This is a genomic window from Actinophytocola sp. NPDC049390, assembly GCF_044466355.1.
Taxonomy (GTDB): Bacteria; Actinomycetota; Actinomycetes; order Mycobacteriales; family Pseudonocardiaceae; genus Actinophytocola.
On record NZ_JBITMQ010000007.1, the window covers coordinates 228,479 to 284,320 of the forward strand.

Genomic DNA, 55,842 nt, shown 5'->3' on the forward strand with positions numbered 1-55,842 from the left:
GCTGGCGCCGCACGGGTGCACGGCGGTCGCGTTGACGCCGGGCTGGCTGCGGTCGGAGGCGATGCTGGAGGCGTTCGGTGTGACGGAGGACAACTGGCGTGACGCGACCGCGCACCAGCCGCACTTCGTGATCTCCGAGTCACCGGCCTTCGTGGGCAGGGCGGCGGCCGCGCTGGCCACGGATCCCGAGGTGGCGCGGTGGAACGGGCAGTCGCTGTCGTCGGGTCAGCTGGCGCGGGTCTACGACTTCGACGACGTCGACGGCAGCAGGCCGGACGCGTGGCGCTACATCGCGGAGGTGGAGCGGCAGGGCAAACCCGCGGACGCGACCGGCTACCGCTGAGGCACTATGGAGGTGATGAGATCTTGGCAGCCGACCCTGGACATCGAGGACTTCCGCCTCCTCCGTGAGCAGTTCACGGACTTCATGCTGGGTTACAAGTTCGCGATCGACGAGATCACGACCAAGATCAACATCCTGCGTGAGGACTTCAACGCCGCTCACGAGTACAACCCGATCGAGCACATCAACTCCCGCCTGAAGGCGCCGGAGAGCGTGCTGGAGAAGGTGCGGCGCAAGAACTACGCGATGAACCTCGCCGGCATCCGCGAGAACGTGCTCGACATCGCCGGTGTCCGGGTCGTCTGCAGCTTCATCTCCGACATCCCCAAGATCCGCGACATGATCGTCGGGCAGGAGGACATCACGCTCCTCGACGAGCGCGACTACATCACCAACCGGAAGCCCAACGGCTACCGCAGCCTCCACCTGATCGTGTCGATCCCGGTGTTCCGCTCCGACCGCACGGACCGCATCCCGGTCGAGATCCAGATCCGCACCATCGCGATGGACTTCTGGGCCAGCCTGGAACACAAGATCTACTACAAGTACCGCGGCGAGGTGCCGCCCAACCTGCGGAGCGAGCTGACCGAGGCAGCGGAGGCGGCCGCGGCACTGGACGAGAAGATGGAGTCCCTGCACCGGCTCGTCGACCACAACGGCAAGCCGCGCGAGACCCCGGCCGACTCGCTCGACCTCACCGCGCTGTACCTGGGCTTCCTGGGCAACAGCGCCTGACCGGGCCTGGCCTCCGGCCCCCGGTCACCACGCTACGGCACACCACCGACAGTTCCCCGCGACGAAGGCGGAGCTGTCCACAAAGCTGCCAGGTTGTGGACAACCACCGTCGCGTGGCCCGGACCTGTCGGTGGTCTCGCGTAGCGTGGTTCGAGGGGGCCGGAGGCCACGCGGGGGTGAGGCCGCTCACCCCCGCGTCACGGCGGTTCCGGTGACCCGTCTCCCCGCTGCCGGTCCTCGACCGGTGCGTTGCGGGTCGCGATGGCCAACCCCAGCTCGGCCAGCGCGACCCGCAATTCCGCCGGGGCCACCACCTCGACGCCGGCCCCCAGCGAGAGCAGTTGGGTGGTGGCCACCGGCAGGCTTTCGACCTCCAGTTCCACCTCGCGCCACCCCTCCTCGTCCGCCGGGCCCGCCGTCGCGATCGCCGCCGCGGCCGCGTCCTCGTCGGTCGCCGTGCGCAGCGCGTGCATGCCGTGCCGGTTCAACCGCAGCCGCACCGTCTCTCGCAACAGCGACCGCTCGAACCGGGCCGACGACTGCGCCCACCACGTCGCCAGCGCGAAGTCCGGCGGCCGCGTGAACTCCGCCAGCGGCGACGCCGACACGATCCGGGCCACCCGGTAGGTCCTGATGTCCGTGCCGACCCGCGCGACCAGGTACCAGACCCCCGCCTTCACGACCAGGCCGAGCGGATCCACCTCGCGCGTCACCACCGACGCACCACGCCGGTAGTCCATCCGCAGCCGACGCGTCGACGCCACCGCGTCCGCGACGACCGTCAGCCGCGTCGCCGTCTCCGGCTGCTGGAACCAGCCCGGCGCGTCCAGGTGGAACCGGTCCGCGATCGCCGACGCGTACTCCCGCAGCGGCGCGGGCAGCCCGGCGAGCACCTTCGCGCGTGCCGCCGTCAACGACGTGCCCAGGCCCAGCTCCGCCAGCAGCTCCGGCACGCCGACCGCGAAGATCGCCGCCGCCTCCCGGCCGGTGAGCCCGTCGAGCCGCGTGCGCCAGCCCTCCATCAGCCGGATGCCGCCCGTCCGGCCCTGCTCAGTCCACAGTGGAACACCGGCGGCGAGCAGCGCCTCGACGTCCCGGTACACGGTGCGTTCGGACACCTCGAGCGCGGCCGCCAGTTCGGCGGCGGTCGCCCGACCCCGTTGCTGCAACAGGAACAGCAGCGTCACCAACCGCTCAGCCCGCACGCGGCGATTGTGCCACCGCGACCGCCGCGGCGAGTCCCGCGATCGTCGGCGCGGCGAACAACGTCGCGAGCGGCAGGTGCACCGACAGCTGCGCACGGACCCGCGCGAGCAGCTGCGCCGCGGTCAGCGAATGCCCGCCCAGCGCGAAGAAGTCGTCGTGCACGCCCAGCTCCACGGCCGGGCCGAGGCTCAGCACGTCCCGCCAGATCATCGCCAGCCGCCGCTCGAGATCGTCGCGTGGCGCGACCACCCGCGTCCTCGCCGGCGCCCACACCGGTGCGGGCAGGGCCGTCCGGTCGACCTTGCCGGTCGGAGTCCTCGGCACCGCGCCGATCGTCATGACCAGGTTCGGCACCAGGTGGTCCGGCAGCCGCGCGGCCAGCCACGGCCGCAGCTCGTTCGGGTCCAGCCGCGGCCCGGGCAGCACGTACGCGACCAGCCGCACGTCGTTCTCGTCGCCCCGCCACACCGTCACCACCGCGTTCCGCACCAGGTTGTGCTCCCGCAGCACCGACTCGATCTCGCCCAGCTCGATGCGGTACCCGCGCACCTTCACCTGGCGGTCGGCTCGGCCGAGGAACTCCAGCCGCCCGCTCCGCATGCGCACCTGGTCGCCGGTCGCGTACAGCCGCGCGCCGGGCGCCGAGCTGAACGGGTCGGGCAGGAAACGCGCCGCCGTGAGCCCCGGCCGGTTGCGGTAGCCACGCGCGACGCCCGCGCCGCCGACGTACAGCTCGCCCAGCACGCCGTCGGGCACCGGCCGCAGCGCCGGGTCGAGGACGTGCAGGGTGGTGGCGCCGACCGGGTCGCCCAACCGGATCGGCGCCGGTCCACGCGGGACGGTCCCGGCCGCCGAGTACACCGTCGTCTCGGTCGGGCCGTAGCCGTCGACGAGCCGTGCGCCGCCGGTCTGCAGCGCGTCGGCGAGGTCACGCGTCAGCGGCTCACCGCCGGTGATCCGCAGCCGGACTGTCGCGGGCACCCCGCCCGCCGCGACGAGCAGCCGCCACGCGGACGGCGTGCCCTGCACGACCGTCGCGCCGGTCTCGACGAGCCGCTGCCGGAGGCGCTGACCGTCCGACACGTCGTCGGCGGCGAGCACCGTGACGTGCGCACCCCGCAGGAGCGGCGCGAGCAGCTCCACCGTGGACACGTCGAACGACGGGGTGGTGATCGACGCGACGCGGTCGTCCGGCCGCAGGTCGAGCAGTCCGTCCATGGCGGACAACAGGTTCTGGACGCCGCCGTGGGTGAGGGTGACGCCGTTCGGCTTGCCCGTCGTGCCGGACGTGTAGGTGAGGTAGGAGATCGTGCCGGGCGCGGCGGTCGGGGGGAGCGGCGTCGCCGGTCGCGCCGCGAGGTCGGCGGTGTCCAGGTTGATCACCGTCCGTTCGCCGGGCAGGGGCACGCGGGCGGCGTCGTGGGTGACGAGCACCGGGCAGTCCGCGTCGCGGATCATCGCGGCGAGCCGGTCGGTGGGCCAGGACGGGTCGAGCGGCAGGTAGCCGCCGCCGGCACGCCAGGCCGCGAGGATGCCGACCACCACCGGCACGCCTCGTGCGAGGCACAGGGCGACCGGCACGTCGGGGCCGACTCCGTTGGCACGCAACAGGTGCGCGAGCTGGTTCGCGGCCTCGTCCAGTTCGCGGTAGGACAGCGACCGCGTCGCGTCCCGCACCGCCGGTGCGTCACCGAACCGCGCGAGGTCGAACGTGACGGTGCCCGCCGGTGGCGTGTCGACGATCGTTCTGGTGCCGTCGCACAGCGGCAGCTCGGCGATCGGCCGGTCCGGGTCGGCGAGCACGGCCTTCAGCAGCACCGCGTACAGGTCCGCGAAGCTCTCGACGGTCGTGCGGTCGAACAGGTCGGTGTCGTAGTTCCACCTGGCGCGCCACCGGTCCGGGCCTGGTTCGACCGTGAGGAAGAGGTCGAACGCCGACCCACCGTTCGGCAGCCGTTCCGCCCTGTGGGTCAGACCGTCCACAGTGGCCGGTTCCGGTGGTGCCTCGACCGCGAACATGACCTGCGCGACCGGTGCGTGCGTGAGGGACCGTTCGGCGGCCAGCAGGTCGACGAGGTCCTCGAACGGCAGGTCCTGGTGGGCGAGGGCGCTCATCACGGCCTCGGCCGTGTGCTTCTCGAGCTGGGCGAACGTCGTGTCGGGTGGGACACGTGCGGGGAGCGCGAGCGTGTTGGCGAGGAAGCCGACGAGGTGCTCGGTCTCCGGCCGGGTGCGGCCGGGCACCGGCGTGGCGACGAGGAAGTCCTCCTGACCCGTGAGCCGGTGCAGCATCGCCTGGAAGACCGCGAGCAGCGTGCTGAACGACGTGTCCGGCAGCGGTTCGAGGTCACGCACGAGTTCCGCGCCCCGGCCGGCGGCGGCCGTGCGCGGGCGGTCGACCGGCAGGGGGAGGACTGTGGGGATGCCCGCCAGCTCGGCCTGCCAGTAGCGGGCGGCGTCCGCCAGCGCGTTGGCGTCGGCCTGTTCCCGTTGCCACACCGCGTAGTCCGGGTACTGGATCGCGGGCTCGTCCAGCTCCTCGCCCGCGTAGCAGCGGGCCAGCTCGTCGACGACGATCGCACAGGACCAGGAGTCGACGATAGCGTGGTGCGCGACCAGCACGAGCACGTGCTCGTGCGCTCCGGCCGTCACGAGACCGGCACGCAGCAACGGGCCGGCGGCGAGGTCGAACGGGTGGCGCACGAGGTCGTCGACCTCGGACTCGGCGAGGTCGGGCACGCGTATGTCGGCGGTGCCCACCACGACCTGACTGGGCACGCCGTCGGCGGCGGTGAACGTGGTGCGCAGCGCCTCGTGCCGGTTGACGACGGTGGTCAGCGCCTGTTCGAGGCGGTCGCGGTCGAGCGGGCCGGTGAGCGTGACACGCCAGCCGAGGTGGTAGGCGGGGCTGCCTGGGATGAGCTGGTCCAGCAGCCACAGGCGGCGCTGGCCGGACGAGGTGGGGAAGACGAAGGTGTCGTCGATGGTCACGGCTGACCTTCCGGAGCAGGGCCGCAGCGGTCACGGCGAGACAGCCGGGCGCGGCGGTATTCGGGTGCACGGCACCGCCCGTGGGGCATGCGCGGTAATGAAATCCGGGGCAAATGCGGCACGGCATTTGCCCATGGCTGTGTTCCGACGCCCGGAAATTTGCGCCAACCCGGCCCAGGGCCACATCAATTACCTGGTCGGGGTAGGCGAGATAACCCACTGACTCAGTGGGGGTTCAGTGCGCTGTCAGCGGGCGTCGGCCGTCACGGCTGCCCGAGTTATGCGGACAGGTGCTCCCGCACGCTGCGTGGCCGCATGTCCGTCCACACGCGCTCGATGTGCTCGAGGCAGAGCGACCGTTCCCCTTCGGTGCCCTCCGCGTGCCATCCCCCCGGTAACCCCTGATCACCGGGCCAGATGGAGTACTGCTCCTCGTCGTTGACCACCACCCGGTAACGGCGGCCGTCGACATCGCTCATGTCCCACGCCTTTCCTGCCAAGCCCTCTCGTCGCATGACGGTACCGGCGAGGTCACATGGGCGAATCGTCCGAACGGACCCAACCGACCGTCCGAGCTGGACCATCGCGGCATTCTGATCACGCACGGGAATCGCCTGGATACAGGCTGATTAAAGTGGGGGGAATTCGAGTGGGATTTGTCCGGAGAATTAGCAGGGCTGCGTCAGTGGCCAGAACATCGTCACGGTGGTGCCCGCGGTCGTCGGCGTGATCGTCGACGTCGCCGTGAGGCCCTGGATCAGCGGTAACCCGCGGCCGCGCAGCCCGTTGCTCGGCTGCGGCGGCTGCCACCGCCCGTAGTCGGTGACGGTGATGACCACGCGGTGTTGTGCTTCGTCGACCTCGCCGCGCAGGTCCAGCAGGCCCTGGGTCTGGTCGCGGTAGGCGTGTTCGACGGAGTTGGCCATGGCTTCGTAGCTGGCGAGCACCAGGGCCTCGGCGTCCTCGTCGGACAGGCCGACACGCGCCGCCCACTGGGCCAGCGCGTGCCGGAGGACGGCGAGGCGGGTGGCCACCGCGGGCACCCGGAAGTGCAGGTCCTCCGTGGGGAGGTTGTCGAGATTCTGTTGCCCCAGGTTCACGGCCGAAGCCTCCAACATTTAGCGTTCCGGTCGCTCGCGCCGCCGAGCGACCGGAGCGAATCGCCCTCAGTCGGCGGCGAGTGCTTCGTCGCGCGTGGGGTAGATCGAGATCTCGTCGGTCATCCCAGTCAACTCCATGGGGCGGAACGTGGCGCTCCCGGTAGCGACAATCCGGAAGCGCAGATTGCCTTTGGCCTGCTGATGGCACCCGATGAGCACCGCCATGCCCGCCGACGCGAGGAAGTCCACCTGACTCAGGTCGACCACAAGCGTCTCCGGTCGCTGCTCCATGGCAGCGTTGATCGAATCGCCCAGCTGGGGGGCGGTGGCCAGGTCGATCTCTCCGGCCACGTTGAGCACGACGGCCTCGCCATGGGGCTCCACCAGGACGGACAGTCCAGGTGCGGCGGGCTTGCTCTGGTCAGCGTCTCGGAATGGCTCTGAACTCACCACGCCATCATCCAATACGTCACAAGGCCACGCGTGGCCCCCGCTCTCACCGTCACACAGGACTGGAAGCCCTCTGTGTCCACCCGGCCCTCCTGTCAGCTCACGACTCACCGCCGTCGGTCTCGACCGGCGCGTCGAGCCTGGATAGCCCCAGCGGGCGATGTTCAAACATCCGCCGAGAAAAACGCGTTGAACAGCGCAAACGCGGCCACGCATGACCACGGCCCGCAAGGGTAATCGCCGCGGTATGCCCGCAAGGGTAATCGCCGCGGTATGACTGAACTGAACGAGCGCCCGCTCGCTGTCGTGACCGGCGCCTCCAGTGGCATCGGTCACGAACTCGCCAACGAGTTGGCCGACCGGGGCCACGACCTGCTGGTGGTGGCGGAGGACGAGGGGATCACCACGGCCCCGGCCCGACTCGAACGCCCAGGCGCCCAGGTCACCGCCATGCGCGTCGACCTCACGGTGCCCAAGGAGGTCGACGCGTTCGCCACCAAGATCCAGTCCCTGAACCGTCCCGTGAGCGTCCTGGCGATCAACGCCGGCGTGGGCGTCAGCGGTGGATTCGTCCAGGACACGTCGTTGGCGGACCAGTTGGCGGTGGTGGACCTCAACGTGCGGTCCGCGGTTCACCTGGTGAAACTGCTGGTCCCGGACATGGTCGACCGAGCCGGGGGCAGGCTGTTGTTCACGTCGTCCATCGCCGCGACGTCGCCGGGGCCGTTCCAGGCGGTCTACCACGCGTCGAAGGCGTTCCTGCAGTCGTTCGCGCAGGGGCTGCGTGAGGAGTTGATGGGCACGGGGGTGACCGTCACGGCGGTCATGCCGGGGCCGACGGCGACCCGGTTCTTCGAACGCGCGGGCATGACGGACACCAAGCTGGGCGCGGGCCCGAAGGGCGACGCGGCCGACGTGGCCCGGCAGGCGGTGGAGGCCATGCTGGCGGGCAAGGATCACGTGGTCACGGGATCTCTGCGGAACAAGGCTCAGGCGGTGGCCGGGAGGGTTCTCCCGGACCGGGTGCTGACGGCCATCCAACGCCGGGTGTCCGCTCCTGGGACGGCCAGGAGGTAGCAGGGCGTCAGGTTGGCGCGTTGGAACTGCCGGTGGGCTTGCGTTGTGCGCGGAACACGACGAAGAGGAGGCGGAGGCCCAGCAGCGCGCTGACGACGAGCAGGTTGTAGCCGAATATCTGGTTCAGCGTCAGCTCCGGGCTCACTCGCGGACCGCCCGTGCTGGTCAGCAGCAGGACGGCCATGACACCGGTCGCCATGCCCGTGAAGGCGAGCAGGAGTTCGTGCAGCATCGTCGTGACCACCGCGCGGTCGCGTTCGTCCGCGAACAGGCGGATGTTCAGGGACAGACGGCCTTGTTCCAGGGCAGACGTCACCCGGTCGATGCGGCGGGGAAGCCTGCGCAGCACCGGCAGCAACGACATCAGTTCCTCGGTCGCCGTGCGGCGTAGAGAGTCCGGTCGCAGTTGTTCTCCGATCAGTTTGTTGGCGAAGGCTCTGGACTCGACCAGGATGTTGAAGCCCGGTGCGAGCAGGCCAAGGGTGCCCTCGACCGTCGCGAGTGCGCGGAACACCGCGGCGATCGCCGGTGGGATCGACAGGCGGAACTCGGCCACGACACGGAACAGGTCCGTGAACATGTCCAGGTCCGGCGCCTGGCCGTGGGACAGGTGCTTGGCCATCAACGCGCCCAGCGCGCGTTCGAGACGCTGCTCGTCGATCTCGTCCGGGCGATCGACGATCTCCAGCAGACCGTCTCGCAGGCCGGCCGGGTCGCCTCGGTCGATCGCGGCCAGCAGGTTGCGCAGCCCGCCGCGCAGCGTGGCGTCCAGGCGCCCCACCGAGCCGAAGTCGAGCAGGCCCAGCTTGCCGTCGGCCAACAGCAGCACGTTGCCCGGGTGTGGGTCGGCGTGGAACACGCCGTGCAGCAGTACTTGTCGCAACACGCATTCCAGCAGCGTTCGTGCCAGTTCGTCGCGGCGGGCGTTGTCCACGGTGCCGATCGCCGAACGAACCGGGGCGCCGTCCAGGCGGCGCATCACGAGGACGCGTTCGCTCGACAGGTCACCGTGGACGGTCGGCAGTGCGATCTCACCGTCATTGCCGACCGCGCTCACCGCGGCGATGTTGCGTGCCTCGACGCGGAAGTCGAGTTCCTCGGTGAGTGCGGCGGCGAAACCGTCGGCGAGATCGACCACGCCGAGCGACCGTGCCCACGACGCCCGCAGGTCCAGTGACCGCGCGACCCGGTAGACGATGTCGAGGTCCCGTTCCACCACCCGGTCGATGTCCGGGCGGCGCACCTTCACCACCACGTCCTCGCCGCTGTGCAGCCGTGCCCGGTACACCTGGGCGACGGACGCCGCCGCCAGTGGTTCCCGGTCGAACTCCGCGAACACCTCCGTCACCGGACGACCCAGTTCCTCCTCCAGGTCCCGCTCCACCCGCTCGAACGGCACCGGTGCCACCTGGTCCTGCAGCCTGCTCAGCTCGTCGATGAACGCGGGCGGCAACAGATCCGGCCGCGTCGACAGCACCTGGCCCAGCTTCACGAACGTGACCCCGGCGTCCTCCAACGCCCGGCGCAACGATCGCGCCAGCACCGCGTGGCGCGTGCCGGCCTCCGCGCGCCTGCCGCCCAGGTACGGCCCGATGCCGTGCTTCACCGCGATCCTGCTGACCTGCGAGTACCTCCGCGCGCGAGCCATCCGGCGCCGGATCGAGCGCAGCCTTCCGACGAACCCCAGCCCGCCACCGCTGGGAAGCGCCATCTCGGCGAGGAACAGGAACGTCAGCGTGGCGAGGAACGCGCAGCCCGCGATCGGGATGAGCAGGCCCACGAACAGGCTCGGCGTCTGGTGGACGTTCGGGAACAACCAGCCCGTGAGCTGACCGGCCACGTACCAGCCCAGTACGGCGCCGATCAGCGCCCGCACTGTCCTGATGCGCACCCCGAGGACCCGCCGTGACGCCACGACCAGCGGCCACAGCATCAGCAGGTAGACCGGGAGGGACAGCAACGTGAGAAGCAAGGAGGGCATGCGGTTCCGAACGTCGGCTGGAGCGGCTGGTCGCCGATGATCGAAACACAGTCGACAGGTGGCTCACCGGCGAACGGCAACCGTGTGTCGCAAATGGGTCGTGTGAGGATCACCTCTTCCTGTGGCGGTGGGGACTGGGGTGTGCGGGCGAACGGCGACGTGGGCGGCGGCGAGGATCAGCGGTTGGCCCTCAGCAGACGCACCACCTCCTCGGCGACCTTCGTGGCGCTGGCCGGGTTCTGGCCCGTGACCAGACGTTCGGACACCGAGACCTGGGGTTCGAAGTCGGGAGCGCCGACGTGCTTCGCGCCGCGTTCCTCCAGCGCGGACTGCAGAAGGAACGGCACGACACCCGCCAGCCCGACCGCTTCTTCCTCGGTGTTGGTGAAGGCCGAGACTTCCTTGCCCTCCACGAGATACGTGCCGTCGGTGAGTGTCAGGTTCACCAGGGCGGACGGGCCGTGGCACACGGCCGCCACGACACCACCGGCCTCGTAGATGTCGCGTCCCAGTCGTGCGAGGCCCTCGTCGTCGGGAAAGTCCCACATGGTGCCGTGGCCGCCGACGTACAGGATCGCGTCGTAGCCGACGGCGTCGACCTCGGCCGCCCGCCGTGTGGTGCCCAGCGCGGGCAGGTTCACGAAGTCGCGTTGGGTTCCGTCGTCGGCGTCGAAGCCGTCCAGCGGTGGTCGGCCACCGCCGACGCTCACCAGGTCGACCGCGAAACCGGCGTTGCGGAACACCCGCCACGGATGCGCGGCCTCCGGGACGTAGAAGCCGGTCGTGCGGAGCCCGCCGAGGTCGTCATGGCTGGTCAGAGCGAGAAGGATTGCTTTCATGTGACCAGGATGGCACGCGGGAGACATCGAGAACCAATAGAACTTGTGCGGTGTAATATCAGAATTCTGATGACTTCACTCGACCTGCTCAGGACGTTCCTCGCCGTGCACCGCGCCGGGTCCGTCACGGCCGCCGCGCAGCTCCTCGACCTGTCCCAGCCCGCCGTCACCGCCCAGCTCAAGACGCTGGAGAAGCAGGTCGGCAAGCCGCTCTTCCACCGCCATGCCCGCGGCGTGACCACCACCGCGGCCGGTGAGGACCTCGCACGGCGGCTCGCCGGGCCGCTCGACGACCTGACCGCGGCGTTGGGCGACTTCGTCGGCGGCAAGGTGTCGCTGCACGTCGGTGGGCCCGCCGAGTTCATGACGTTGAAGGCCCTGCCCGCGCTCGTCCAACTACCGGACACCGCGCTGCGGGTCACCTTCGGCATGCCGGAGGAGTTGCTCGACCAGCTCGCCAATGGCGGTCTCGACCTGGTGATCACCGGGACCAAGCCACGCGTGCGGGGCGTTCTGTCCGCCCCTCTCTACGAGGAGGAGCTGACTCTCGTCGCGGCGGATCGCTGGTACTACCCGGACACGACGGGTGTGCTCGGCGACGCGCCGTGGGTGGCGTACGCCGAGGACCTGCCGTTGATTCGGCGGTACTGGAAGACGGTGTACAAGACGTTGCCGCCTGGGCGGGCGGTGGTCGTCGTGCCGGACCTGCGGGCCGTGCTGGCGGCGACCGTGGCGGGCGCGGGCGCGACCGTGCTGCCGAGGTACCTGTGCGAGAACGAGTTGGCGACCGGGGAGCTCCGTGAGCTGATCATCCGCGGCGAAGGTCGGTTGCCGACCAACACGATCTTCCTGGTGGTCCGGGCGGGCGCCTTCGCCGAGCCGCACATCGCGCGGGCCAGGGACCGGCTCATGTCCGAGTGCGCCTCGACGTCCTGAAAGCGTCTTTCGGGGCAGTCAACATCCCGAAAGACGCTTTCAGGGCAGCCGCGAGGGTGGTCACCACGTGCTGTTGGTGAGGCCCGTGCCGATGGTCACCTCGTCGAAGTCGTCGCCGTCGGCGTCGTCGCTGTGGGTCAGTGTGATCCGCCCGTACGGGTCCACGGCCAGGGCGGGCTGGTTCTGCCGTCCCGTGGTGGACGGGTTGGCTCGGATCTGTGGTTGGCGGCCTGCCGACGTACCGTCGGGGTTCAGGCCCTGTAGGTAGACGTCGTCGCCGAGGGTCCAGTACGCGACCGCATGGCGCTGGTCGTCCAGGCCTACCTGCGGGTCGTTGCCCGGGAGGAACGCCTCCGCCGGGGCCGCGCCCGTCGCCGTGAACGAGCGGACGCCGATCTGGTCGGTGCCCTGGTGGTCGGTTTCCCAGCCGACCACGAAGTCGCCGTTGAAGTTGGCCGCCACCGTCGTGTTCCGCTGTTGGCCACCGGTTGCCACGTTGGCCAGGCGTTTGGCGATCTTGGTCGCGCCGCTCGGCGTGAAACTCGCCAGGCCCACGTTGTAGTAGCCGTTGCCGTCGAGGTCCTCGTCCCACACGACGATCGCGTTGCCCGCGGCGCCCATCGCGACGTCGGGGTGGCGGTTCGTGCCGCCCGCCGCGTGTGCGCGGATCTCGTACGTCTTCGACGTGATCGACCCGAAACCGGACAGGCGGACCGTCGGCGCCGCGTCGGTCTGCTCGTCCTCGAAGACGACCGCGAACGCGGAGCCGTCCGGGTCGACCGCCACCTCCGAGTTGGTCTGCTGACCCGCCGCGGTTCCGTTGGCCGTGGCCGTGCCGGTCTGCGTGCCCGCGGCGTCGTAGGTGTGCACGCGGATCTGGTAGTAGCCGTTGCCGTCCTGGTCGTCGGACCACGTGACCACCGTGGCGCCGTTGTCGCGGACCGCGACGTCGGGCTGGACGTGCCGCCAGTTCCCCGTGCCGCCGGTGGACACCTTCTTCTCGAACACCGGGGCGCCGTCGCGGTACAGCCGTATGAAGACCTCGGTGTGCACGGTGTCGGTCGGCGCGGTGGTGTCCCGGTCGTCTTCCCACACCACGGCCGTGTAGCCGGTGCGGGACACCGCGACCGACGAGTTGTCCTGGTCGCCGGTGGTCGTCGTGTTGACCCTGGCCCACGCGAGCGTGCCGTCCGCGGTCGCGAGCGGAGCGGTCGCCAGGCCGAGCGTGGCGACCAGGGCCGGGATGATGACGCGTCTCATCAACGCAGCTCCGTTCACGGGTTCTGGAGGCCCGGGTTGCCGGCCTGGACCACGTAGCTCTTCGCGGTCTTGATCGGGTAGTCGCGGACGGTCACCTTGTCCAGCACGCGGAAGTCGACGTTCATCTGCGTCGGCGTGGTCCTCGTGCGGACGTAGCCGCGCTGGTTCTTGTTGAACTTCACGTGCGGGTTGCGGCTCGACGTGCCGTCGTCGGTCGCGTTCCCGTCGCCGCCGGAGGTGATCGACGTGGTCACCAGCTCGGTGCCGATGACCTTGTCCTGCGTCGTGTAGTTGTTCATGATGTTGGCCGCCCAGTGCCGGTGCACGTCACCGGTGAGCACGACCGTGCTCGTGTTCCCCCTGGCCTGCCAGCCGTCCTGGATCCGCTTGCGGTTGGCGGTGTAGCCGTCCCACGCGTCCATGCTGCGGGCGCCCGCGTCGCTGTTGAGGCGCTGCGCGAAGAACACCTGCTGACCGATCAGGTCCCAGGTCGCGAGCCGCTGGCCGAGACCGTTCAGCAGCCACGACTCCTGTGTGGTGCCGGTGATCGTGCGCGCCGGGTCGTCGGCTTCCGGGCACACCTGCGAACCGTCGCCGCACGCCTGGTCCATGCGGTACTGGCGGGTGTCGAGCATGTGGAGCGTCGCCAGGCTGCCCCACCGCAGCCGCCGGTACAGCTGGAGGTTCTCTGCCGACGGCAGCTGCGCGGACCGCAGCGGCATGTGCTCGTAGTACGCCTTGTAGGCGGCCTCGCGGCGGGCGCGGAAGTCGCCGGTGGGGGAGCCGTCGCCGCGGACCAGGTCCGCGTAGTTGTTCTCGACCTCGTGGTCGTCCCACACGACGACCCACGGCGCGACGTGGTGCGCGGCCTGCAGGTCGACGTCGCCGCGGTACTGCGCGTGCCGCACCCGGTAGTCGGCGAGGCTGGTGATCTCCCTGGTGGGCAGGTGCGCGCGGACGCCGGAGGCGCCGGACTCGTAGATGTAGTCGCCGAGGTGCAGGATCAGGTCCGGGTTCTCCTCGGCCATCCGCCGGTACGCCGTGTAGTAGCCGGAGGCGTAGTGCGCGCAGGACGCGAACAGCATCGTCAGCGCGGGGGAGGTGCCGACCGCGGGTGCGGTTCGAGTACGCCCGACTTGCGATATGTGGTTGTTGGCCCGGAAGCGGTACCAATACACCCGACCTGCCGGCAGCCCGGTGACCTCGACGTGCACGCTGTGCGCCGACGCCCGGACGGCCGTGGTCGAGCCGGACGCGACCACGTCGCGGAAGTACTCGTCGTTCGCCACCTGCCATTCGACGGTGACCGGCTGGTCCGGCATGCCGCCGAACCCGTCGAGGTTGAGCGGGTTGGGGGCGAGACGGGTCCAGATGACGAACCCGTCCGCGGCCGGTTCGCCGGAGGCGACGCCGAGTGCGAACGGGTAGGTGGCGGCGGAGGAGGCGGAACTGAACGCGATCAGGCCGGCGCCGGCACCGGCGAGACCGCCCAGCAGGAAGGTTCTTCTGCGCAGGGGCATACGTCGATGTGTACGACACAAAGACGCACAATCAAGAGCCTTGGGGTAAATAACCCACATAAAGGCGCGTAACGGAGCCTCTTCACTGCTCCGATCGGGCTCACGGTGGGTGGCGTGCCCGCCATGCCGGTCGCCGTACCCATGGCGATGTCGACGATTACCCCGCGCGGAAGTACCTTCGGGATGCCCGCTTCATGTGAGAGGACGGTCATGGTCGACCCGCAGACCCCGCTCGGCCTGTTCGACGTCGAGGACCTGATCGGCGCGGAGGACCGCGCGATCCGCGACACGGTCCGCGACTTCACCGCGGAACGGATCCGCCCGCACCTCGCGGAGTGGTTCGAGAACGCGACCATCCCCGCCCGTGAACTGGCCCGTGAGCTGGGCAAACTCGGCGTGCTCGGCATGCACCTGACCGGGTACGGCTGCGCGGGCACCAGCGCCACCGCGTACGGACTCGCCTGCATGGAGCTGGAGGCGGCCGACTCCGGGCTGCGCAGCCTGGTGTCGGTGCAGGGGTCGCTCGCGATGTTCGCGATCTGGCGGTGGGGGTCGGAGGAGCAGAAGCAGGAGTGGCTGCCGCGCATGGCCGCGGGCGAGGCCATCGGCTGCTTCGGGCTGACCGAACCGGACTTCGGGTCCAACCCCGCCGGCATGCGCACCCACGCCCGCCGCGACGGCGACGACTGGGTGCTGAACGGCACCAAGATGTGGATCACCAACGGGTCCGTCGCCGATGTGGCCGTGGTGTGGGCGCGGACGGACGACAAGATCCGCGGCTTCGTGGTGCCCACGGACACGCCCGGCTTCCGGGCGCCGGAGATCGGCAGGAAGCTGTCGCTGCGTGCTTCCGTGACCAGTGAACTGGTGCTCGAGGACGTGCGTCTGCCCGGGTCGGCGATGTTGCCGGAGGCGCGCGGCCTGTCCGGTCCGCTGGCGTGCCTGAACGAGGCCCGCTACGGGATCGTGTTCGGGGCGCTCGGCGCGGCCCGCGACTGCCTGGACACCGCGATCCAGTATGTCGGGCAGCGCGACATCTTCGACAAGCCGCTCGCCGCGTACCAGGCGACACAGCTGAAGCTCGCGGACATGACGGTCGAGCTGGGCAAGGGCATGCTGCTGGCCCTGCATCTCGGCAGGCTGAAGGACGAGGGCCGGCTGCGGTCCGAACAGGTCAGCGTGGGGAAGCTCAACAACGTCCGCGCGGCGCTCGCCATCGCGCGGGAGTGCCGGACCCTGCTCGGCGCGAACGGGATCAGCCTCGAGTACCCGGTGCTGCGGCACGCCAACAACCTCGAGTCCGTGCTCACCTACGAGGGCACCTCAGAGGTCCACCAGATGATCATCGGGCAGGCGCTCACGGGGCACAGCGCCTTCCGCTAACCGTTGGCGGCGCGCAGGTCCCGCATCGCCTCGGCCAGCTCTTCGCAGCGCTGCTCGCCCAGCGGGGCGAGCAGGCGTTCGCGGAGGATGTCCGCGCAGGCCTTGCGGGCACGTTCCGCCACGTCCCGGCCGTGGTCGGTGAGCACGGCGAACGTGACGCGCCGGTCGGTCTCGCTGGGTTCGCGGCAGATCAGGTCGGCCGCGACGAGCCGGTCGGCGACCTTCGTGAACCCGCCGCTGGACAGTGCCGCCTCCTTGGCGAGGCGCGTCATCGGCAGCCGGTGGTCCGGGGAGCGGAGCAGCCGGATCACGATGTCGAAGGCGCCGGGCGCGAGACCGACCTGGGCCTCGATCCCGCTCATGAGGCGGTTGTGGGTGGCGTAGTAGCCCTCGATGACCAGGCCCCACCAGCTCACGATCTCGTCGTCGTCCGGCATGCGGTCACTCTAGCGAAAGAAGCTCGCCGGGAACAATCTTGTGCGAAGTTATCTTGCGAAGAAGAGATTGTCGAGATATTGTCTTGCGCAGAAGACATCCGCAGGAGGCGGCCATGACCCACCCGAAGATCGACGTCCGCCGCGCGGACGACCGCTTCTCCACCAGGATCGACTGGCTGGACTCGAAGCACTCGTTCTCGTTCGGCGGCCACTACGACCCGGCGAACACGCACCACGGTGTGCTGCTCGTGAACAACGACGACATCGTCGAGCCGGGCACCGGGTTCGACACCCACCCGCACCAGGACATGGAGATCGTCACGTGGGTCCTCGGCGGCGCGCTGGTGCACCAGGACTCGGAGGGCCACTCGGGCGTGATCTACCCGGGCCTGGCACAGCGGATGAGCGCGGGCACGGGCATCCTGCACTCGGAGAAGAACGACACGTGGCGACCGGCGAGCGACCCGGAGCCGGTGCACTTCGTGCAGATGTGGGTGCTGCCGGACGAGCCGGGCATCGCACCGGGCTACGAACAACTGGAGATCGACCACGAACTGCTGTCCGGCGGTCTGGTGCCGGTCGCGTCCGGCATGGACAAACACCGGGACGCGGCCGCGATCCGCATCCACAACCGCTACGCGGCCCTGTACGCGGCTCGACTGGCGCCCGGTCAGAGCGTCGAACTGCCGGACGCGCCGCTGTCGCACCTGTTCGTGCCACGCGGCAGCGTCACCCTGGAGGACACCGGCGCACTGGCCGCCGGCGACGCGGTCCGCTTCACCGGGACCGGCGGACAGCGGGTGACCGCGGACGAGCCCGCGGAAATCCTGGTCTGGGAAATGCACGCCACCATCGACTGAAAGGACGAATCCGATGGCCACCCGAGAAGAACTACGCGCGAAGTACCTGACCGAGGACCGCCCGGCCACCACGGCCCGCGGCCTGCACCACACGGCCCTGATCGCAGGCGACGTCGAACGGACGATCGGCTTCTACCAGGGCCTGCTCGGATTCCCGCTCACGGAGCTGATCGAGAACCGCGACTACGCGGGCTCGTCCCACTTCTTCTTCGACATCGGCAACGGCAACCTGCTGGCGTTCTTCGACTTCCCGGGCCTGGACCTGGGCCCGTACAAGGAAGTTCTGGGCGGACTCCACCACGTGGCGATCTCCGTCGACCCGGCCCGCTGGGACGAACTGGTGGCACGGCTGACGGACGCCGGTGTGGACCACGTGGTGCACAGCGAGGTGTCGGTGTACTTCCAGGACCCGGACGGTGCGCGCATCGAGCTGATCGCGGACCCGCTGGGCGAGATGTACGGCAACAAGGTGCTCTGACCCTCGAACCCGCGGTACCTCCGGGGAACAAAATCCCAGGGCTGTGGTGATCCATTGACCGGCGGTAGCTTGATCGGGTGAACATGTGTCTCACTCCACGTCAGCAAGAACTGGTCGACATCGCCGGGAAGCTCGCGGACACGTTCGCCGAGCGGGCGCCCGAACACGACCGGGACAACACGTTCCCGGTGGAGAACTACGACGATCTGCGGGCCGCCGGTTTCCTGCGGCTCACCGTGCCCACGGAGCTGGGCGGGCAGGGTGCGTCGCTGGAAGAGCTTGTGCCGGTGCTGGAACGGCTCGCCATGGGAGACGGGTCCACCGCTCTGGCCGTCGCCATGCACATCTCGCCGATCGGGCAGTGGGCCAGTGTGTGGCGGCGTACCAAGAACCCCCGGCTTGAACAACTGCTCCGCGAGGCCGCCGAGGACCGGCTGATCTGGGCCTCCATCACCAGCGAACCCGGCATGCGCAACGACATGACCGACGCACGGACCGCGGCGGTCAAGGTCGACGGCGGGTTTCGCCTGACGGGGCGGAAGGCCTACGCCACCAACTCCACCGTGGCGACGCACTGCTCGACCACGGCCCGGTGGGAGGACGCGCCCGGCGGTCCCCGTCTGGTGCTGTGCCGGATCGCGCTGGACGCACCCGGTGTCACCATCAACAAGACCTGGGACACCATGGGCATGCGCGGCACCCAGTCCAACGACGTCGCCTACGAGGACGTGTTCGTCGCCGACGAGGACGCCGTGCACTCGTTGCCGGTCGGGCACCTCGACGCGCGGGTGCTGGAAACCGTGTGGTCGTGGGCGATGGGTGCGTTCGCCGCCGTGTACACCGGGATCGCCGCCGGTGCGCTCGACTGGGCCGTCACCCAGCTGGCCGGGCGCGGCAAGGGCGGTGACCCGTTGGTGCAGGACACGATCGGCGAGTGCCAGATCCTCGTGGAGTCCTGCCGTGCGCTGACGTACCGGCACGCGCAGGAGGTCACCTCGCGGCGGCTGTTCGAGGTGGGCGTGCAGGAGGGCATCGCGCGCTGCGCGCTCGTGAAGTACGTGGCCAGCAACAACGCCACCCTGGTGCTGCGGCGGCTGGTCGACGTGCTCGGCGGCGCCAGCTTCTCCCGCAAGCTGCCGTACGAGCGCATGTGGCGGGACGCCCAGGCCGGCACGTTCATGCCGATGGGCAACCAGGCCGCCCGCAAGATCATCGGTGCCAGTGCGCTGGGAGTCGCCGTCGCGCCGGTCATCGACTTCGACGAGACGGGGCCCGGCTCGAGGGCGAAGCGGTGACCACGGTCCGGGACGCGACCCGGGACGTGCTCCGTTCGTACGGGCTGACCACGATCTTCGGCAACCCGGGCACCACGGAGATCGGTTTCCTGCGTGACTTCCCCAACGACTTCCGTTACGTGCTGGGGTTGCAGGAGTCGGTCGCGGTCGCCATGGCCGACGGGTACGCGCACGCGTCGGGCTGTGCCGTGCTCGTCAACCTGCACTCCGCGGGCGGCGTCGGGCACGGGCTGGGGCACCTGTTCACCGCGTACCGCAACAACACCACGATGATCGTGCTCGCCGGGCAACAGGTCCGTTCCCTCATGCCCAGCGAGCCGTTCCTCGGCGCGCTGGACGCCACCACGTTCCCTCGCCCGTACGTCAAGTGGGCGGTCGAACCCGCGCGCCCGCAGGATGTGCCGGGGGCGATCGCCCAGGCGTACCGCGTCGCCACGCAGCCGCCGTACGGGCCGGTGTTCGTGTCGGTCCCGGCCGACGACTGGGACGCAGAATGCGATCCGTTACCGCAACGCCCGAAGCTACCCGGTTTCGGGCCGGATCCCGACGCGATCACCGGACTGGTCGCCGCGTTGGACGCCGCCGCGAGCCCGGCGCTGGTGATGGGTCCGGGCGTCGACGCGGAGGGCGCGATCCCGGACGCGGTGGCGCTGGCGGAACGGGCCCGGGCCACCGTCTGGGCCAGTCCCATGGCGTGGCGTGGTTGCTTCCCTGAGGACCACCCGCAGTTCGCCGGGTTCCTGCCGCCCGAGGAGCGGGGCACCGCCGAAGCGTTGCAGGGACACGATCTGGTCGTCGTGCTCGGCGCGCCCGCGTTCCTGTACCACGTCTACCGCGGCACCACGGACCTCGCGCTGCCGCCGCTGTACCTGGTCAGCGACGACGAGCAGGTACTGGCGCGGGCGCGTGAAGGCAACGGGATCCGTTCCGGTGTGCGTGCGGCGATCCGCGCGGTCACCGCGAGCCTGGCCGAGCCGACCCGTTCGGTGCCCGCGGGCCGAACCCGCAGGCCGCGGCCACCGGAGACCACGCCGATCACCGTCGAGTGGGTGTTCGCGAACCTCGCCGACGAACTCGACGAGAACGTCCTGCTGGTGGAGGAAATCCCGAGCCACCTCCTGGTCCGCCGCGAGTACCTGCCGGTGCGCGCGACGCGCACGGGACTGCTCAGCACCGGCGGCGGCGCGCTCGGCTACGGCCTGCCCGCCGCGGTCGGCGCCGCGCTCGGCGCGCCGGACCGGAAAGTCGTCGCGGTGCTCGGCGACGGGTCGAGCATGTACTCGATCCAGGGCCTGTGGACCGCCGCGCGTGAGCACCTGCCGGTCACGTTCGTGGTGCTGGACAACGCCCAGTACGCGGCGGTCGACATCCTCTCCGGCCCCGACGACAAGATGCCCGGCGTGGAACTCGGCGGGATCGACTTCGTCGCGCTCGCCGAGGGCATGGGCTGCCACACCCACCGGGTCACGCGGCCGCACGAACTGAAGCCCGCGCTCACCCAGGCGCTCGCCGACGACCGGCCCACCCTGGTCCACGTCCGCGTGGACCCGAAACCGACGGTGCTCTACTGAGCGCGCGTCGACTCCTGTGCCTCGGCGCGCTCGGCCGCCAGGAACTTCTCGGCGGCCAGCGCGTCCGGGGACGGTTCGGGCTCCGCCGCCGACGGCCGGTCGTGCAGCAGGCGCGCGATCTCCGTGCGCAGCTCCACGAACTCGGCCGAGCCGCGGGTGGTGATCTGGTCGCGGTCCGCGGGCAGCCCGACCGGCAGGTCGGCCACGATCGACGCCGGTGACTTCGACAGCACCAGCACCCGGTCACCCAGGTAGACGCTCTCGTCGATGTCATGCGTGACAAGGAGAACCGTGCTCTGGTGCTCCCTGCGTACCCGCAACAGCAGGTCCTCGAGGTCGGCCCTGGTCTGTGCGTCGACGGACGCGAACGGCTCGTCCATCAGCAGCAGCGCCGGCTGGCACGCCAGTGCTCGCGCGATGGAAACCCGCTGCTGCATGCCACCGGAAAGCTGCCACGGGTACTTGCCCGCGGCCGCCTCCAGGTCCACCCAGCGCAGCGCCTCCTCCGCGCGCCGCCGCCGCTCCGCACGGCCGCGTACCCGGGTGCGCAGCGGGAACTCCACGTTGCCACGCACGGAAAGCCACGGGAACAGCGAACGGCTGTAGTCCTGGAACACCACGGCGAGGTCGTTCGGCACGCCCTGCACGGCGTCACCGTGCAGGCTGATCTCGCCCGCGGTCGGCTTGGTCAGGCCGGCGATGCACCGCAGCAGCGTGGACTTGCCGCACCCGGACGGGCCGACGATGCACGCCAGCTCGTCCTTGGCGACGGTGAAGGTGAGGTTCTCCACCGCCACGTGTGCCGCGGGGCCGGTGCCGTAGCGGTGCGCGAGCTCGCGCACCTCCAGCATGGTCGGCATGGTGTCTCTCATCCTCCGGCTTTGGCGGTCCGCGCGGCGTCGGCCACGGCGGAGCGGGTCGGTTGCCACCGCAGGGCACGGCGCTCCACGGCGAGCAGCGCGAGGTTCAGCACGTAGCCGATGATCCCCAGCAGCATGATCCACGCCCACATGGTCAGGAAGTCGAACTGGCTCTGCGCCTCGACCAGGTTGGCCCCGATGCCCACGGTGTCGCCGACCATCTCGGACACCACCATGAGGATCACCGCGATCGCCAGGCTGAGCCGGAGACCGGCGAAGATCTTCGGCAGCGCGGCGGGCAGCACCACCATCGCCACCCACTGGGGTCGGGAGGTGCGGAACGCTCGCGCCGTGTCGGTCTTCACCCCGTCCACCGAGCGTACGCCGTCGACCGTGTTCAACAGGATGGGCCAGACGCACCCGAACACGATCAGCGCGATCTTCATGTCGTCGTTGAGGCCCAGGAGCACGATGAACACCGGCAGCAGCGCGGGGGAGGGCAGCGAACGGAAGAACGCGAACAGCGGCCCGACGTACTGCATGCCGGTGCGCGAACGGCCGAGCGCGGTGCCGATCACCACGCCGACGAGTGCGGCCAGCGCCCAGCCGCCGAGCACCCGGCCGAGGCTGGGCAGGATGTCGTCGGTGACCGCGTCGGTCAGGGCGAAGTCGCCGTTCTCGTCGAGGAACCACAGTTTCCAGCCGTGGTGCAGGATCTGCCACGGGGTGGGGAAGTAGACGTTCTGCGCCGACGCCGTGAGCAGCTGCCAGACGACCACCGCGATCGCGAACACGATCCAGCGCTGGGCGAGACCCGTCACGCGTTTCATGACAGGGCCTCCACGCGGGTCGTGTCGCTCCAGTGGAAGACGCGTTTGCCGAGCTTCTCCAGGCCCTCGTTGACCAGGTACCCGATGACGCCGATGACGATGGTGCCCGCGAGCACCTCGTCCATGCCGCTGACCGTCGTGTAGACGTCGATGATGAACGCGCCGACGCCGATCTCGCTGCCCGCCAGGTACTCCGTGGAGACCGTGACGATCAGCGCGATCGCCGCGGACAGGCGGATGCCGGTGAACGCGAACGGTGCCACGTGTGGCAGCGCGACCGTGGCGAGCACTCGGGCACGTTTGTTGCCGAACGACCGCGCGGTGTCCAGCAGGAGCGGGTCGATGTCGTCGAGCGCGTAGATGATGTTGAACAGGATCGGCCAGACCGACGCGAGCACGGCGAGCGTGATCTTCGCCTCCGGTCCGGAGCCGATGGTCATGATGATCAGCGGGATCAGCGCCACCGGCGGGATCGGCCGGATGAACTCGATCAGCGACCTGGTCGAGCTGCGCAGCCACGGCATGCTGCCGAGCAGCAGACCCGCGGGGACGGCGATGGCGATGGCGATGCCCAGGGCGATGAGCCACGCGAGCACCGTCGCGATCACGTCCCGGATGAACGAGGTCTCGCCGAGCAGTTCCACCAGCCGGGGAAACACCACACTGGGCGGCGGCAGGGAGTTCTTGCTGACCAGACCGGACTGGCTGACTCCCTCCCACAACAGGAGGAAGCCGGCCAGCCCGATCAGATTCCGGATGACAGGTCGCACCGCAGTGGTTCAGACGTCAGGTCAGCGGTGCGGTCGGGACGATCATCGAGGTCACGTCGATCTCCTTCTCGATGACCGCGAACTCCTTCATCAGGTCCGGCACGCGCTGGATCCTGGTCGCGTCGAGCTTCGACTGGAACGTCAGCAGGGTCGCGACCTTCGCGATGTTCTCGTCCACACCGGAGAACTTGACCAGCAGCGGCTCGACCAGCGAACGGTCGGACAGCGCGAGGTCGGTGCCCCGCTGCATCGCACGCTGGAACGCGGCGATCGAGTTCTTGTTCTTCGACACGAAGTCACCGGTGGAGGCCCAGCCCGCGGTGGGCATGTCGGCGGTCGGACCCGTCGCGGTGTCGAAGATGGGCAGCGCGCCCGCCTCGGTCTGCGTCTGGCTCAGGAACGGCTCGGTCACGAACGCGGCGTCCACGTTGCCCGCCTTGAGCGCGTCCGCGGTGGCGGGGAACGGCGTCTTGACCCAGTTGATGCTCTTGTAGTCCACGCCCTTCGTCTTCAGAGTGGCCATGGTGAGCAGGTCGGAGATGGTGCCGGTGGCGGTGACGGCGACGCGCTTGCCCGCCATGTCCTGCACGCTCTTCACCTTCGAGTTCGGCAGCGCGACCACCATGCAGCTGTTCGGACCGGCCGACGACGCGTCGGCGACGATCTTGATGCCACCCTTGGGCTTCCCGGCTCCCTTGCTCTCCGCGAGGAAGAACGGCGTGTAGCTCGAGTACGAGATGTCGACTTCGCCGGAGATGAGCTTGTTGACCGACTCGCCACCGGACGGGGCGTCGACGAACGTGACGTTCAGGCCCTCGTCCTTGAAGAAACCCTCCTGCATCGCCAGGTGGAACGGTGCGAGGTCGGTGGTCTTCATGATCGAGATGTTCAGGTCGGTCGTCTCGAGCTTGCCGTTGCCACCGGACTGCGGCTCGGAGTCGTCCGAACCACCCAGCGCACTGCAGCTGGACAGCGCCATCGCCAGCGTCAGTGCCGATGCGACCAAGGGAAGACGGGAGCGGAAACCGCGCCCGGTGCTGCCTGTGGGCATGTGGAGCCTCTCCTCATGGGTGAGGTGTTGAAAGCTGATATCGGTGGTGCCCCGTACACCAGGCCGCCACTGTAGAGATCCTTATCCCGGGTCACAATGCGTGTCCGCGCATTTACTTTTCCGGTCAGGACACCGCTGAACGGGTGGCAGTGGGCCCGTGTCGAGGGCCGAACAATGGCCGCCACCTGCGCACCTCCGTCACGAGCAGCGATCCGGTGACTACCCCGGCGGGACGAGCTTCGTCACCGACTTGTGACCTGTCCAGTGCTAAACCGATCGAGAGGGATCGCGCGATCGTGTGAGTTTAGCCACTCCAATGGGTGCCCCGATCGCTCGAAGGGCTTACGCGGGGCGATACACTCCGCTACCTTCTGCTGCCACGTCGAGATTGATGTTCGTTGAAGTTGCAACGAGTAGTGGTCACATGCCTGTGTGTGCTTCCCACGCGGGAAGCCCGGGCGGTGGCCGATTGGGGACAACGCCGCCTCGGCGGCGCGCGACTTGACACGGACGTCACCGACGTACCTGCCCGTTCGAGCAGACGGGCTGTCGGCTTTTCGATCAGGGAGAGTGCTGGGAGTGCCCGACGCCACCGCTGACGTCCCACACCGCTCCGGCGGCAAGTTCGGGGACAACGCTGCCCGCGGCCGTCCCGCGCCCGGGCACGACCCCGCTCCCGCCGTCGGGCGGAAGGGCGGGTCGCTCCTGCGCATGCGGAACTGGCGACTGCGCACCAAGGTCATCGCGGTCATCGTCGTTCCGACCCTGACCGCGCTCGCGCTCGGCGGCCTGCGGGCGGCGGGCGACCTGGACCGCGCCGCTGAGTTCCGCCAGACGGTCAACCAGGTCGACCTGGCCCGGAACGTGACCCGAGTGGTGCACGAGCTGCAGAAGGAACGCGACCTCGCCGTGGCCTGGGTGGCCGCGGACCGCGAAGACTCGCGCACCGGGCTCGACGCCCAGATCGGCCAGGTCGACAAGGCCGTCACCGCCGCGCAGCAGCTGGCGACCGAGCTGGACACCGACGACGAGTCCGCCAAGGAGCGGTACAACATCGGTCTGCAGCGCCTTTCCGCGCTGACGGCGATCCGCGACACCACGCAGAACACCGACTACCCGGACGCCGCGGTCTTCAACGCGTACTCACGCGTGCTGGACGCGGTCGTCCGGCTCGGCCGCGAGATCAACACCGCGGTCACCGACCGGAACCTGCTGCGCGAGGGCACGGTCATCCAGTCGCTGTCCGAGGCGAAGGAAAGCGTCTCGATCGAGAACGCGATCCTGCAGATCGCGGCCGTGCACGACAGCTTCCCGGCCGACCTGCTCTCCCGCATCCGCGACGCGCAGGCCGCCACCGTGGGCGCGCTCGCCGACTACAAGGCGAACGCGTCGCTCGGACAGCTCCAGCTGTACAACGACACGGTCTCCGGCAGCGAGGTGGACGGCCGGGAACGGATCAAGGCGCAGGCGATCTCCGCCGCCGAGCGTTCCACGCCGGAAACCCAGCTGTCGCTGCAGATCAACCCGCCCGACCTGAGCAACAACGGCGCCGCCACGGTCGAACGCATGCGCACGGTGGAGATCGCGCTGCTCGACCAGCTGCGCGGCGACGCGGACGAGCTGGCCAACGAGGCCGTCGCCTCCGCATGGCGCGACGCGGCCATCGTCCTCGTCGCGCTGCTGCTCGCGATCGGCCTGATGGTGATCGTCACCAGGTCGCTGCTGACCCCGCTGCGCGTGCTGCGCCGCGAGGCACTCGAGGTCGCGAACCGGAAGCTGCCCGCATCGGTGCAGCGCATCCTCGCCCACCCGAACCCGGCCGAGGCCGCGAAGCACGCGGTCGAGCCGGTGCCGGTGTTCACCAGGGAGGAGACGGGTCAGCTGGCCCGCTCCTTCGACGCGGTGCAGGAGCAGGCGGTCCTGATGGCGACCGAGCAGGCGCTCCTCCGCGAGAACATCAACTCGATCTTCGTCAACCTGTCGCGTCGGTCGCAGGCGCTGGTGGAGCGCCAGTTGGCGTTGATCGACCGGTTGGAGCAGGACGAGCAGGATCCGGACCAGTTGGCGTCGTTGTTCGAGCTGGACCACCTCGCGACCCGTATGCGGCGGAACTCGGAGTCCCTGCTGGTGCTCTCCGGCACCGGCCTGTCGCGGCAGCTGTCGCGGCCGGTGCCCGCCTCCGACGTGGTCGGCGCGGCGGTGTCCGAGGTGGAGCAGTACGTCCGCGTCGAGGTGGCCTCCGCGCCGGACGTCGCGGTGCAGGGGCGCGCGGTCTCCGACCTCGTGCACGTCATCGCGGAACTTCTGGACAACGCGACCTTCTTCTCTGAGCCGGAGAAGAAGGTGCTCGTCCGGATGACGATCAACCGCAAGCAAGAACTGACCATCCAGATCACCGACCAGGGCGTCGGCATGTCGGACGACGAGATCGCGGCCACCAACGCGCGGCTCGCCGACCCGCCGGACCTGGACGTGTCCGTGACCCGGCGGATGGGTCTGTACGTGGTCGCGCGCCTGGCCAAGCGGCACAACATCAGGGTGCGGCTGCGGGACAACGAGGACATCGAGGGCGGCCTGATCGCCCGCATCGAGGTCCCCGCGGACCTGATCCAACCGTCGAACGCGCCTGCACGCTCGATGGCCGCGAACGCGACGACCGCGTCGTTGCAGCCGCCGTCGGCCATCGAGTCGTCGCTGGGTTCCGGTTCGAGCCTCCCGAGCATGCCGAACACACCCGCCCCGTCCCGCAGCAGCGGCATCGCGGGCGCGTTCGCCACCGGCATGCCGCGGCGGCTGCGGCCGGACAACAGCGTGGTCGCGGACCAGTCCCGCCAAGAGGAGATCACCGAACAGGCACCCGCACCGGTCGTCACCCGCGACCCCGCGGGCACCGGCGAGCAGCCGACCGCCCTGTTCGGCCCACCGATGCCGGAACCGAGCCTTCCTGTGGAGAACACACCCATGTCGCTGGGCATGAGCCGCCCGGCCACCGACCACAACACCGACGCGCCGACCGAGCGCCTGCCGATCTACGAAGCCGTGCTGTCCCAGTGGTTCGAGGCCGCTGACACCGGCACGCAGCAGGCGGTGCCCGCCCAGACCGCTGGGGCGGCCACCGGTGGCACGACCTCGGTCGCGCAGGCGGCGCCCGCCGCGACGCGCCAGCCGGAGCCGTCCGCCTGGACCTCGCCCGGCGACGAGGGCTGGCAGGCCGCACAGGCACTGCTCAGCACCAGTCCGGAGAAGACGACGACCAACGCGGGTCTGCCCAAGCGGAAGCCCAAGGAGCACCTCGTGCCGGGGTCGGCCGCACCGCGCGCACAGGACGCCGCCTCGGCGGATTCGTCGACGGCCCCGCCCCTGCCGCCACGCTCGCCCGACGCCATCCGCGGCCGCATGGCGAGCTTCCAGCAGGGTGTGCGGCGTGGCAGGCACACACTGATCGACGCCTTCCCCGGTGACCCGAAGGGCGCCGAGGGCAACCGCCAGAACGAGGAGCAGGAGTGACCACTCCGAAAGACCAGCCCGGCAGTTTCGGTTGGCTCATCACCGACTTCGTCCGTCGAGTGCCAGGCGTCGCGCACGCCGTCGTCGTGTCCGCGGACGGGCTGCTGCTCGCCACCTCGCACGGCCTGCCGCGTGACCGCGCGGAACAGCTCTCGGCGGTGTCGTCGGGCCTGATCAGCCTCACGCAGGGCGCGGCGAGGTGCTTCGAGGCGGGTGGCGTGAACCAGACCGTGGTCGAGATGGACCGCGGCTACCTGTTCCTGATGTCCATTTCGGACGGTTCGTGCCTCGCCGTGCTGGCCGCGCCGAACTCCGACATCGGACTCGTGGCCTACGAGATGACCGTGCTGGTCGAGCGAGTCGGCCAGCAGATGACCCCCGAACTGCGTGCCCAGCTCCAGGGCGCGCACCGTGGGTGAACGAACTTTCATGGAAAGGGTGCTCAGTGGTCTCCGCAGGCTCTAGTCCCCTCGGCCAGCGTGGCGGGTCCGCACCGCAGCCGACGACTTCGGCGAAGATCGTGGTCGCTGGTGGTTTCGGGGTGGGTAAGACGACTTTGGTCGGTTCGGTGTCGGAGATTGTTCCGTTGACGACTGAGGCCGTGATGACCGAGGCCAGCGTGGACGTGGATGACCTGTCGAACACCCCGAACAAGGTCACTACCACGGTTGCGATGGATTTTGGTCGTGTGTCGTTGGACAGCGATCTGATTTTGTACTTGTTTGGTACGCCGGGTCAGCATCGGTTCTGGTTCATGTGGGATGACCTGGTCCGGGGTGCTATTGGTGCGGTGGTGTTGGTGGATACCCGTCGTCTCGCCGATGCGTTCGCGTCGATCGATTTCTTCGAGGACCGCGGGTTGCCCTACATCGTGGCCCTGAACTGTTTCGACCGGGTGCTCCACCACCGCGTCGACGACGTCCGCGACGCACTCACGATCGAACAGTCGATCCCCATCGTGACGTGCGACGCCCGCGACCGCGAGTCCACAAAGGAAACCCTTATCACGCTGGTGGAACACGCGATGCGCCAACGCACGAGCGCCCGCGCGGGCTGACCGACGACAGTCGCTCGGCCCGCGGACGAGGTGGGCCAGCCGGTCGCGAACGGAGCTCATGACCGAGACGAGCCGACGAGGCCCGGCAACCCCAGATCAACCGGACACATGAGGAAGGCCCCTGCCAGCGTTCATGCTGGTCAGGGGCCTTCTTTGTGCCTGTCAGGCGTGGTGCCCCCGGCGGGATTACCAAAGGATGGGAACTGGGCTGACCAGCGGTTTTACACCGGCAGTCTGGTGATTGAGTCATCCTTCGGGCTGTCCACGCGTGAGTAACGCCCACCTGGAGCGGGACCGCGTGGTTTCGCTCCAGGTAGGCCCTGTGGCTGGCGGACGAGATGCACGGGCGGCCTGTCACGTGTCGTGGCGGGCCGCCGCTGTGTGCGAATGGAGATCTCGTTCTCTCGATGGACGTGGGAGGCTGCCCAGGTGCCTCTGCTCAAGGACATGCCGCTCGAACGAGCGAACCAGGTCTTGCGCCATCCGATCCACCAGGAGGGAATTGGCACTTTGGTGCGGCTGATCACTGCCTTGCGGCAGTGTCGGGGTGCTGAGGATTACTACCAGTTCCAGCAGGATCTGCTCACGAGGGTGTTGGCCGTTCAGGAACATCGGGCGGGGTGTCGGCGCGTCGCGAGTCTGCTTCGGCAGGGCAAAGCAGTGCCGGTGGATGCGCCCGAGCTGAGGTCCTCTGATCCATCGGCCAACCCCGAGACGTGGGAGCTGGAGGCGGATGTCTGTGAGCGGGTCGACCGGCAGTTGCGCTCGATCGCGGACGGGCTGGCCTGGCGTGTGTTCAACTACGACCGGAGAGTCATAATCGCGCTCTCCCGCAACCAGCACCCTGGCCCGATGGCCGGCAAGAAGGGCTTGGCCGCCGAACGCGCTTTCGTGATCAAATGGTGGCGCGAGGAGCGCCGGTTCGTGCTGCTTCACGACCTCACCTCATGCCTGAGCATCGGTGACGCCACCTCGTTCAAGGAGGTCGGGAACGAGTTCGAGGCGTACCTGCACGAGATCAAGTCGGATCCCGACCGCACGGTGTCCCGGCAGCTCCGGCGCCAGCGAATGGCCGAGGAGGCGATCCGCTCCGGTGGTCCCTTGCCGGGAAATCTGCCCGGCCGCCTCGTGCCGCTCGACATCCCGTACAAGACCCACCTCAACCTGCTCAGGACGGCGTTCGACCTCGCACACGAGCGCGGAGTCCAGGGCGTGAAAGTTCCTGGTGGACGGGCACTGGTGGCTACCGACATGGTGCGCGGGTACGACCTGTGGTCGGAACGTGAACTCCTCGACCGCACGGCCGCCGAACATCTTCAGGCCGTCAAGCGGGCTCGCATCCTGGATGTCGGGCACCTGGCATACGCACGGAGTGATGACCTGGTGGTGCGATCGCCCACGATGCCACCCTGGGCGATCTACCCACTCACGCCCGCACTGTGCGCCAAGCTGATCACCGACTACGCCATGTACTTCGTCACGATGTCCAGCGAGCCCTTGATGGCGGCACTTCATGATGTCGGCCTTGCAGCGGAGTGGGCACTTCCTCGCGGTCAGGAAACGGTCGAGCCTGATCAGGTGGTTCTTCGCGCGCACAAAGGAACCCGCACCATCGAGCTTCGCTGGGCTGAGATGCAGCGACGACTTCTGCTCGAGTTGGCAGACCTTCCCACCTGGGCTGAAGGCACCGCGCGACTAATCGACCGCAACGACACGGGGCGGCACCCCTGGCAGTCCTTCGGCGACGAGTGGAAGGTATGGGCATAGCACTCATGCCCGGCGACTGAGCGGAGGTGCGCTGGACCTTAAGGGCTCGCAATGCGGCTGACTTGTTCGACGGTGGACAGCCGTTTTACCGGCGCGCGGGCTCACCCTGGGAGCTTGGAGCGCACCGCTGCACTCATTCCACCGTCTGCTGCAACTTCACTGCGCGGTAATCGCCGTGAGCCGCTAGTCCGTCGACTAGCCGGTGCCAGCGGGCGATGCCGGTGATGTCGAGTTGTCCGGCCACATGGACGGTTTCCAGCCACTCGGGCAGGACCCAGCACCGTCCTGCGACGGCGGCGTAGTCGCTGTTGATGGCATCTTCCGCCCAGGCGAGCCCGGTTGTTGCCTGCCACGCGGGTGTGGCGCAGTTCGCGAGGTCTGTGACGGCGTCGACAGCTTTCGGTTCGCCGCGTGCGATCTTCAGCCACCGGATGGCGAGATCGGCGATGTCGTCGGGATCCAACCAGTGGGCTCGAACCCGCTCCAGAGTGGCCATGGGGTTGGTATCGCTGATGGCGATCTGGGGAGTCGGCAGAAGTCCGGCGAGTGCACCATCGCGCCAGTGGTGGCGGCCGGGGAGGGTGGCGTCGCTTTCCAGGGCATCGAGGGCGGTGGTCATGACCAGGCGCCAGACGGGAAGCAGCGATGTGCGAAGGGTGTCGTCGTAGGTGAAGAGCTGACGCAGGTCATCAAGAAGTTCGTCGAGCGCTTGCGCGTTGGCGGTGAAGGCGCGCACGTAGGACGCCAGCGGCGTCGGGTCCCCGCCGATCACGGTCTCGATCAACACCCGGACCACACGGTCGCGGTGGCGGTTGTGGTGTCGGTTGTAGCCCTTTGTGGCCCAGTGGTCGGTTCCCCGTCGGTGGGCGTCGAACAGCACGTCGCGCAGTCGCGCGGCTGCAGTGGCGATGCAACTGCCGCTTCGGGCTGCGGCTGCGGCGGCCACGAGAGGTGCGGTGAGCCGATTGACGAGGAGGAGCTCGGTGGTCACTGCTGGAAGGGTCGCCTCGTAGGGCGGGTCGAGTGGGTCGGTGAGCCGCTGTTGCGTCGTTTGATCCCAGCCGCCACGCCGGCAGTCGCGCAGGCCCTGCTGGACGGCGGTCCACGCGAGCTGGTGTCGGCAGGTCTGCGCCGACGGGTCCGGGGTGCACGGTGCTGACCAGACGGGCTCGACGCCGAGCGCGAACGCTGCCCGGACCTCGTCGAAGAGGCTGGTTGCGCTGGCGAGCAAGGCTTCCTCGACGCCCTGCCGGTCCAGCGGGATGTGGTCGAAGACGGGCAGGAGCAGGGCGGGGAGAGCGACTGCGGCGGAGCGGTCGGCGCCGTCCGGGTCGATGGTCACGCTGCGGCTCAGCTCGCCGACCCGCGGTCTCGTCGCCACCTCGATCAAGACGTTGGCCGCCCAACAGAGATCGTCATCGGGAAGATGGGCGCGTCCTTGGGCGTAGGCGATGACCGCTGCGGCGGCGACGGCGGCGACCGGGTCAGCCGGGTGCGCTGGGCCGCGGACAGCCGGGTGTTCGGCAAGGTCGCGGGCGAGCAGCAGATCGTCGACGAGCGTCTCGACCGGGGCGACACGGTCTTCTGACCTCGTGTAGGTCTGGTGCAGGCGCAGCGCCATGTCGCCGCGAGCGAACTCCTCTCGTGTGGGGGTGAGGCCAGCGGCGATGTCCTCCGGGACCGCCCACTCGAATCGGATGCCGTCCTCGGTGCGGCTGAGGCGATAGTGCTCCGCACGGAACTGGGCCGCCCACCCTTGGACCATGAGCAGGTCGGCGGCTTCGTCATCGGTGCCCGCGACCAGCTCACGGGCCCGCTCGACCAGCTCGTCCCCTCGGGTAGCGAGGACGGCGAGCCGATCGTGATCGCCGGCGAGCATGGCCGTCACGATCATTTCGCCGACCACGTTCTGGAAGCTGGCCCTGCGCCGGTGTCGACCGATCAGGTCGGTGGGGTCTGGGCCTTGGGCGTGGAAGTGTTCACCGACGACGCGGGAGGTCTCCAGGTGCCATAGCTCGGGCCGGACCAGCCAGCGATCGAGCAGGTCACCGGCGCGGTCGAGGTGGCGGACCAGCAGGCCGACCACCAGGGCGGGCATGGCCAGGTTGTGGCAGTCGCGCAGCAGGATCTCGCTGACGTGCGCCAACGGCACGTCGAGGGTGTCGACAAGCTCGTCGGCGAAGCGTTCGACGGCGAGGAGGGCGCTGATGCACGGGTACGGGCCGACCGACGAGCCGCGGTACCACGACCACACGTGCTCGTCGCCCACGCAATGCTGGACTCCCGCCCCAGGAAGGTCCAGCTCGAGCCCGAGCGGGGGAAGCTCGGCTGCCTCGGCGTCCGCTGGTTGGTCGGGGTTCGGACCGACACGCACGGTGGCTGCGCGGTCGAGCATCCTGTTGATCAAGGAGAGCGCGTCCATGGGGCGGGCGTGGAGCAGCCGATAGAACGGCCCGAAGTACCACCCCGTCAGGGGAGGACCCACACCGCCCGCCCGCGCGTGGTGGCGGATGCCCTCGTCGAGCAGCCCCCACGATTCAAAGTGCTCCGCGTCATGCGGCTCGATGTAGTACGCCTCGGCCAGGGCGAGCAGCAACTGCGGCTGGTGCTCCGACAGGGCGATCACGGCACCCACGGACTCCACCGCCGGTGCGAGGTACCCGCCGCCGTCATCGGCCAGTTTCCGCAGGAACGCCTCGGCGTGCTGATCCAGATCGGGGCCGAGCATGGCCAGTGCTTCCACGGCGAACTCGTCGTGGTCCTCCGGCGAGGAGGCGAGCAGGCGATCACGCACCCTCTGCCGAAGGGACAGCGGGCCAGCTTTGATCTTGATGAGTCCCCGCAGCCAGGCCAGCACCAGCTTGCGGACCTGCTCGCCGGTGTCTCGGTCGTACCGATCATGTTGTCCGACCTCGGCGTCACCGCAGTAGGTCAGCGCGACGAGCGGACCCAGCGCCGCCGGGTCGCCCCAGTCGTGGTCGCTGTAGCGGTGCAAGGCCAGGCGCAGCAGTGTGCGCAGGCCGGCTCGCTGCTCGGCAAGCAGGCTCGGCCACGCTTGTCGCAGCACGGCTTCGGCCCGGCCGTGTGTCAGCATCGCCTCCAGCGGCACTTCTGCCCACCGCGCGCCATGGTGGTTGGCCAGCTGGTCGAACACCGCTTGCAACCGGGCGCGCGGCGGCTCGGTGTCGTCACCGGCTGCGCTGAGTGTGGCCTGGCAGGCAGCCCGTGCAGCGCGCAGCGCGGATCGCGGCGCGCCGGCATCGTGGAGGAGCTGCCAGCCTTCGGTGATCAGGAGCCGAGTAAGGGCGAGATCCTGGACCACATCACTGGCGAAGGAGTCCCCGGAGTGCCAGGCGCTGGTCGGACCGGGGGCGAGGAGCAGCCCGTCCGACCTCAACGACGGCAGCACGTTCGGTTCCGGAAGGGTGTGGTTGCCGCCGGGCAGCAGGAGCGTTCGTGCCAGCGAGGTTAGGGCACGCTCTCGGGCCTCGGGTGACGGGCCGCCCGGCGGGTGCTCGTCCCCGCGGCGGACGAGCTGGTCCCAGATGGCTGCGAACAGGTCTGCTTCCGAGAGTGGCCCGTCCGGCAGTTGCCAGGCGACACGCGCACGGAGCAGCAGCTCCACCAGGCCCGGTCTGCCCAGCAGCCACGCTGCGCGCAGGTCCTGGCCGATCCGGGAAAGGGCGGGGAAGACGGTCGCGATCTGTTCGGCCTCGCCCGGCAGCAGGCGTGGAACCTGGTGCTCACGCAGATCTGCGGCACCCGCGGCTGCTTGTGCGCTTCTCATCGCGTTGGCGACTGCGGCAGCGGCATCTTCACGGGTGACGGCGACGACGCCGAGCCCGGCTCGCAAGGCCGCGATGGTGAGCTCGGTCAGGAGGGCGCTGCGCCCCTCGAGCACGGATTCGGCACCGTCGAGGACCAACAGCCGTGTCTCGGCGGTCGCGGTCGCGCCGAGCACCTCGACTAGCTGTCCACCCAGCGCCGTTTCCAGAGTGAGGGTGTCGGCGGGCAGGTCCTGCAAGCTCACCGAGGTCACCACCGCGCCTGCGGCCGACGTGTCCTCGGCGGCCCGCACGGTGAGGGCCGACTTCCCGACGTCAGGTTCACCGCGAACGATCAGGATTGCCGGTCTCACCGCCGCTGCTTTCATCGCGGTCGCCAAAGCGCTCCGCGCCTCGGTGCGAGGTATCTCGAGGGTCGCCTGGTCGTCGGTGAGGTTGAAGCGGGTCCGATCGCGCAACCGTTCGGCGAGCCGGTCAAGGACACTCCACGCCTGCGCGAACGAGGGCGATCGAGCCAGGGCGATTCCGGACAGGTCGCGGCGCAGTAGCCGTTCGGTCACCTCGGCGCCTGCCGGCGCGTACCGGCCGGTGAGTTCCGCCAGGCGCGTGAACAGCCGGTCCGCCGCGACCGTCGTCCCCTCGCGGGTGGCCGGGCGCAGCTGACGAACCGCGAAGGTGCGATCGGACTGATCCGGGCCCTCCAGGCGCACTTCCAGCGGACACAAGGCCCACAGCAACCGCCAGGTGAGCACGTTTGGGGGCACCACCGTCGAGTCGATGTTCGCCTTCGCCGCAGCCGCCTGTACGAGCGTGTCGATGTGCCCGAGCCGGACGCGGACGGGTTGGTTGGCCTCGCCAGGTTCTGCGACCTTGGCGCGGAACGCCGCCTCGTTGTCAGTGGCCTGCGCGATCGTGCACAGGGCACGGAGTTGCAGGACTGCTGGATTGGGGCTGGCCACGGCCAGGGCCAGCCGCCACCGCCCCGCCGCGACGTCCTTCCAATGGTTGGTCACTACCTGGAGGTAGGACACGAACAGTTGTTCGGATGGCTTCTCGCTCGCCACGAAAGCCGGTGCCCGGCGGACGCCGACGGACATCCGCCGGATCTCACCATCCGCTGTCCGGCCTTCGACAAGGACGTCGTCCACGGGGCTGACCGCACTGGCCTGGAACCGCACCATGATCGGCTTGGCGTCGTCGCCCAACCCCGGCACGGAGTCGCCGGTCAGCAGGCAGCCCAGAACCGTGGCGGCATACCGGTGCTCGAAGACCGTCCCGCCGCCACCCGTCGAGTACGGCGATGCCGCCACCTGCGCTCCGCCGTCGCCGATGGACATGTCGCAAAGACTACGTACACGCGCGTCGAACAAGCCCGCGCGACCCGCGGGGCATTCCTCCCGCACGCCGGACGGCACCACGATCACGGTGGCGAGCCACGGTCTGGACCGGTCGCCTCGTGCTGCCGCAGATCGCGATCAGCTAGTTAGCGGGCTCGCTACCCGCTCGGCAGCTCCGAGTACCGGTCGTATTCGGGATCGCCAGGGTGGACAAGACGCTCGATAGCGGAAGGCGGGATAGCCACCGAACAGGTCACCTGGGCGTTGGGATCGACGAGTTCGAGCGCGGCCCCGACGAAGACCTTGGCGATTCCCGGCCAGACGCGCGGGCGCCCAGCGGCAGCGAGGTCGACGTGCGCGATCACGATCGTTGGGCGCCCGAGCTTGCGGAGCCTGCTGTACAGCGGGCCCAGGCCGTTCTCGTGTCCGATGTAGATGCCTTCGCCACCCCAGGTTGCGAGTAGCCGGCGGAGTTGATGAGCGTGGTTTTCGAAGGCGGACTTGCCAATGATCATGCAGACGGAGCCGACGCGATGCCGGCTGTAGGTTGCCCGAGCGAGTAGCTGGGCGTGTTCGTCTTCGGTGAGATGGCCGTGTCGGAGAGCTGCGTCGAGCCGGTTGCATACCAGGTCGTCGTCGTAGAGGCGTAGCCCTCGGTCGCGGATGTCCTGTTCCTCGTGACCGAGCAGACGGGTGCAGTGGTAGGCACGCAGCACGCAACCCTCAAGCTCGCCCACCAGCTCCTCTTCGTAGTGGTCGACCTGCAGGTCAACGACCTCGTCCGTGCTGCCTCGGTGATCGTTGGCCAGTTCGTGGATACGTTCAGCGAAGTGTGCCGGCCAACTGCTCGGCTCGTCGACATCCACAACGGACCGCTCGTCGCTCACGGGAACCCCTACTGCCTGGCACGCCACGGTCGGTCGCGGTTCTGCATTCGCCCGAGCAGTCGCTGATAGTCGCTGTCGCTGCGGGCGGCCCCATAGCCGCCTTGGGTCGTCGCCCGGCTGGACAGCAAGGTCCAGCCGGCGCGTGCCGCCTCGCGGACTCCGGGGTCATCGCCGTGGCCCTGTGAGACGTCGGAGAACAGGGCGAGAAGGGCTTCGGTCTCATCGCTGCTCAGTAGTGCATCGGAGTCGAGGCGTCTCCTGCCAGGCATCGTCACCGTCCCACATCGCCGTGTCCCAAGCGTTGGGGTTCATCATCACTGATATTCGGGCTGGTCCGCTGGCCAGCGGAAGGCGCGTGCCCCTGAGCGGAGCGTAACGCCGATTCGGGTCGGCGCGACGCCTGTTGATAACTGATCGACCGAGGTGATGGCATGGGTGACGAGGTCAACGAACTCGCAGCGTTATTCGCGGCGTGGCGCGACGACATCGACAGCGTCCCGATGCCGACCATGCCCCTGCTGGAGGCTGCCCTACTCCTGCACGCCGACTCGCCTATTCCGCCGGCAGCCGCTGGTGGAGACGGCTTGGGGTTGACTGTTGACCGGTATGAGTTGCTCATCCACGGCGCGCCTTCCTCCTGACGCCCGTAGCTCTACGTCGAAGATGCAGCCCCGTTGCTGACCGATTCGTCTGGTGTCGGTGTGCGTCGCTCCTGATCAGGGTCGCTTTCCAGGATCCAGCACACGCCTGAGCCGTCGTGCTCGGTCGGTTCACCCTGCTCGGCATGCGCCAGCAGGGTGTCCAGATGGGTTTCCAGGGTCACCAGCTCGGCGATCTGTGCCCGCACCTGGTCCAGCCGGTCGCTGAGTACCTGTCGGACGTGGCTGCACGGTGCTTCACCTTGATCGTGGATGGTGAGGACCTGCCGGACTTCCCGCAGGGTCAGCCCGGCTGCCTGGGCCCTGCGGATGAAGTGCAGGCGGTCGATGAATTCCGGGCCGTAGTCGCGGTAGCCGCTGGGTCGGCGGGTGGGCTCGGGCATGAGGCCGGCCTGCTCGTAGAAGCGGATGGTCTTGGGAGTGGTGCCGCCGGCGGCGGCAAGTTCGCCGATCTTCATCACACCTCCTTGACTTTCCATCGTACTGGAAGGTTGACGCTGGGGTGGAACCCGTGAGTTGTGCGGGTGAATCGACCGGGAGGTACGAGGGTGAACCAGTCCAGCTACACCGTCCGTGGCATGACCTGCGGTCATTGCTCCGACTCGGTCACGCGGGAGCTGACGTCGGTGACTGGCGTGCGGCGATTCGAGGTCGATGTCGCGTCCGGTCGGGTCGGTGTGACCAGCGCGGGCCCGCTGCCGGTGGAGGATGTGCGGGCGGCCGTGACCGAGGCGGGTTTCGAGTTGGTCGCATGAGGACCCCGGTCAAGCTGTCCGTCTACGGCCTATCGCTCGCGGTCGTGTTCACCGGCGCGTGGGCGGTTGGGAGCGCGGTCGGGCCCTTCGACGCGAGCACGCCGACCGGCGACGGTCATCACGCGGCGCGGGCCGACGGTCGTGATGATGCCGCACTGTCCACGACCGTTGCCCCGCCGCGACCGATCGACCCGGTATCGCAACAGCAGCCGCCGCTGGCGACCGGCATTCCCACTGCGATGGCTACGCCACCTGCTGTTACTGCGCCATCGGTGCCAGCAGCGAGGCTGCAGCCAGCCGGCGCCCAGGGGGTGCCAGCCCCGCCGCAAGGCCAGAGCGGGAAGCCGCCCGAGCCGATCACCGTCCGCGAACCTGCCGAAGAGCGGAACGGACCGTATGCCCGCCGGATGGAGCGTGGTGGCCGCCACGTCGGCCAGGGGAACGGTGCCGACCACGACCGACAGGGTCACCAGCAGGAGCGACGAGGAGAGGGGCACCGATGAGTTCGACGGTGCATGACGCTGCCCAGCCCGTGCCGGACGCGCATCAGGTCGAGTTGGTGATCGGTGGGATGACCTGTGCGTCGTGTGCGGCGCGGATCGAGCGGAAGCTGAACAAGCTCGATGGCGTGGCCGCCACGGTCAATTTCGCCACCGAGAAGGCGAAAGTCACCATCCCGACCGGACTGTCCACACAGGACATTGTCAAGGTGGTGGCGGATACCGGCTACACCGCCACGTTGCCGCAGACCACTCCCCCAGCAGAGGGGGAGGAGTCGGCGGGCGAGGAGGAGTACGACGAGCACACCCGCTCGCTGCGGCAACGGATGCTGGTCTCCGTCGTTCTCGCGGTTCCGGTGATCGTGCTGGCGATGGTGCCGCCGTTGCAGTTCACCAACTGGCAGTGGCTCTCGCTCACGCTGGCCGCCCCGGTCGTGGTGTGGGGCGCCTGGCCATTCCACCGGGCAACCTGGACGAACCTCAAGCACGGCGCGGCCACGATGGACACCTTGATCTCGGTGGGGGTGGCGGCGGCGTTCCTGTGGTCGCTGTACGCGCTGTTCCTCGGCGGCGCGGGCGTGCCGGGTCTGCGGCACGGGTTCTCGCTGACCGTGGAGCGCGGGATGGCCGGGCAGAACATCTATCTGGAGGTCGCGACCGGGTTGACGGCGGCGATCCTGGCGGGCCGGTTCTTTGAGGCCCGTTCCAAGCGCCGCGCCGGTGCGGCGTTGCGGGCGCTGCTGGAGTTGGGTGCCAAGGACGTCGCGGTGCTCCGGGACGGCAGGGAGGAGCGCATCTCGATCGAGGCGCTCGCGGTGGGTGATCGGTTTGTGGTCCGGCCTGGGGAGAAGATCGCCACCGACGGTGTGGTCGAGGAGGGCAGCTCGGCGGTCGATGCGAGCATGCTCACCGGCGAGTCGGTTCCGGTGGAGGTCGGCCCCGGCGACGTGGTCGTCGGTGCGACGGTCAATGCCGGGGGTCGGCTGGTGGTGCGCGCAACCAGGGTCGGGTCGGACACCCAGCTGGCGCAGATGGCCAAGCTGGTCGAGGACGCCCAGAGCGGCAAGGCGGAGATCCAACGACTCGCCGATCGGGTCTCGGCGGTGTTCGTGCCGATCGTGATCGCCCTCGCGGTCGGCACCCTGGGGTTCTGGCTCGGCGCCGACGCCGGGTCCGCGGCGGCGTTCAGCGCCGCGGTCGCCGTGCTGATCATCGCCTGCCCGTGCGGACTCGGACTGGCCACCCCGACCGCGCTGCTGGTCGGCACCGGCCGGGGCGCCCAGATGGGGATCCTGATCAAGGGACCGGAGGTACTGGAGTCCACCCGCCGGGTCGACACCGTGGTCCTGGACAAGACCGGCACCGTGACCAGCGGCAAGATGAGCCTCCTCGCCCTGCACACCACCGAGGGCGTTGACGAGGCGGAGGCGCTGCGGCTGGCCGGCGCGCTGGAGCACGCCTCCGAGCACCCGATCGCCAAGGCCATCGCCACCGGCGCCCAGGACCGCGTCGGAGACCTGCCCACGGTCGAGGACTTCACCAACCTGGAAGGGCTCGGCGTGCAGGGCGTCGTCGAGGGACACGCCGTGCTGGTGGGACGCGCTTCGCTGCTGGGCCAGTGGAGCATCCACCTGTCCGAGGACCTGGAGGTGGCCAAGAAACAGGCCGAATCCCAGGGTCGCACCGCGGTCGCCGTCGCCTGGGACGGCGCGGCCCGCGCGGTGCTCGTGGTCGCCGACACCATCAAGCCCACCTCGACCGAGGCCATCCGCGGGCTGCGGGCGCTCGGGCTGCGACCGGTGCTGCTCACCGGCGACAACGACACCGCCGCCCGCGCGGTGGCCGCCGAGGTCGGCATCGACCCCAGCGACGGCGGCGTGATCGCCGAGGTCCTACCCAAGGACAAGGTCGACGTGATCACGCGGCTGCAGGGCGAGGGCCGGGTGGTGGCGATGGTCGGCGACGGGGTCAACGACGCCGCCGCGCTCGCCCAGGCCGATCTCGGGTTGGCCATGGGCACCGGCACCGACGTCGCGATCGAAGCCAGCGATCTCACCCTGGTGCGCGGGGACCTGCGGGCGGCGGTGGACGCCATCCGGCTGGCGCGGCGCACCCTGCGCACGATCAAGGGGAACCTGTTCTGGGCGTTCGCCTACAACGTCGCCGCATTGCCGCTGGCCGCGCTGGGGCTGCTCAACCCGCTGATCGCGGGGGCGGCGATGGCGTTCTCCAGCGTGTTCGTGGTGTCCAACAGCCTGCGCCTGCGCCGGTTCCGCAGTACCTCTGGCCTGCAGGGGTGACGGATCCGAACACAGGTTTGACGGCACCGGCCCGTACCATCACCGCCATGACGGGTACGGCCCGCCCAGTGCTTGCCGCGCGAGGACGCCTCGCGCGGCTTGTCGCTGTGCTGGCTGTGCTCGCTGGTCTGGCGGTCGCCGTCGGGCTGCAGTGCACCGACGGGATGGCCATGCCCATGGCCCACGGTGCGACCTCGGCCGGCGCCTCGGCCCCGTGTGGTTCGCAGGCGGACATGACCGCGAGCCACCCCGAAGCAAGCGGCATGCCTGCGGACACGGGCCAGCTCGCGGCGGCGTGCCCGGTTCTCGGCGCTGCTGTAGCCCTCGCCAATGCGGATGAGGGTTCGTCGCGCTCGGGTGGCTTGGGCGGAGTGCTCGCGACCTGTCTGGCGTTCATCCTCGCTGTTGTGGCCGCCATGGCGGTTCTGCGCCCCAGTCATTTCCGGGGTGTTGTTCGGATGCTGCGACCCGCCCGAGTAGCGGTGACCCGCGCGCTCCGGCCGCAGGCCCCGAGCCTCGCGGAACTCTGCTTGCTGCGGACGTAGGAAGAGGTCTGCCCGCACCACGGCCCCGACCGTGGGCCGCGGGCGTTGCCACGCGCTCCAGCACTTGTGCCTGGGGGCGTTCACCGACCCTTCTTCCCCCATTCTCCGCAGGAGGCTTTCGTGAATCTTGCCGCTGTCCTGGTCACCGGCCTGTTCGCCGGTGGCGTGTCGTGTGCCGCTGTGCAGGGCGGCCTGCTGACCGGGTTGATCACCCGCCAGAAGGCCGCAGCCGCCGAACCAGCGGCACCACCGCGCCGCGCGAAAGGTCGAACCCGCCACGGCGGGACCGCGGTCCCTCGGGGCAAGCAGGCCGTCGCGACCGTCGAGCGGCGCAGTTGGCGTGCCCAGCTCGGCGACGATCTCGCCCCGGTCGGCGGGTTCCTGGCCGGCAAGCTCGTCTCGCACACCCTGCTCGGTGCGCTACTGGGTGCGCTCGGCAGCGCGGTCGAGCTCTCGGTCAGTGCTCGCACGTGGCTGCAGATCGGCGCCGGCGTGCTGATCATTGTGTTCGGGCTGGCTCAGCTCGGGGTGCCGGGCTTTCGCGGCATCGTGATCGAACCGCCGCTCTCCTGGATGAAGCTCGTGCGCAACCGCGCCCGCTCGCAGGCGGCGCTGGCCCCGGCACTGCTCGGGCTAGCCACGATCCTCATCCCGTGTGGGGTGACCTTGTCGGTGGAGGCGCTCGCGCTGACCTCGGGTTCCGCCCTGGCCGGGGCGGCGACGATGGCGGTGTTCGTGCTCGGCACCGGCCCGCTGTTCGCGATCCTCGGCTACGCCGCCCGCAAGGCCGCCACCGCGTGGCGGGGCCGGCTGGCCGTGGTCACCGGCCTCGTGGTGCTGGCCATGGGGCTCTACACCCTCAACGGCGGCCTGGAACTCGCGGGATCGCCGTTGGCGGCCAGCCGGATCGCCCAGACCGTCGGGTTCTCCGAAGCTCCGGCCGACACCACAGCGGCATCCACTATGGACGGACAGCAGACCGTGACGATCACCGCGAGCACCGGCTCCTACAGCCCGGAAAACGTCCAGGTGAAATCCGGGGTGCCGACCACGCTGGTGGTCAAGTCCGACGGCGCGCAGGGCTGCATCCGGTCCTTCGTCATCCGCGACGAGCAAAAGATCCTGCCGGTCAACGGCGAAACCCGCATCGATCTCGGTGTGCTCCAGCCTGGGCGGCTCGATTACGCCTGCGGCATGGGCATGTACACCGGCGTGATCACCATCGTCTGAACAGGAGTCCACTGTGGCCACTACGACACACGTCTTTGCCGTCGAGGGCATGCACTGCGGCAGCTGCGCCCTGCTCATCGACGACACCCTCGAAGACCTCCCCGGCGTGCACAGCACCCAGACCACCGTCAAGCAGGGGCGCAGCACGGTCGAGCTGGATCCGAGCCAGAGCAGTCCCGAGGACGTGATCGCCGCGATCGAAGAGCTCGGCTATCGCGCCGCACCGGTGTCATGAGCCGGTGGGCGCGCTGGATGCTGGTGGCGCTCGTGCTGGTGCTGGCCGGGGTGATCGCCCTGTGGCCCCGCACCGACGAAGCCAGGGACCGCGGCGCTGCCCTGCCCAGCGTGCCCACCCGGCCGGCGCCCGATCTCGCCGCGCTCCGTGCCGCTGCCGCGCTGCGCCCGTGCCCACAGCCCAGCCCCGACGCTTCGGCCCGCGGGCCGCTGGCAGGTGTGACGGCCATCTGCCTGGGCGAAGGCTCCGCCGTCGACCTCGGTGCCGTGCTGGCCGGGCGCCCCGCGCTGATCAACGTCTGGGCGAGTTGGTGCCAGCCCTGCCGTGAGGAGCTTCCCGTCCTGGAGGCGTATGCGACCTCGTCGGACGCGGTGGCGGTGCTCGGCGTGCAGGTGCAGAGCGACCCGGCCGACGGCTTGGACCTGCTCGCGAGCCTGGGCGTGCACTTCCCCTCGGTGCACGACGGCGACGGTGCCGTGGGCAAGGCGCTGCAGCTGCCGAAGTACCTGCCGGTCAGCTACGTGGTGCGGCCCGACGGCACAGTCCACCGGGTCGACCCGCCCAAGCCCTTCACCTCGACGGATCAGGTCAGGGCCGCCGTGCAGCGGTACCTGGCAGGAGGACAACCCGACCATGGCAACTGAGTTGGCAACTGAGACGCAGGACAGTTCCGCCGAAACCTCGGATACGGAGGAATCCGAGGAACTCGACGACGCCACCGGCCGACACGGCACTGGCGTCAGGGTGCTGGTGGCCACCGCGGCGGCGCTGGTGTTCCTGTTGGTCGGCGCTACGGGCGGAATGTTGATCACGCTGTCGAGCATCGACCAGAACGCAACGCCGACAGCCGACTCGGTTGATGTCGGTTTCTCCCAGGACATGTCGGTACACCACCTGCAAGCGGTGACGATGGCCGGTGTAGCGCGGGAGCGCAGCACCGACCCGGCGATCAGAACGTTGGCCTTCGACATCGAGTCCACCCAGCAAGGCCAGGTCGGCATGATGTCCGGCTGGATCACCCTGTGGAACCAGCCCACGCTGCCGGCCGGGTCGTACATGGCCTGGATGACCGGCCCGGCAACCCACGGCCACGGCGGGACGACGAGCGCGGCGGTGGCGAGCGGCGGAGTGAGGATCATGCCGGGTATAGCGACACAGCAGGAACTCACCAGGCTGCGATCGCTGTCCGGCCGCGAGCTCGACGTGTACTTCCTGCAACTGGTGCTGCGCCATCACGCGGGCGGGGCGCCGATGGCCCAGTACGCCGCCGAACGCGCCAGCCAACCCGCAGTGCGTGCGCTCGCGGACAGCATCCTGAAGTCCCAGTCCGCGGAAATGGACACCATCAAGTCGATGCTCGCCCAACGCGGTGCGGCGCCGTTGCCCTAGGAGTCGGTCGACCGCCCCATGCGCAGGGCGATGACCAGCCCGATGCCGAGCAGAACGACAGCGCCGACGATCCACGGCCAGACCGGTGTTCCACCGCCGTCGGTCCCGACATCGGCTTGCGGAGCTTGCGTGGTCGGCGCCGGCTGAGGCGCCTGGCTCAGTGCCGTTGCGGTGGCGGTGACCGGGCCGGTGAGCGTGAAGCGCACGGTTCCACTGACCGGGTGGCCGTCGGCGGACAGGACGCGGTAGCCGATCGTGTACTGCCCGGCCGGCCCGGCTTGCCGCACCGGCACGGTGAGCACGGTGTTGTTGAGGGCGGGCTGGCCGAGTGTCCACTGTGAACTGTCTGAACCGGTCACCGTGATCGTGCTGAATCCTGCCTGGAGCGGCTCGTTGAAGGTGAGCTGAAGCTGTTGCGGCGCCACGGGAAGCGACGCTCCCTCGGCCGGGCTGCTTCCGATCAGCTGGGTGTGCGCCCACGCGGGGCTGGGGACGCCCAGCATGGTCAGCGCGGCGAGCAGCACGACGGCGGACATGCGTCTCACAGTGTGGCTCCTCCGACTCGTCGACACGGTCAGATCGGGATGGTGAATCCGGAGATGGGGCCGCGCAGCCAGGCGATCACCTCTCCCCACAGGCCGGTGACGAGCGCGATGCCGATGGCGATCAGGAAGACTCCGCCCGCCTGCTGGATGCGTCGGATGTGGCGGCGCAGCCAGCCCATGGCGTTCACCGCCCACCGGGCGCCCACGGCGAGCAGCAGGAACGGCAGGCCGAGCCCCAGGCAGTAGGCCGCGATCAGCAGCAGGCCGCGCCAGGTGGTGGGGCCGACCTGGGTGCCGCTGGCCAGGGCGATGACCCCGGCCAGCGTCGGGCCGAGACACGGTGTCCAGCCCAGGCCGTACACCGCGCCGAGCAGCGGCGCGCCCCACAGGCCGTCGCGCGGCGTGTGCCGCAGCTTCATTCCGCGCTGCAGCACGGGCACAGCGCCGAGGAACACCAGCCCCATGGCGATGGTGACCACGCCGCCGACGCGTTGCAGCAGTTGCTCGTTTTCCAGCAGCGCGTCCGACAGGCCGAGCACGGCCATGGTCGCGGCGGTGAACACCACGGTGAACCCGAGCACGAACAACAGAGCCGCGCCCGCGACCCGCCACCGCCCCTGTGCCCGGCGCGTCGCCCCGCCCTCGGCGGGGGTGACGGGCGGTGGCTCGGCGCCGACCAGGCCGGCCAGGTAGGCGAGGTAGCCGGGGACCAGCGGCAGGCAGCACGGGGAGGCGAAGGACACCGTGCCGGCGGTGATCGCCAGCAGGGCGGCCAGCAGTAGCGGGCCGGAGATGGCCAGGTCGGTCAGGTTCACGCGGACGGTCCTTCGGAAGCGGCTGGTTCGGCGGCGATGCGTTGTACGACGGGCAGCAGGTCGGTGTCGAGCAGGGCGGTGAGGAAGATCGCGGCCACCCGGTGCTGGCGGTCGAGCACGATCGTGGAGGGCACCACGCTGCGCGGATAGCCCTTCAACGCCAGCAAGGAACGGCCCGGCGGGTCGTAGATCGAGGGGTAGGTGACGCCGCGGTCGCGCACGAAGTCCTGCGGTGCGCTGCGATTCTCGTCGCGGACGTCGATGCCGAGGAACTGGACCCCGGAGTCCTTGGTCTGGTCGTACACGCGTTGCAGGTGGGGCATTTCGGCGCGGCAGGGCCCGCACCACGAGCCCCAGATGTTGAGCACGACGACCTTGCCGGCGTAGTCCGACAGCCGGATCTGCTTGCCCTCCTGCAGCAGGTCCTCGCCCGACAGTCCCTGGATCGTGCCGCGGGTCTGAGGAGGGTCGTAGAAGATCCGCGTCTGGCCGCCCGGCGAGACGAACTCGAAACTGCTGCCCTGGGACACCGCGTCTGTGCCCGTGCCGCACCCGGTCAGCGTCAGCAGTGCGGTCACGGCCAGCAGGGCCCAGGAACGGATCGGACGGCCCACGCCCACTCCTTCCCTCAGCCGACTACTACGTACCTACGCCGTAGATTAGTAGGTTGCGGCTGCCTGTTCGGATAGGGCCTGGGTAAGCACGGCGAAGCCTTGACCCGTTGCGGGTTGCCAAGCGAGTTTGCCGCCGTAGAACTGGTGCAGGAACGGGATGCACTGGTGGTAGCAGAACACCGAGGACGTGGCACCGACGATGCCGCCGGTGTCAGCGAACAGCGGGAGTTCGGTCAGCAGGTAATGGGCAGCGGTGCGCAGTTGGTCGGTCGAGGGTTCGGCGCCCGGTGGCAGGCGTTTGTCCAGCACCCAGCGAGACGCTTCCAAGCAGGCTGTCCGGAAGCCGGGGTCGCGGTCGAACAGCCGCTGCGCCTCGCCGAGCAGCCGGCGATACCGTCGATTGGCATCCAGCTCCGACCATCCGAGAATCAACCGATCCGGCTTGCTCACACCCAGTTCGGTGAGTGCACGGACGATCTTGTTGCGCAGGTACTGGCCCTGGCAGCGGGCCTTGTGCGTGGCTCGCTCCCGTGGATACCCGAGTGCCTCCAAGGTGTAGGCGGCCGGTGCGTCCGGGACGAAGAAGTGCACCGTCCCGAACTCGCCGAGTCCCCAGCGCGCCAACTCGGTGATGCGCTCGGTGGTGAAGTAGCCGTTGAACGGGCTGATCCCGAAACACGCGTGTGTTCGGTGGGTCAAGGGTTGCCGGCAGTGGATCGACAGTGGCCGGGCATGGAAGGGCAACGTTGCGCCTTTCGACGATCGAGGGGTACACGGCACCGCCGGGAGCGAGCGGCCCTGCCGGCGTCAGCTCGACCAGGATGAACCTTCCAGTGCGCTGGAATGTCAAGCGGTGAGTGGTCGTGCGGTCACGTGACGTGCGCTACTTGTCTACGTATCTGCTGCGTAGATTGGTTGTCGTAGGGGCCCCTGCCGTGAACGGCGTGATGAGCGCGACGATGCTGTCGGAGGGATCGAATCCGTGAGTGACCTGTCAGCCTTCCAACATCCGCGGTTTGCCCGGATGTACGAGCGGATCAGCCGCGAGTCGGAGCAGCGCGGCACCGCGGACTATCGCGATCGGGCTCTGGCGGGCCTGTCCGGGCGCGTGATCGAGATCGGTGCGGGCAACGGGCTGAACTTCGCCCACTACCCGGACACGGTCACCGAGGTGATGGCGGTGGAGCCCGAGGACCGGCTGCGCGCCCTCGCGGAGAAAGCCGCCGAGCACGCGCCGGTACCGGTGCGGGTCGTGCCCGGCCACGCCAACGCCCTGCCGGTCGAGGACAACAGTCTCGATGCCGCGGTCGCCTCGCTCGTGCTGTGCTCGGTGCCCGACGTCGGCGGAGCGCTCGTCGAGATCCGCCGGGTCCTCCGGCCGGGCGGCGAGCTGCGCTTCTTCGAGCACGTCCGGTCAGCCAAGCCGTGGTTCGGCCTGCTGCAGGACGCCATTACGCCGCTTTGGTCGCGGGCGGGCGGCGGCTGCCACCTCAACCGGGACACCGCCGCAGCTATCCGGGCGGCGGGCTTCGACATCGACGAGCTCGACCGGTTCTCCTACGCGCCGCTGCGGTGGGTTCCGGCGCACGCCCACATCCTCGGCCGCGCCCACCCGGTGCGCTGAGCGAAGAGGTCAGCCACCCAGCGGGTCACACATCGCGAAGCCGGCCGCGGTGAGCAGCACGGTGACCAATGGGCCGACGACCAGCAGTGCCGACAGCGCGGTCAGCAGCAGACGTGCCCGCATCCGGTCGACCGGGCCGGGTGGCGCGGCTAGGCGCTGGGCACGGGTGAGCACGCCGACGCCGGTGGCCCCGAGCGCACCGCGCGGGATCGGGGCGGCGTCGGACAGGGCGAGCAGGGCGCCGAGGAGCGTGCGGGATCCGTGGGTGCGGGCTGCGGCGTCGTCGGCGCACATCTCCAGCAACCGGGCGACCTCGGCCGCGCCGGTGGTGAACAGCTCGATCCGGGGCAGGATCGCGGCCATCCCGCGCACGACGGCGAGGATCAGGTGGTGCCGTCCGGCCAGGTGGGCGCGTTCGTGGCAGAGCACCGCGTCGAGGTGGGGCTCGTTGAGCGCGTCCAGTGCCGCGCTGGTGACCACGATTGTGTGCGGCCGTCCGGCGACGCAGTATGCGGCCCGTTCGGGCGCGTCGAGGACCACCGCCTCCAGTCCGGCCACGTGTCGCCCGGCCAGGCGAGCCATCCGGGCGTGCTCGTGGGTGCTGGCCCGCGCCCGAAGCAGTGACCGTGCCAGCCGCCAGGCCAGCCGGCCCAGCGCCGCGGCGGCCAGTGCGGCGAGCACGAGCAGGCCGATCTGGACGAGCACGCCGTACCGGCCGAGGGTGCCCTGCTGCAGCATCGCGAAGCAGGCGCTGACCACCGTGTCGCCCGGCTGGGTCCAGTCCCGGACGAGCTCGCCGGCCAGGAACCCGGCGGCGACCGCCCACGACGCCACGACGCTGCCGATCGCGACCAGCCACACCGTCACGCCGAGTCGCGGCGCCACCCCGGTGCGGGCCAGCCTGGTCAGCAGGCCGGGGCCGAGCACCACGACGGCGAAGCTGTAGAGCAGCAGGCAGGCCGCGACACTCATTCCGCCTCCCCGGTCGAGGCCAGACGCCGCAGCGCCCCCTTCAGCGTGGCGGACTCCTCGTCGGTCATCTGCGCCAGGAAGTGGGTCAGCACGAGATCGGAGTTCCCGCCCGAGGTCATCGCGTCCCGCATCAGCCGGGCGCTGTACTCCTCCCGCGTCAGCGTAGGCCAGTAGAGGTACGCCTTGCCCTGGCGTTCCCGGTCCAGCCAGCCCTTGCGGTGCAGGTTGTCCATCGTGGACATGACCGTGGTGTAGGCGATGTCCCGCTCGGTACGCAACTCGTCGAACACCTCGCGCACCGTGGTCTTGCCCTCGCGGCTCCACAGGCGGTCGATCACCACCGCCTCCAGGTCCCCGAACCCGCGCACACCGCCTCCTGACATTCGTCTCGCCCATCCCAGCCTACGGCGCTGGGGCACGTGATCCGTCTCCGCTGGTCACCAGCCGGTCACCACGGGAGCGGATCGGTGCAACAGCGACCACACACCACCAAGCTACTATCTACGTACGGAGACCGTAGATGGGAGTGGCGATGCAGAACCTGCTGCTGACCCTGGCGGCGCTGGCCTGCCCGATCGGGATGGGCCTGATGATGCTGCTGATGGCCCGCCAGAGCCGGTCACGCCCGCCGACCGCGCCGTCCAGCGGCGCCGAGCAGGAACTGGCGCGGCTGCACGCCGAGGTGGCCGACCTCAAGACCGACCGGGCGCAGGCGCCGGAGGTTGGCCGTGGGTGAGCTGCTGCTCGGGTCCACGCTGCTCGCGTCGTTCCTCGGCGGGGTGGTCGCGCTGCTGGCGCCGTGCTGCGTGTCGGTGATGCTGCCCGCCTACCTGGCCACCGGGTTCCGGCACCGCGGCGGGGTCGTGCCCGCCACGCTGGTGTTCGGCGCCGGAGTGGCCACGGTGATCCTGCCGATCGGCCTGGGCGCCACCTTCCTGAGCAGCCTGCTGGTCAGCCAGCACCTGTGGATCTTCTCCATCGGCGGTGCGCTGATGATCCTCGGCGGGATCGCGGTCCTGGCCGGCTGGAAGCCGAACCTGCCGATGCCCGGCGCCCGCACCGTCAAGGAAGGCAGCTTCGGCTCCGCCTACGTACTCGGCGCCTTCTCGGGCGCGGCCAGTGCCTGCTGCGCCCCAGTGCTGGCCGGCGTCGCCGTGCTCTCCGGTGCCGCCGCCTCCTTCCCCACAGCGCTGGCGATCGGCGCCGCCTACGTCGCCGGGATGGTCGCGCCGCTCGCCCTGGTCGCACTGGTTTGGGACCGGCGCCGGGAACGCGCCGCGCGGCTGCTGACCGACCGGAAGCTGCGGCTGCGGCTGGGCCGCTGGCAGCGCCGGATCGCCCTGGGCAGCGCGGCCAGCGGGCTGTTGATGATCGCCATGGGCGTGCTCGCCCTGGTGCTCGCGTTCACCGGCCCCGGCATGCCCAGCGGCGGCTGGCAGACCGAGCTGAGCGCCTGGCTGCAGCACGCCAGCAGCGTCGTCCTGAACGCCGTGGCATGGATCCCCGGCTGGGCGTTGCTCCTCGTGCTGCTGCTCGGCTTCGCCCTGCTCCTCCGCCGCGCGCTCCGCACCCGGCGCACCGCGGTCCCTGCCGAGACGAGCAGCACCTCGTGTGCGGGCGAAGACGAGACCGAACTTGGGCCGATTCCCGTGACCGTCGAAGAGGGGAACCGACGTGAGCAAGACCAGCAGTAAGACCGCGAAAGGGACCCCGGCGGGCAAACGCGCCCGCCAGATCCAGACACGCCAGCGCCAGCAGGCCCAGGCTGCGGCGCGGTCGGTGCGGGAGGCGCGGGATGGCTCGTCGCGCCGTCCGGTGTGGATCATCCTCGGGGTAGTGGTGGTCGTCCTCGCCGTCACCGTGCTGTACCTGATCTACCAGAACTCCCCCAGCCAACAGAACGCCACCGCGGGCGGCAGTGGCTACCAACACGTGGCCGGCCAGCCCGGCGCTGGCACCCCGGCCCCCGCCTTCACGCTGCCCTCCAGCAGTGGAGGCGAGGTCAGTCTCGCCGACTACCGGGGTAAGAGCGTGCTGCTGTACTTCCAGGAGGGCCTGATGTGCCAGCCCTGCTGGGACCAGATCACCGATCTGGAACGCAACCAGCCAGGGCTGACTGCGGCCGGCGTGGACGCCGTCGTGTCCATCACCTCCGACCCCGTGAACCAGATCGCCCAGAAAATGACCGACATGAAGCTGTCCACCCCGACGCTGTCCGACCCTGACCTGGACGTCATCCGCGCCTACGACGCCCACAAGTACGGGATGATGGGCGAATCCCGGGCCGGGCACAGTTTCATCCTGGTCGGCCCGGACGGGATCATCCGCTGGCGCGCGGACTATGGCGGCGCCCCGGACTACACGATGTACCTGCCCACCCAGAAGATGCTCGCCGACCTCACTGCGGAACGGAAGCCGTGACCGAGCGGGTCCAGATCACGTTGCTCACCCAAGAGTCGTGTGGGTTCTGCGATCAGGCAAAGCAGGTTCTGAGCCGGTTGGTCACCGAGTATCCGTTGCAGGTCACCGAGATCGACCTGGCTAGCGAGGAAGGACAGCGCCTGGCGGCATCGGCGGGCGTGGTATTCGCGCCCGGTGTGCTCGTCGACGGTGAGCCGTTCTCGTTCGGGCGACTGTCCGAACGCAAGCTCCGCCGCCGCCTGGACGCTCGTGTCCCCTCGTGACCGCACCGCCCTGGCGTCGAGCCGCCGTTGTGCTGGTCGTGCTCAGAGCTGGCGAAGGAGGCAGATGCCGGAGCCGCGAATGACCCGTCGACGGGTACTGGCCGGCGCGGCCGGTGTGCTGGGCGCCGTCGTGGCCGGTGCGCCGCTGTGGGTGCGGTGGAGCGGCGAGGGCTCGGGGCCGGGCCGGGTGTCGCCGTACGGCGATGCGGTGCGGCGGGTCGAGCAGGTCCGGCGCGACCAAGGCACGGGCCGTGCCGTGCGCGCGACGCTGTCCGCCGAACTGGGCGAGGTCGATCTCGGCGGGCGGGTGGTCCGCACCTGGGCCTACAACGATCAACTGCCCGGCCCGACGGTGCGAGCCCGCGCGGGCGACCACCTGGAGATCGACCTCGTCAACCGCCTTCCGGAGCCGACCACCGTGCACTGGCACGGGCTCCGGATCCGCAACGACATGGACGGCGTCCCGAACCTCACTCAGATGTCCATCGCCTCCGGCGAGGACATGCGGTACGCGTTCACCGCGCCCGACCCCGGCACCTACTGGCTGCACCCACACGTCGGGCTGCAACGCGAGCGCGGCCTGTACGCACCGCTGATCATCGACGACCCGCACGAGCCCGGCGACTACGACGTCGAGTTCGTCGTGGTGCTCGACGACTGGATCGACGGTGTGGTCGCCACCCCGGACGAGGTCCTCACCGCCCTGCGCGGCGACTCACTGGACAGCGACACGGGCGGCCACGGGGCCGGGCACCGGAGCAGCGCCCCTAGCCCGGACACGGGTGGGACTACGAACGGGCAGGTGGGGATGGCCCGGTACCGCACCGCTGTCCAGGTAGGACAGATCCCGGATCGTTCCGCCACCTGGCAGTACCACGTGCCGCCCGCGCTGGCCAAGCCACCACCCGGCATCCAGGCGGCGTCACCGCCAAACCCGGCCAGCGCGCCCGCATCCGGCTGATCAACGCCGCCGGTGCCACCGTGTTCCGGGTCGCACTCGGCGGACACCGGCTCACCATCACCCACACCGACGGCTTCCCGGTCGAGTCGGTCACCGTCGACACCCTGCAGCTGGCCTCCGGGGAGCGCTACGACCTCGCCGTCACCCTCGCCGACGGCGCCTTCCCCCTGGTGGCCGTCGCCGAAGGCAAGAACGCCCAAGCCCTCGGCGTCATCCGCACAGCCACCGGCCCCACCCCACCACCCGACGCCAACCCCACCGAACTGGCCGGCCGACTTCTCGACCTCACCGACCTGCGCGCCGCACCCGCGGTCCGCACCGCGCAGCGCCCGCCCGACGTCAGCCACACCGCCTACCTCACCGGCGACATGAACACCTTCGCCTGGCGCATCAACGCCCAGACCTACAACCACCACCGCCCGTACGACGGCATCACCCCGATGACCGTCCACGAGGGACAACACGTCCAACTGGTGCTGGTCAACCAGACGCCCATGTACCACCCGATGCACCTACACGGGCACACCTTCACCGTCCGCGCTGCCGGCGACAGCGGCGGCACCACCGAAACACCCCTGCCCGCCGGCATCCGCAAGGACACCGTCATGGTCGCGCCCGGCGACCGGCTCACCATCGACTTCACCGCCGACAACCCCGGCCAGTGGCTCGTCCACTGCCACAACGCCTACCACATGGCCACCGGCATGGCCGCCATGCTCTCCTACCGCACCCAACCCTGACTCACGCTGAGCACAAAACCCAGGGAGCCGTCTGCGTCAGGCGTCGCGCCGATCTCTGGCGGCGACCAGCCGATCCGGCCGGGGCGAGCCAGCGAGGAAACCCCTTACCGGCCGCAAGCACCTCGCCCACCGCCGGGTTCCTCTGTCCTGACCACGGCTGGCCACGCTGGTCATCCGCACATCCGGGACATCATCTGGCCCATCGCGTCCGCGGTCGCCGGATAACCCATGGCGAGCAGCGCGCCAAGCAGCAGGACGGCCAGCACGACGAGCGCCGGTACGAGGGATCGATGCGCGGTCGCGGGTTCCGACGGATCAGGGGCGGGCAGGTCGCGAGTCAGGGCGTCCAGCTCACCCATGGTGCGCGACCGGTACGCCGCCGCCGACCGTTCGGAGAATTCGTCCAGAGTCAACCGGCCGTCGCCGACGTGCTGCTGCAACGCGGTCACCACGTGCTCGCGGTCGGCATCGGAGGCCCGGATCGACGGGTCACTCATTGGCGCTGCCTCCTGGAACAGAGGGATGTTTCGACCATGTGGACAACCTGTGGATACCCCGATGCGGAGTCAGACATCTGTGGGCGGTGCCGACTTGCCGCCGGACACCTGGCCAGCGTCGAGCGAGTCCTGTGCCCGCAGGACCCGCACTTCCTCCCTCAGTTTGGCGATCTGTCGATCGAGTTCGGGGTTCTCGCCGGATCCCGCGCAGTGCCCGCCCCCGCGCCGCATCGGCCGGATACAGGTGAAGTACGTGACCGTGACCGCGGCGACCGCGATGAGCGCGGCGACCCAGGTGGGCATCACTGGGCACCCTTCGGCTGCCGCGCCTCACGCTCGGCCTTGAGCTGGTCGACCTCCGCACGCAGCTGCGCCACCTGCTGCTCGCTGCTGTCACCGGAACCCTTGCGCTGGCCGCGCATCATCATCCACATCATCAGGCCCATGCCGACCGGACAGGCCAGCACCGCCAGAGCCAAAAGAAGCGACTCCACGATTCCTCCACCGGGTCGAGGTCCAACACCCTCTTCTACTATCTACGTACGGAGATCGTAGATAGTTCCCGGTCGTGATGCCACGTTCCGGGCCTGAACCACAGGGGCGCCTCGGTCAGCTCAACGGGAGCACCGTGCGGTATTTGCCGCCGGAGGTCTGCTGCGGTGGTTCATCCGCGCGGGTGACGGTGACGTGGTCGAGCTTGTGGTCGGTGAGCAGCCGGGTGATCTCAGCGTGCGCCGTCTACCAGACGAGCTCAGGGTCTGCACCCGGCGTGGATTGCAGGCGGATGCTGAGGCTGGTGGGTGCGGTGTGCACGATCTGGAACAGCTCGACTCCGGGGAGGCGCTCGATAGCCAGGCTGATGGCCAGGGGCGCGATCGTGACCGGGTCGCCGCCGCGGGTGGGGAACGTGAGCAGGTCGGCGGTGCGTCCCTGCACTTGGATCGCGGGCAGCGGGTCGCCGCACGGGCAGGGGTCGGGCCGGAGCAGGACGGCATCGCCGAGGTCGTAGCGCAGGATGGGTTGGCTGCGGTTGGCCAGGTTGGTCAGCAGCGCGGTGTGGGAGCGCTGACCGGGTGGGACCGGCTGGTGGTCGGCATCGACCGGTTCGAGGATGGCCCAGTCGCTGTCGACGTGCAGCCAACCATGCTGACAGCTCTGGCTGAGGAAGGGGCATTCGTTCGCCGCGTAGCTGTGGCGGACCTTGGCGCCGAACGCGGTGGCGATCCGGCTGTACTCGCCCACGGGCAGGCCCTCGGCGGACAGGACCACCAGGGCCGGGTCGATATGCAGGCGGCCGGCTTGCTGTTCAGAGGCCAGCAACGCCCCCACGCTCGCGTAGGGGGCGAGGATGGCCGGGCGGAATGCGTTGAGCGCCTCGACCAGATCGGGCATCGGGGTATGCACGCCGAAGACCCCGATCCTGGTGCGGCGCAACCGGTTCTTGCGCAACGCCGCGGCGGCAGTGGCGGACGCGAAGTGGCCACCGGTGGCGATCACCATCGCGATGCGCCCGCCGCGAGCCACGATGCGCGCAACGTCTATGGCGGTGAGCCAGGAACTGAGCGTGCGCGCACCCACCGCGGCGGTGACGGCGAGGACACGCTGGTCGACCAGGAAGATGCCGGGCGTGCCGGTCGTCCCCGACGTGGTGGAGACCGTGTAGCGGCCCAGGAACTTCTCCCCGATCAGAGCGGGATCCTCGACGAACGCCCGCACCGCGGCGAGCGTGACGTCCGGGTCGGTGACCCACTCGTCGAACCGCGGCATCAGCTCGGCCTTGCTGGTGACCGGCAGCAGCGTCGGGTCGGTGACGCGTTCGGGCAGGTTCCGATAGTGCTCGCGGTAGTACGGCGAGTGGGCGCGAGCGAAGGAAACCGTGTCGGCGAGTCGGCCACGCTGCCGCCGAGCGATCGCTTCCGCGCCCTGCTTGTGGGCGGCGCGGGCGTCGCGCAGCAGCCAGAAGCGGCTTTCCGTCATCACCGGTCCTCGGTTGTGCTCGGGTGGTCCTCCGGAGTCTCGGTTTCGCTGGCTTCGCGCCAGGCTTCGCGGCCGGACTGCACCGCCAGCGCAGCGACGACCAACGCGACCACGGGGTCGGCCCACCACCAGCCGAGCGTGGCGTTGAGCCCCAGGCCGGCCAGGACGGTGATAGACAGGGCGTTGGACATCCAGGTCTCGGTGGACTGGGCGACCAGCACCGGGTTGTTCAGCGCTCGCCCGGTGCGCCGTTGGGCCAGCGCGATCGGGGTCATCACGATCAGAGCGACCACGTTGAGCACGATCCCGATCAGCGATTCACCGGCCTTGTCCTGCGTGACCAGATCGCGGATGGACTCGAACGCCACGTAGGCGGCCAGCGCGTAGAAGGTGACCGCGATCGCGCGCAGCGCGGGTCGCTGCCGGGCGCGGGCACCGGCACGCAGCTGCCAGATCACCACGCTGGCGGCGAAGACCTCGATGGCCG

The 55,842-nt window shown here is 69.5% G+C and carries 56 protein-coding genes (2 of these 56 only partly in view); 28 read left to right on the forward strand and 28 right to left on the reverse strand.

Translation table 11 applies throughout. The features are described 5' to 3' along the window. Positions 1-343: the 3' portion of an SDR family oxidoreductase gene (locus ACIBVP_RS21510; protein ID WP_396107973.1), read on the forward strand. 572 nt of this gene lie to the left of the window's left edge; 343 of the gene's 915 nt are visible here — the last part of the coding sequence; the start codon falls outside the window, past its left edge; its stop codon occupies positions 341-343. Positions 344-358: 15 nt separating this feature from the next. Continuing rightward, positions 359-1,078 (forward strand): GTP pyrophosphokinase family protein, encoded by a 720-nt coding sequence (locus tag ACIBVP_RS21515; RefSeq protein ID WP_396107974.1) that lies wholly within the window; start codon positions 359-361, stop codon positions 1,076-1,078. A gap of 197 nt (positions 1,079-1,275) precedes the next feature. Here the strand turns inward: ACIBVP_RS21515 and ACIBVP_RS21520 are convergent, their stop codons facing one another. From ACIBVP_RS21520 to ACIBVP_RS21540, 5 genes are all read right to left on the reverse strand, one after another. Then, positions 1,276-2,283 (reverse strand): helix-turn-helix transcriptional regulator, encoded by a 1,008-nt coding sequence (locus ACIBVP_RS21520; protein ID WP_396107975.1) that lies wholly within the window; start codon positions 2,281-2,283, stop codon positions 1,276-1,278. Continuing rightward, complete coding sequence (locus ACIBVP_RS21525; RefSeq protein ID WP_396107976.1) at positions 2,273-5,275, reverse strand: amino acid adenylation domain-containing protein; 3,003 nt, start codon at positions 5,273-5,275, stop codon at positions 2,273-2,275. The genes ACIBVP_RS21520 and ACIBVP_RS21525 overlap by 11 nt, the downstream gene beginning before the upstream one ends. Before the next feature lie 278 nt (positions 5,276-5,553). Beyond that, positions 5,554-5,754 (reverse strand): MbtH family protein, encoded by a 201-nt coding sequence (locus ACIBVP_RS21530; RefSeq protein ID WP_396107977.1) that lies wholly within the window; start codon positions 5,752-5,754, stop codon positions 5,554-5,556. Between the two features lie 189 nt (positions 5,755-5,943). Next, a complete protein-coding gene (locus tag ACIBVP_RS21535) occupies positions 5,944-6,375 on the reverse strand; it encodes an ATP-binding protein (protein WP_396107978.1) in 432 nt (143 codons plus the stop codon). A gap of 66 nt (positions 6,376-6,441) precedes the next feature. Continuing rightward, positions 6,442-6,759, reverse strand: coding sequence for an STAS domain-containing protein (locus ACIBVP_RS21540; protein ID WP_396107979.1), 318 nt, complete (start codon positions 6,757-6,759; stop codon positions 6,442-6,444). 339 nt (positions 6,760-7,098) lie between these two features. Between ACIBVP_RS21540 and ACIBVP_RS21545 the strand changes: the two genes are divergently transcribed. After that, positions 7,099-7,902: an SDR family NAD(P)-dependent oxidoreductase gene (locus ACIBVP_RS21545; protein ID WP_396107980.1), complete on the forward strand. Its 804-nt coding sequence runs from the start codon at positions 7,099-7,101 to the stop codon at positions 7,900-7,902. A gap of 7 nt (positions 7,903-7,909) precedes the next feature. On the opposite strand, the gene ACIBVP_RS21550 is transcribed toward ACIBVP_RS21545, so the two are convergent. Both ACIBVP_RS21550 and ACIBVP_RS21555 read right to left on the reverse strand, forming a co-directional pair. Further along, positions 7,910-9,883 carry an ABC1 kinase family protein gene (locus tag ACIBVP_RS21550; RefSeq protein WP_396107981.1) on the reverse strand — a complete coding sequence of 658 codons (1,974 nt, stop codon included), beginning with the start codon at positions 9,881-9,883 and terminating at the stop codon, positions 7,910-7,912. Between the two features lie 176 nt (positions 9,884-10,059). Continuing rightward, a complete protein-coding gene (locus ACIBVP_RS21555) occupies positions 10,060-10,722 on the reverse strand; it encodes a type 1 glutamine amidotransferase domain-containing protein (protein ID WP_396107982.1) in 663 nt (220 codons plus the stop codon). 69 nt (positions 10,723-10,791) lie between these two features. Here ACIBVP_RS21555 and ACIBVP_RS21560 point away from each other — a divergent pair, with 69 nt between their 5' ends. After that, positions 10,792-11,658: a LysR family transcriptional regulator gene (locus tag ACIBVP_RS21560; protein WP_396107983.1), complete on the forward strand. Its 867-nt coding sequence runs from the start codon at positions 10,792-10,794 to the stop codon at positions 11,656-11,658. A gap of 60 nt (positions 11,659-11,718) precedes the next feature. Here the strand turns inward: ACIBVP_RS21560 and ACIBVP_RS21565 are convergent, their stop codons facing one another. After that, positions 11,719-12,918 carry a hypothetical protein gene (locus tag ACIBVP_RS21565; RefSeq protein ID WP_396107984.1) on the reverse strand — a complete coding sequence of 400 codons (1,200 nt, stop codon included), beginning with the start codon at positions 12,916-12,918 and terminating at the stop codon, positions 11,719-11,721. A gap of 14 nt (positions 12,919-12,932) precedes the next feature. Beyond that, complete coding sequence (locus tag ACIBVP_RS21570; RefSeq protein ID WP_396107985.1) at positions 12,933-14,438, reverse strand: alkaline phosphatase D family protein; 1,506 nt, start codon at positions 14,436-14,438, stop codon at positions 12,933-12,935. Positions 14,439-14,648: 210 nt separating this feature from the next. On the opposite strand from ACIBVP_RS21570, the gene ACIBVP_RS21575 reads away from it, so the two are divergent. Then, positions 14,649-15,821, forward strand: coding sequence for an acyl-CoA dehydrogenase family protein (locus ACIBVP_RS21575; RefSeq protein WP_396107986.1), 1,173 nt, complete (start codon positions 14,649-14,651; stop codon positions 15,819-15,821). On the opposite strand, the gene ACIBVP_RS21580 is transcribed toward ACIBVP_RS21575, so the two are convergent. Beyond that, on the reverse strand, positions 15,818-16,258 hold the full coding sequence (locus tag ACIBVP_RS21580; RefSeq protein WP_396107987.1) for a MarR family winged helix-turn-helix transcriptional regulator: 441 nt from the start codon (positions 16,256-16,258) through the stop codon (positions 15,818-15,820). The two genes, ACIBVP_RS21575 and ACIBVP_RS21580, sit on opposite strands and share 4 nt — an antisense overlap. A 113-nt stretch (positions 16,259-16,371) precedes the next feature. Here ACIBVP_RS21580 and ACIBVP_RS21585 point away from each other — a divergent pair, with 113 nt between their 5' ends. From ACIBVP_RS21585 to mdlC, 4 genes are all read left to right on the forward strand, one after another. After that, a complete protein-coding gene (locus ACIBVP_RS21585; RefSeq protein WP_396107989.1) occupies positions 16,372-17,118 on the forward strand; it encodes a pirin family protein in 747 nt (248 codons plus the stop codon). A 13-nt stretch (positions 17,119-17,131) separates the two neighbouring features. Next, positions 17,132-17,596: a VOC family protein gene (locus tag ACIBVP_RS21590; protein WP_396107990.1), complete on the forward strand. Its 465-nt coding sequence runs from the start codon at positions 17,132-17,134 to the stop codon at positions 17,594-17,596. A gap of 83 nt (positions 17,597-17,679) precedes the next feature. Beyond that, entirely contained in the window at positions 17,680-18,891 is a 1,212-nt protein-coding gene (locus tag ACIBVP_RS21595; protein WP_396108164.1) for an acyl-CoA dehydrogenase family protein, read from the forward strand. Next, entirely contained in the window at positions 18,888-20,462 is a 1,575-nt protein-coding gene (gene mdlC, locus ACIBVP_RS21600; protein WP_396107991.1) for a benzoylformate decarboxylase, read from the forward strand. The genes ACIBVP_RS21595 and mdlC overlap by 4 nt, the downstream gene beginning before the upstream one ends. On the opposite strand, the gene ACIBVP_RS21605 is transcribed toward mdlC, so the two are convergent. Genes ACIBVP_RS21605 through ACIBVP_RS21620 form a run of 4 tightly spaced genes read right to left on the reverse strand, consistent with a single transcriptional unit; the run spans position 20,456 to position 23,973 of the window. Beyond that, on the reverse strand, positions 20,456-21,322 hold the full coding sequence (locus ACIBVP_RS21605) for an ABC transporter ATP-binding protein (protein ID WP_396107992.1): 867 nt from the start codon (positions 21,320-21,322) through the stop codon (positions 20,456-20,458). The genes mdlC and ACIBVP_RS21605 overlap by 7 nt on opposite strands. Before the next feature lie 8 nt (positions 21,323-21,330). Then, on the reverse strand, positions 21,331-22,152 hold the full coding sequence (locus tag ACIBVP_RS21610) for an ABC transporter permease (RefSeq protein ID WP_396107993.1): 822 nt from the start codon (positions 22,150-22,152) through the stop codon (positions 21,331-21,333). Continuing rightward, positions 22,149-22,922, reverse strand: coding sequence for an ABC transporter permease (locus tag ACIBVP_RS21615; protein ID WP_396107994.1), 774 nt, complete (start codon positions 22,920-22,922; stop codon positions 22,149-22,151). Before ACIBVP_RS21615 ends, ACIBVP_RS21610 begins: the two co-directional genes overlap by 4 nt. A gap of 16 nt (positions 22,923-22,938) precedes the next feature. Further along, positions 22,939-23,973, reverse strand: a complete 1,035-nt coding sequence (locus ACIBVP_RS21620; protein WP_396107995.1) for an ABC transporter substrate-binding protein — start codon at positions 23,971-23,973, stop codon at positions 22,939-22,941. A gap of 579 nt (positions 23,974-24,552) precedes the next feature. Between ACIBVP_RS21620 and ACIBVP_RS21625 the strand changes: the two genes are divergently transcribed. From ACIBVP_RS21625 to ACIBVP_RS21640, 4 genes are all read left to right on the forward strand, one after another. Beyond that, positions 24,553-27,480 (forward strand): nitrate- and nitrite sensing domain-containing protein, encoded by a 2,928-nt coding sequence (locus ACIBVP_RS21625; protein WP_396107996.1) that lies wholly within the window; start codon positions 24,553-24,555, stop codon positions 27,478-27,480. Continuing rightward, a complete protein-coding gene (locus tag ACIBVP_RS21630) occupies positions 27,477-27,899 on the forward strand; it encodes a roadblock/LC7 domain-containing protein (protein WP_396107998.1) in 423 nt (140 codons plus the stop codon). Before ACIBVP_RS21625 ends, ACIBVP_RS21630 begins: the two co-directional genes overlap by 4 nt. Before the next feature lie 26 nt (positions 27,900-27,925). Continuing rightward, a complete protein-coding gene (locus tag ACIBVP_RS21635) occupies positions 27,926-28,537 on the forward strand; it encodes a GTP-binding protein (protein ID WP_396107999.1) in 612 nt (203 codons plus the stop codon). A gap of 429 nt (positions 28,538-28,966) precedes the next feature. Next, positions 28,967-30,304: a hypothetical protein gene (locus tag ACIBVP_RS21640; RefSeq protein ID WP_396108000.1), complete on the forward strand. Its 1,338-nt coding sequence runs from the start codon at positions 28,967-28,969 to the stop codon at positions 30,302-30,304. A gap of 133 nt (positions 30,305-30,437) precedes the next feature. Here the strand turns inward: ACIBVP_RS21640 and ACIBVP_RS21645 are convergent, their stop codons facing one another. Together ACIBVP_RS21645 and ACIBVP_RS21650 are read right to left on the reverse strand one after the other, a co-directional pair. Continuing rightward, on the reverse strand, positions 30,438-35,426 hold the full coding sequence (locus tag ACIBVP_RS21645; RefSeq protein WP_396108001.1) for a hypothetical protein: 4,989 nt from the start codon (positions 35,424-35,426) through the stop codon (positions 30,438-30,440). A gap of 158 nt (positions 35,427-35,584) precedes the next feature. Next, positions 35,585-36,313 carry a hypothetical protein gene (locus ACIBVP_RS21650; RefSeq protein WP_396108002.1) on the reverse strand — a complete coding sequence of 243 codons (729 nt, stop codon included), beginning with the start codon at positions 36,311-36,313 and terminating at the stop codon, positions 35,585-35,587. Between the two features lie 431 nt (positions 36,314-36,744). Between ACIBVP_RS21650 and ACIBVP_RS21655 the strand changes: the two genes are divergently transcribed. Continuing rightward, the gene (locus ACIBVP_RS21655) at positions 36,745-36,954 is read left to right on the forward strand and encodes a hypothetical protein (RefSeq protein WP_396108003.1); all 210 of its coding nucleotides are present in this window, start codon (positions 36,745-36,747) and stop codon (positions 36,952-36,954) included. An 11-nt stretch (positions 36,955-36,965) separates the two neighbouring features. On the opposite strand, the gene ACIBVP_RS21660 is transcribed toward ACIBVP_RS21655, so the two are convergent. Continuing rightward, on the reverse strand, positions 36,966-37,430 hold the full coding sequence (locus ACIBVP_RS21660) for a heavy metal-responsive transcriptional regulator (protein ID WP_396108004.1): 465 nt from the start codon (positions 37,428-37,430) through the stop codon (positions 36,966-36,968). Between the two features lie 90 nt (positions 37,431-37,520). Here ACIBVP_RS21660 and ACIBVP_RS21665 point away from each other — a divergent pair, with 90 nt between their 5' ends. The 7 genes from ACIBVP_RS21665 to ACIBVP_RS21695 all read left to right on the forward strand — a co-directional run bounded on the left by ACIBVP_RS21665 (position 37,521) and on the right by ACIBVP_RS21695 (position 43,926). After that, on the forward strand, positions 37,521-37,727 hold the full coding sequence (locus ACIBVP_RS21665; RefSeq protein ID WP_396108005.1) for a heavy-metal-associated domain-containing protein: 207 nt from the start codon (positions 37,521-37,523) through the stop codon (positions 37,725-37,727). A gap of 499 nt (positions 37,728-38,226) precedes the next feature. Next, positions 38,227-40,527: a heavy metal translocating P-type ATPase gene (locus ACIBVP_RS21670; protein ID WP_396108006.1), complete on the forward strand. Its 2,301-nt coding sequence runs from the start codon at positions 38,227-38,229 to the stop codon at positions 40,525-40,527. A gap of 47 nt (positions 40,528-40,574) precedes the next feature. Continuing rightward, the gene (locus tag ACIBVP_RS21675) at positions 40,575-41,072 is read left to right on the forward strand and encodes a hypothetical protein (protein ID WP_396108007.1); all 498 of its coding nucleotides are present in this window, start codon (positions 40,575-40,577) and stop codon (positions 41,070-41,072) included. A 120-nt stretch (positions 41,073-41,192) separates the two neighbouring features. After that, positions 41,193-42,302, forward strand: a complete 1,110-nt coding sequence (locus tag ACIBVP_RS21680; protein ID WP_396108008.1) for a sulfite exporter TauE/SafE family protein — start codon at positions 41,193-41,195, stop codon at positions 42,300-42,302. Between the two features lie 13 nt (positions 42,303-42,315). Further along, positions 42,316-42,537, forward strand: coding sequence for a heavy-metal-associated domain-containing protein (locus ACIBVP_RS21685; protein ID WP_396108009.1), 222 nt, complete (start codon positions 42,316-42,318; stop codon positions 42,535-42,537). Beyond that, entirely contained in the window at positions 42,534-43,181 is a 648-nt protein-coding gene (locus ACIBVP_RS21690) for a TlpA family protein disulfide reductase (protein ID WP_396108010.1), read from the forward strand. The genes ACIBVP_RS21685 and ACIBVP_RS21690 overlap by 4 nt, the downstream gene beginning before the upstream one ends. After that, positions 43,171-43,926: a DUF305 domain-containing protein gene (locus ACIBVP_RS21695; RefSeq protein ID WP_396108011.1), complete on the forward strand. Its 756-nt coding sequence runs from the start codon at positions 43,171-43,173 to the stop codon at positions 43,924-43,926. Before ACIBVP_RS21690 ends, ACIBVP_RS21695 begins: the two co-directional genes overlap by 11 nt. Here ACIBVP_RS21695 and ACIBVP_RS21700 read toward each other — a convergent pair. Genes ACIBVP_RS21700 through ACIBVP_RS21715 form a run of 4 tightly spaced genes read right to left on the reverse strand, consistent with a single transcriptional unit; the run spans position 43,923 to position 46,644 of the window. Further along, complete coding sequence (locus ACIBVP_RS21700) at positions 43,923-44,462, reverse strand: copper resistance protein CopC (protein WP_396108165.1); 540 nt, start codon at positions 44,460-44,462, stop codon at positions 43,923-43,925. The genes ACIBVP_RS21695 and ACIBVP_RS21700 overlap by 4 nt on opposite strands. Before the next feature lie 38 nt (positions 44,463-44,500). After that, on the reverse strand, positions 44,501-45,286 hold the full coding sequence (locus ACIBVP_RS21705) for a cytochrome c biogenesis CcdA family protein (protein ID WP_396108012.1): 786 nt from the start codon (positions 45,284-45,286) through the stop codon (positions 44,501-44,503). Continuing rightward, positions 45,283-45,900 carry a TlpA disulfide reductase family protein gene (locus tag ACIBVP_RS21710; protein ID WP_396108013.1) on the reverse strand — a complete coding sequence of 206 codons (618 nt, stop codon included), beginning with the start codon at positions 45,898-45,900 and terminating at the stop codon, positions 45,283-45,285. The genes ACIBVP_RS21705 and ACIBVP_RS21710 overlap by 4 nt, the downstream gene beginning before the upstream one ends. A 45-nt stretch (positions 45,901-45,945) precedes the next feature. Beyond that, a complete protein-coding gene (locus ACIBVP_RS21715) occupies positions 45,946-46,644 on the reverse strand; it encodes a tRNA-dependent cyclodipeptide synthase (RefSeq protein WP_396108014.1) in 699 nt (232 codons plus the stop codon). A gap of 280 nt (positions 46,645-46,924) precedes the next feature. On the opposite strand from ACIBVP_RS21715, the gene ACIBVP_RS21720 reads away from it, so the two are divergent. Next, entirely contained in the window at positions 46,925-47,524 is a 600-nt protein-coding gene (locus ACIBVP_RS21720; RefSeq protein WP_396108015.1) for a class I SAM-dependent methyltransferase, read from the forward strand. Between the two features lie 9 nt (positions 47,525-47,533). Here the strand turns inward: ACIBVP_RS21720 and ACIBVP_RS21725 are convergent, their stop codons facing one another. Both ACIBVP_RS21725 and ACIBVP_RS21730 read right to left on the reverse strand, forming a co-directional pair. Then, positions 47,534-48,496 carry a M56 family metallopeptidase gene (locus tag ACIBVP_RS21725; RefSeq protein WP_396108016.1) on the reverse strand — a complete coding sequence of 321 codons (963 nt, stop codon included), beginning with the start codon at positions 48,494-48,496 and terminating at the stop codon, positions 47,534-47,536. Further along, positions 48,493-48,864, reverse strand: a complete 372-nt coding sequence (locus ACIBVP_RS21730; RefSeq protein WP_396108017.1) for a BlaI/MecI/CopY family transcriptional regulator — start codon at positions 48,862-48,864, stop codon at positions 48,493-48,495. Before ACIBVP_RS21730 ends, ACIBVP_RS21725 begins: the two co-directional genes overlap by 4 nt. Positions 48,865-49,016: 152 nt before the next feature. Between ACIBVP_RS21730 and ACIBVP_RS21735 the strand changes: the two genes are divergently transcribed. The 6 genes from ACIBVP_RS21735 (at position 49,017) to ACIBVP_RS21760 (ending at position 52,881) form a co-directional block, all read left to right on the forward strand. After that, positions 49,017-49,232, forward strand: coding sequence for a hypothetical protein (locus ACIBVP_RS21735; protein WP_396108018.1), 216 nt, complete (start codon positions 49,017-49,019; stop codon positions 49,230-49,232). Continuing rightward, positions 49,225-50,190, forward strand: coding sequence for a cytochrome c biogenesis CcdA family protein (locus ACIBVP_RS21740; RefSeq protein ID WP_396108019.1), 966 nt, complete (start codon positions 49,225-49,227; stop codon positions 50,188-50,190). The genes ACIBVP_RS21735 and ACIBVP_RS21740 overlap by 8 nt, the downstream gene beginning before the upstream one ends. Beyond that, the gene (locus ACIBVP_RS21745) at positions 50,171-50,917 is read left to right on the forward strand and encodes a peroxiredoxin family protein (RefSeq protein ID WP_396108020.1); all 747 of its coding nucleotides are present in this window, start codon (positions 50,171-50,173) and stop codon (positions 50,915-50,917) included. The genes ACIBVP_RS21740 and ACIBVP_RS21745 overlap by 20 nt, the downstream gene beginning before the upstream one ends. Then, a complete protein-coding gene (locus ACIBVP_RS21750; protein ID WP_396108021.1) occupies positions 50,914-51,180 on the forward strand; it encodes a glutaredoxin family protein in 267 nt (88 codons plus the stop codon). Before ACIBVP_RS21745 ends, ACIBVP_RS21750 begins: the two co-directional genes overlap by 4 nt. A gap of 64 nt (positions 51,181-51,244) precedes the next feature. Further along, positions 51,245-52,141 carry a multicopper oxidase domain-containing protein gene (locus ACIBVP_RS21755; protein WP_396108022.1) on the forward strand — a complete coding sequence of 299 codons (897 nt, stop codon included), beginning with the start codon at positions 51,245-51,247 and terminating at the stop codon, positions 52,139-52,141. Continuing rightward, positions 52,138-52,881: a multicopper oxidase family protein gene (locus ACIBVP_RS21760; protein WP_396108166.1), complete on the forward strand. Its 744-nt coding sequence runs from the start codon at positions 52,138-52,140 to the stop codon at positions 52,879-52,881. Before ACIBVP_RS21755 ends, ACIBVP_RS21760 begins: the two co-directional genes overlap by 4 nt. A gap of 170 nt (positions 52,882-53,051) precedes the next feature. Here ACIBVP_RS21760 and ACIBVP_RS21765 read toward each other — a convergent pair whose 3' ends face one another. The 5 genes from ACIBVP_RS21765 to ACIBVP_RS21785 form a co-directional block, all read right to left on the reverse strand. Further along, positions 53,052-53,378, reverse strand: a complete 327-nt coding sequence (locus ACIBVP_RS21765; protein WP_396108023.1) for a DUF1707 domain-containing protein — start codon at positions 53,376-53,378, stop codon at positions 53,052-53,054. A gap of 69 nt (positions 53,379-53,447) precedes the next feature. After that, positions 53,448-53,681, reverse strand: coding sequence for a hypothetical protein (locus ACIBVP_RS21770; RefSeq protein WP_396108024.1), 234 nt, complete (start codon positions 53,679-53,681; stop codon positions 53,448-53,450). After that, positions 53,681-53,872 (reverse strand): hypothetical protein, encoded by a 192-nt coding sequence (locus ACIBVP_RS21775; RefSeq protein ID WP_396108026.1) that lies wholly within the window; start codon positions 53,870-53,872, stop codon positions 53,681-53,683. The genes ACIBVP_RS21770 and ACIBVP_RS21775 overlap by 1 nt, the downstream gene beginning before the upstream one ends. 244 nt (positions 53,873-54,116) lie before the next feature. Beyond that, a complete protein-coding gene (locus ACIBVP_RS21780; RefSeq protein ID WP_396108027.1) occupies positions 54,117-55,355 on the reverse strand; it encodes a phenylacetate--CoA ligase family protein in 1,239 nt (412 codons plus the stop codon). Then, on the reverse strand, positions 55,355-55,842 hold the 3' portion of the coding sequence (locus tag ACIBVP_RS21785) for a cation transporter (RefSeq protein ID WP_396108028.1). Its footprint extends 148 nt past the window's final position; 488 of the gene's 636 nt are visible here — the last part of the coding sequence; its start codon lies off the right edge, out of view — the gene reads right to left on this strand; the stop codon is at positions 55,355-55,357. Before ACIBVP_RS21785 ends, ACIBVP_RS21780 begins: the two co-directional genes overlap by 1 nt.

Excerpts from the sequence above, each read along its gene's own strand:
- ACIBVP_RS21660 (WP_396108004.1), bottom strand. The coding sequence starts at position 37,430 with ATGAAGATCGGCGAACTTGCCGCCGCCGGCGGCACCACTCCCAAGACC.
- ACIBVP_RS21550 (WP_396107981.1), bottom strand. The coding sequence starts at position 9,883 with ATGCCCTCCTTGCTTCTCACGTTGCTGTCCCTCCCGGTCTACCTGCTG.
- ACIBVP_RS21575 (WP_396107986.1), top strand. The coding sequence starts at position 14,649 with ATGGTCGACCCGCAGACCCCGCTCGGCCTGTTCGACGTCGAGGACCTG.
- ACIBVP_RS21590 (WP_396107990.1), top strand. The coding sequence starts at position 17,132 with ATGGCCACCCGAGAAGAACTACGCGCGAAGTACCTGACCGAGGACCGC.
- ACIBVP_RS21605 (WP_396107992.1), bottom strand. The coding sequence starts at position 21,322 with ATGCCGACCATGCTGGAGGTGCGCGAGCTCGCGCACCGCTACGGCACC.
- ACIBVP_RS21545 (WP_396107980.1), top strand. The coding sequence starts at position 7,099 with ATGACTGAACTGAACGAGCGCCCGCTCGCTGTCGTGACCGGCGCCTCC.
- ACIBVP_RS21765 (WP_396108023.1), bottom strand. The coding sequence starts at position 53,378 with ATGAGTGACCCGTCGATCCGGGCCTCCGATGCCGACCGCGAGCACGTG.
- ACIBVP_RS21530 (WP_396107977.1), bottom strand. The coding sequence starts at position 5,754 with ATGAGCGATGTCGACGGCCGCCGTTACCGGGTGGTGGTCAACGACGAG.
- ACIBVP_RS21610 (WP_396107993.1), bottom strand. The coding sequence starts at position 22,152 with ATGAAACGCGTGACGGGTCTCGCCCAGCGCTGGATCGTGTTCGCGATC.
- ACIBVP_RS21620 (WP_396107995.1), bottom strand. The coding sequence starts at position 23,973 with ATGCCCACAGGCAGCACCGGGCGCGGTTTCCGCTCCCGTCTTCCCTTG.
- ACIBVP_RS21770 (WP_396108024.1), bottom strand. The coding sequence starts at position 53,681 with ATGCCCACCTGGGTCGCCGCGCTCATCGCGGTCGCCGCGGTCACGGTC.
- ACIBVP_RS21780 (WP_396108027.1), bottom strand. The coding sequence starts at position 55,355 with ATGACGGAAAGCCGCTTCTGGCTGCTGCGCGACGCCCGCGCCGCCCAC.
- ACIBVP_RS21585 (WP_396107989.1), top strand. The coding sequence starts at position 16,372 with ATGACCCACCCGAAGATCGACGTCCGCCGCGCGGACGACCGCTTCTCC.
- ACIBVP_RS21755 (WP_396108022.1), top strand. The coding sequence starts at position 51,245 with ATGCCGGAGCCGCGAATGACCCGTCGACGGGTACTGGCCGGCGCGGCC.
- ACIBVP_RS21515 (WP_396107974.1), top strand. The coding sequence starts at position 359 with ATGAGATCTTGGCAGCCGACCCTGGACATCGAGGACTTCCGCCTCCTC.
- ACIBVP_RS21570 (WP_396107985.1), bottom strand. The coding sequence starts at position 14,438 with ATGCCCCTGCGCAGAAGAACCTTCCTGCTGGGCGGTCTCGCCGGTGCC.
- ACIBVP_RS21700 (WP_396108165.1), bottom strand. The coding sequence starts at position 44,462 with ATGTCCGCCGTCGTGCTGCTCGCCGCGCTGACCATGCTGGGCGTCCCC.
- ACIBVP_RS21735 (WP_396108018.1), top strand. The coding sequence starts at position 49,017 with ATGGGAGTGGCGATGCAGAACCTGCTGCTGACCCTGGCGGCGCTGGCC.
- ACIBVP_RS21670 (WP_396108006.1), top strand. The coding sequence starts at position 38,227 with ATGAGTTCGACGGTGCATGACGCTGCCCAGCCCGTGCCGGACGCGCAT.
- ACIBVP_RS21580 (WP_396107987.1), bottom strand. The coding sequence starts at position 16,258 with ATGCCGGACGACGACGAGATCGTGAGCTGGTGGGGCCTGGTCATCGAG.
- ACIBVP_RS21690 (WP_396108010.1), top strand. The coding sequence starts at position 42,534 with ATGAGCCGGTGGGCGCGCTGGATGCTGGTGGCGCTCGTGCTGGTGCTG.
- ACIBVP_RS21645 (WP_396108001.1), bottom strand. The coding sequence starts at position 35,426 with ATGTCCATCGGCGACGGCGGAGCGCAGGTGGCGGCATCGCCGTACTCG.
- ACIBVP_RS21555 (WP_396107982.1), bottom strand. The coding sequence starts at position 10,722 with ATGAAAGCAATCCTTCTCGCTCTGACCAGCCATGACGACCTCGGCGGG.
- ACIBVP_RS21725 (WP_396108016.1), bottom strand. The coding sequence starts at position 48,496 with ATGAGTGTCGCGGCCTGCCTGCTGCTCTACAGCTTCGCCGTCGTGGTG.
- ACIBVP_RS21565 (WP_396107984.1), bottom strand. The coding sequence starts at position 12,918 with ATGAGACGCGTCATCATCCCGGCCCTGGTCGCCACGCTCGGCCTGGCG.
- ACIBVP_RS21595 (WP_396108164.1), top strand. The coding sequence starts at position 17,680 with ATGTGTCTCACTCCACGTCAGCAAGAACTGGTCGACATCGCCGGGAAG.
- ACIBVP_RS21675 (WP_396108007.1), top strand. The coding sequence starts at position 40,575 with ATGACGGGTACGGCCCGCCCAGTGCTTGCCGCGCGAGGACGCCTCGCG.
- ACIBVP_RS21695 (WP_396108011.1), top strand. The coding sequence starts at position 43,171 with ATGGCAACTGAGTTGGCAACTGAGACGCAGGACAGTTCCGCCGAAACC.
- ACIBVP_RS21720 (WP_396108015.1), top strand. The coding sequence starts at position 46,925 with ATGTACGAGCGGATCAGCCGCGAGTCGGAGCAGCGCGGCACCGCGGAC.
- ACIBVP_RS21560 (WP_396107983.1), top strand. The coding sequence starts at position 10,792 with ATGACTTCACTCGACCTGCTCAGGACGTTCCTCGCCGTGCACCGCGCC.
- ACIBVP_RS21655 (WP_396108003.1), top strand. The coding sequence starts at position 36,745 with ATGGGTGACGAGGTCAACGAACTCGCAGCGTTATTCGCGGCGTGGCGC.